This is a genomic window from Gardnerella vaginalis (assembly GCF_001563665.1).
Classification (GTDB): Bacteria; Actinomycetota; Actinomycetes; order Actinomycetales; family Bifidobacteriaceae; genus Bifidobacterium; species Bifidobacterium vaginale_A.
In genome coordinates this window covers 139,804-195,981 of the sequence record NZ_KQ961872.1, presented here as the reverse complement: position 1 = coordinate 195,981, position 56,178 = coordinate 139,804, and the positions used below count along the sequence as shown (strand labels likewise).

Annotated in this window: 45 protein-coding genes, 2 tRNA genes and 1 pseudogene; 37 read left to right on the top strand and 11 right to left on the bottom strand. The window is 39.5% G+C overall.

The annotated features are described in order from the left end of the window. Positions 1–161: 161 nt before the first annotated feature. From HMPREF3230_RS05565 to HMPREF3230_RS05545, 5 genes are all read left to right on the top strand, one after another. Entirely contained in the window at positions 162–1,586 is a 1,425-nt protein-coding gene (locus HMPREF3230_RS05565; protein WP_075523922.1) for an alpha-L-fucosidase, read from the top strand. 552 nt (positions 1,587–2,138) lie between these two features. After that, complete coding sequence (locus HMPREF3230_RS05560; protein WP_075523921.1) at positions 2,139–3,476, top strand: carbohydrate ABC transporter substrate-binding protein; 1,338 nt, start codon at positions 2,139–2,141, stop codon at positions 3,474–3,476. Between the two features lie 291 nt (positions 3,477–3,767). Then, entirely contained in the window at positions 3,768–4,652 is an 885-nt protein-coding gene (locus HMPREF3230_RS05555; protein ID WP_075523951.1) for a carbohydrate ABC transporter permease, read from the top strand. A gap of 14 nt (positions 4,653–4,666) precedes the next feature. Next, complete coding sequence (locus HMPREF3230_RS05550) at positions 4,667–5,563, top strand: carbohydrate ABC transporter permease (protein WP_082266310.1); 897 nt, start codon at positions 4,667–4,669, stop codon at positions 5,561–5,563. Then, positions 5,560–5,739, top strand: a complete 180-nt coding sequence (locus tag HMPREF3230_RS05545; RefSeq protein WP_075523920.1) for a DUF6903 family protein — start codon at positions 5,560–5,562, stop codon at positions 5,737–5,739. The genes HMPREF3230_RS05550 and HMPREF3230_RS05545 overlap by 4 nt, the downstream gene beginning before the upstream one ends. Before the next feature lie 364 nt (positions 5,740–6,103). Here HMPREF3230_RS05545 and HMPREF3230_RS05540 read toward each other — a convergent pair. Both HMPREF3230_RS05540 and HMPREF3230_RS05535 read right to left on the bottom strand, forming a co-directional pair. Further along, a tRNA-Lys gene (locus HMPREF3230_RS05540) sits at positions 6,104–6,176 on the bottom strand. A 127-nt stretch (positions 6,177–6,303) separates the two neighbouring features. Next, positions 6,304–6,537 carry a glutaredoxin domain-containing protein gene (locus tag HMPREF3230_RS05535; RefSeq protein ID WP_075523949.1) on the bottom strand — a complete coding sequence of 78 codons (234 nt, stop codon included), beginning with the start codon at positions 6,535–6,537 and terminating at the stop codon, positions 6,304–6,306. 484 nt (positions 6,538–7,021) lie between these two features. On the opposite strand from HMPREF3230_RS05535, the gene ftsY reads away from it, so the two are divergent. The 3 genes and pseudogenes from ftsY to dnaB all read left to right on the top strand — a co-directional run bounded on the left by ftsY (position 7,022) and on the right by dnaB (position 12,339). Further along, entirely contained in the window at positions 7,022–8,215 is a 1,194-nt protein-coding gene (gene ftsY, locus HMPREF3230_RS05530; RefSeq protein ID WP_082266319.1) for a signal recognition particle-docking protein FtsY, read from the top strand. Between the two features lie 284 nt (positions 8,216–8,499). Further along, positions 8,500–10,084, top strand: a pseudogene (locus HMPREF3230_RS05525) (ammonium transporter); the annotation flags it as partial. 884 nt (positions 10,085–10,968) lie between these two features. Next, on the top strand, positions 10,969–12,339 hold the full coding sequence (gene dnaB, locus HMPREF3230_RS05520) for a replicative DNA helicase (protein ID WP_075523919.1): 1,371 nt from the start codon (positions 10,969–10,971) through the stop codon (positions 12,337–12,339). Positions 12,340–12,601: 262 nt separating this feature from the next. Here the strand turns inward: dnaB and upp are convergent, their stop codons facing one another. The 3 genes from upp to HMPREF3230_RS05505 form a co-directional block, all read right to left on the bottom strand. Then, complete coding sequence (gene upp / locus HMPREF3230_RS05515; RefSeq protein ID WP_075523918.1) at positions 12,602–13,240, bottom strand: uracil phosphoribosyltransferase; 639 nt, start codon at positions 13,238–13,240, stop codon at positions 12,602–12,604. Positions 13,241–13,458: 218 nt separating this feature from the next. After that, positions 13,459–14,127, bottom strand: a complete 669-nt coding sequence (locus HMPREF3230_RS05510; protein ID WP_075523947.1) for a thymidine phosphorylase — start codon at positions 14,125–14,127, stop codon at positions 13,459–13,461. 46 nt (positions 14,128–14,173) lie between these two features. Next, entirely contained in the window at positions 14,174–15,346 is a 1,173-nt protein-coding gene (locus HMPREF3230_RS05505) for an NUDIX hydrolase (protein WP_075523917.1), read from the bottom strand. Between the two features lie 289 nt (positions 15,347–15,635). Here HMPREF3230_RS05505 and HMPREF3230_RS05500 point away from each other — a divergent pair, with 289 nt between their 5' ends. Further along, the gene (locus HMPREF3230_RS05500) at positions 15,636–17,003 is read left to right on the top strand and encodes an ATP-binding protein (RefSeq protein ID WP_075523916.1); all 1,368 of its coding nucleotides are present in this window, start codon (positions 15,636–15,638) and stop codon (positions 17,001–17,003) included. Between the two features lie 62 nt (positions 17,004–17,065). On the opposite strand, the gene HMPREF3230_RS05495 is transcribed toward HMPREF3230_RS05500, so the two are convergent. Continuing rightward, entirely contained in the window at positions 17,066–18,682 is a 1,617-nt protein-coding gene (locus HMPREF3230_RS05495) for an ATP-binding protein (protein ID WP_075523915.1), read from the bottom strand. Between the two features lie 633 nt (positions 18,683–19,315). Then, a complete protein-coding gene (locus HMPREF3230_RS05490) occupies positions 19,316–21,553 on the bottom strand; it encodes an RNA degradosome polyphosphate kinase (RefSeq protein WP_075523914.1) in 2,238 nt (745 codons plus the stop codon). A gap of 689 nt (positions 21,554–22,242) precedes the next feature. On the opposite strand from HMPREF3230_RS05490, the gene HMPREF3230_RS05485 reads away from it, so the two are divergent. From HMPREF3230_RS05485 to HMPREF3230_RS05460, 6 genes are all read left to right on the top strand, one after another. After that, positions 22,243–22,974 carry an MIP/aquaporin family protein gene (locus tag HMPREF3230_RS05485; protein ID WP_075523913.1) on the top strand — a complete coding sequence of 244 codons (732 nt, stop codon included), beginning with the start codon at positions 22,243–22,245 and terminating at the stop codon, positions 22,972–22,974. 138 nt (positions 22,975–23,112) lie between these two features. After that, a complete protein-coding gene (locus HMPREF3230_RS05480) occupies positions 23,113–24,162 on the top strand; it encodes a glutamyl-Q tRNA(Asp) synthetase (protein WP_075523912.1) in 1,050 nt (349 codons plus the stop codon). 79 nt (positions 24,163–24,241) lie between these two features. Then, positions 24,242–24,514, top strand: a complete 273-nt coding sequence (locus HMPREF3230_RS05475; RefSeq protein WP_075523911.1) for a hypothetical protein — start codon at positions 24,242–24,244, stop codon at positions 24,512–24,514. Continuing rightward, on the top strand, positions 24,511–24,819 hold the full coding sequence (locus HMPREF3230_RS05470) for a hypothetical protein (protein ID WP_075523910.1): 309 nt from the start codon (positions 24,511–24,513) through the stop codon (positions 24,817–24,819). Before HMPREF3230_RS05475 ends, HMPREF3230_RS05470 begins: the two co-directional genes overlap by 4 nt. Positions 24,820–24,851: 32 nt before the next feature. Then, entirely contained in the window at positions 24,852–25,664 is an 813-nt protein-coding gene (locus HMPREF3230_RS05465) for a YggS family pyridoxal phosphate-dependent enzyme (protein ID WP_075523909.1), read from the top strand. A gap of 116 nt (positions 25,665–25,780) precedes the next feature. Next, complete coding sequence (locus HMPREF3230_RS05460; RefSeq protein WP_075523908.1) at positions 25,781–26,593, top strand: fumarylacetoacetate hydrolase family protein; 813 nt, start codon at positions 25,781–25,783, stop codon at positions 26,591–26,593. A gap of 109 nt (positions 26,594–26,702) precedes the next feature. On the opposite strand, the gene HMPREF3230_RS05455 is transcribed toward HMPREF3230_RS05460, so the two are convergent. After that, positions 26,703–27,986 carry a hypothetical protein gene (locus HMPREF3230_RS05455; protein ID WP_075523907.1) on the bottom strand — a complete coding sequence of 428 codons (1,284 nt, stop codon included), beginning with the start codon at positions 27,984–27,986 and terminating at the stop codon, positions 26,703–26,705. A gap of 293 nt (positions 27,987–28,279) precedes the next feature. On the opposite strand from HMPREF3230_RS05455, the gene clpB reads away from it, so the two are divergent. The 10 genes from clpB (at position 28,280) to HMPREF3230_RS05405 (ending at position 39,691) form a co-directional block, all read left to right on the top strand. Next, complete coding sequence (clpB, locus tag HMPREF3230_RS05450) at positions 28,280–30,874, top strand: ATP-dependent chaperone ClpB (protein WP_075523906.1); 2,595 nt, start codon at positions 28,280–28,282, stop codon at positions 30,872–30,874. A gap of 342 nt (positions 30,875–31,216) precedes the next feature. Beyond that, positions 31,217–31,378 carry a hypothetical protein gene (locus tag HMPREF3230_RS05445; RefSeq protein ID WP_016636777.1) on the top strand — a complete coding sequence of 54 codons (162 nt, stop codon included), beginning with the start codon at positions 31,217–31,219 and terminating at the stop codon, positions 31,376–31,378. A 26-nt stretch (positions 31,379–31,404) separates the two neighbouring features. Continuing rightward, entirely contained in the window at positions 31,405–32,172 is a 768-nt protein-coding gene (locus HMPREF3230_RS05440) for an ABC transporter ATP-binding protein (RefSeq protein ID WP_075523904.1), read from the top strand. 533 nt (positions 32,173–32,705) lie between these two features. Then, positions 32,706–33,800: a hypothetical protein gene (locus HMPREF3230_RS05435; protein ID WP_029600511.1), complete on the top strand. Its 1,095-nt coding sequence runs from the start codon at positions 32,706–32,708 to the stop codon at positions 33,798–33,800. Continuing rightward, positions 33,790–34,521 carry a hypothetical protein gene (locus tag HMPREF3230_RS05430; RefSeq protein ID WP_075523903.1) on the top strand — a complete coding sequence of 244 codons (732 nt, stop codon included), beginning with the start codon at positions 33,790–33,792 and terminating at the stop codon, positions 34,519–34,521. The genes HMPREF3230_RS05435 and HMPREF3230_RS05430 overlap by 11 nt, the downstream gene beginning before the upstream one ends. 54 nt (positions 34,522–34,575) lie before the next feature. Further along, complete coding sequence (gene rmuC, locus HMPREF3230_RS05425) at positions 34,576–35,916, top strand: DNA recombination protein RmuC (protein WP_075523902.1); 1,341 nt, start codon at positions 34,576–34,578, stop codon at positions 35,914–35,916. 34 nt (positions 35,917–35,950) lie between these two features. Then, positions 35,951–36,718, top strand: coding sequence for a hypothetical protein (locus HMPREF3230_RS05420; RefSeq protein ID WP_075523901.1), 768 nt, complete (start codon positions 35,951–35,953; stop codon positions 36,716–36,718). A 79-nt stretch (positions 36,719–36,797) separates the two neighbouring features. After that, complete coding sequence (locus HMPREF3230_RS05415) at positions 36,798–37,604, top strand: TrmH family RNA methyltransferase (RefSeq protein ID WP_075523900.1); 807 nt, start codon at positions 36,798–36,800, stop codon at positions 37,602–37,604. Positions 37,605–37,727: 123 nt separating this feature from the next. Next, positions 37,728–38,720: an ATP-binding cassette domain-containing protein gene (locus HMPREF3230_RS05410; RefSeq protein ID WP_075523899.1), complete on the top strand. Its 993-nt coding sequence runs from the start codon at positions 37,728–37,730 to the stop codon at positions 38,718–38,720. Further along, on the top strand, positions 38,717–39,691 hold the full coding sequence (locus HMPREF3230_RS05405) for an ABC-2 transporter permease (RefSeq protein ID WP_075523898.1): 975 nt from the start codon (positions 38,717–38,719) through the stop codon (positions 39,689–39,691). The genes HMPREF3230_RS05410 and HMPREF3230_RS05405 overlap by 4 nt, the downstream gene beginning before the upstream one ends. 154 nt (positions 39,692–39,845) lie before the next feature. Here HMPREF3230_RS05405 and HMPREF3230_RS05400 read toward each other — a convergent pair whose 3' ends face one another. Continuing rightward, complete coding sequence (locus HMPREF3230_RS05400; protein WP_075523897.1) at positions 39,846–40,826, bottom strand: FKBP-type peptidyl-prolyl cis-trans isomerase; 981 nt, start codon at positions 40,824–40,826, stop codon at positions 39,846–39,848. A 170-nt stretch (positions 40,827–40,996) separates the two neighbouring features. On the opposite strand from HMPREF3230_RS05400, the gene HMPREF3230_RS05395 reads away from it, so the two are divergent. From HMPREF3230_RS05395 to HMPREF3230_RS05380, 4 genes are all read left to right on the top strand, one after another. After that, on the top strand, positions 40,997–42,757 hold the full coding sequence (locus HMPREF3230_RS05395) for a hypothetical protein (RefSeq protein WP_082266307.1): 1,761 nt from the start codon (positions 40,997–40,999) through the stop codon (positions 42,755–42,757). Positions 42,758–42,808: 51 nt separating this feature from the next. Further along, entirely contained in the window at positions 42,809–43,822 is a 1,014-nt protein-coding gene (locus tag HMPREF3230_RS05390; RefSeq protein WP_075523946.1) for a DUF8094 domain-containing protein, read from the top strand. A 149-nt stretch (positions 43,823–43,971) separates the two neighbouring features. Next, the gene (locus HMPREF3230_RS05385; protein WP_075523896.1) at positions 43,972–45,003 is read left to right on the top strand and encodes a co-chaperone YbbN; all 1,032 of its coding nucleotides are present in this window, start codon (positions 43,972–43,974) and stop codon (positions 45,001–45,003) included. Positions 45,004–45,271: 268 nt separating this feature from the next. After that, positions 45,272–45,859, top strand: a complete 588-nt coding sequence (locus HMPREF3230_RS05380) for a hypothetical protein (RefSeq protein ID WP_155642921.1) — start codon at positions 45,272–45,274, stop codon at positions 45,857–45,859. A 230-nt stretch (positions 45,860–46,089) separates the two neighbouring features. Here HMPREF3230_RS05380 and HMPREF3230_RS05375 read toward each other — a convergent pair whose 3' ends face one another. After that, entirely contained in the window at positions 46,090–48,195 is a 2,106-nt protein-coding gene (locus HMPREF3230_RS05375) for an N-6 DNA methylase (RefSeq protein ID WP_075523894.1), read from the bottom strand. 143 nt (positions 48,196–48,338) lie between these two features. Further along, positions 48,339–48,412: transfer RNA gene (locus HMPREF3230_RS05370), tRNA-Met, on the bottom strand. A gap of 550 nt (positions 48,413–48,962) precedes the next feature. On the opposite strand from HMPREF3230_RS05370, the gene atpB reads away from it, so the two are divergent. The 8 genes from atpB (at position 48,963) to HMPREF3230_RS05330 (ending at position 55,901) form a co-directional block, all read left to right on the top strand. Then, positions 48,963–49,772 (top strand): F0F1 ATP synthase subunit A, encoded by an 810-nt coding sequence (atpB, locus tag HMPREF3230_RS05365; RefSeq protein ID WP_075523945.1) that lies wholly within the window; start codon positions 48,963–48,965, stop codon positions 49,770–49,772. Positions 49,773–49,877: 105 nt separating this feature from the next. Then, positions 49,878–50,117, top strand: a complete 240-nt coding sequence (locus tag HMPREF3230_RS05360) for an ATP synthase F0 subunit C (RefSeq protein ID WP_075523893.1) — start codon at positions 49,878–49,880, stop codon at positions 50,115–50,117. Positions 50,118–50,177: 60 nt separating this feature from the next. Beyond that, entirely contained in the window at positions 50,178–50,717 is a 540-nt protein-coding gene (locus HMPREF3230_RS05355; protein WP_075523892.1) for a F0F1 ATP synthase subunit B, read from the top strand. 13 nt (positions 50,718–50,730) lie between these two features. Then, positions 50,731–51,312, top strand: coding sequence for a F0F1 ATP synthase subunit delta (locus HMPREF3230_RS05350; protein ID WP_075523891.1), 582 nt, complete (start codon positions 50,731–50,733; stop codon positions 51,310–51,312). 97 nt (positions 51,313–51,409) lie between these two features. Beyond that, positions 51,410–53,083 (top strand): F0F1 ATP synthase subunit alpha, encoded by a 1,674-nt coding sequence (gene atpA, locus HMPREF3230_RS05345; protein WP_075523890.1) that lies wholly within the window; start codon positions 51,410–51,412, stop codon positions 53,081–53,083. 3 nt (positions 53,084–53,086) lie between these two features. Continuing rightward, positions 53,087–54,091, top strand: a complete 1,005-nt coding sequence (locus tag HMPREF3230_RS05340; protein WP_075523889.1) for a F0F1 ATP synthase subunit gamma — start codon at positions 53,087–53,089, stop codon at positions 54,089–54,091. Between the two features lie 5 nt (positions 54,092–54,096). Continuing rightward, a complete protein-coding gene (gene atpD, locus HMPREF3230_RS05335; RefSeq protein WP_075523888.1) occupies positions 54,097–55,584 on the top strand; it encodes a F0F1 ATP synthase subunit beta in 1,488 nt (495 codons plus the stop codon). A 2-nt stretch (positions 55,585–55,586) separates the two neighbouring features. Then, positions 55,587–55,901, top strand: a complete 315-nt coding sequence (locus HMPREF3230_RS05330) for a F0F1 ATP synthase subunit epsilon (protein WP_075523887.1) — start codon at positions 55,587–55,589, stop codon at positions 55,899–55,901. Positions 55,902–56,178 lie beyond the last annotated feature (277 nt).

Sequence of the window (56,178 nt, the reverse complement as noted above, 5' to 3'; positions counted from 1 at the left end):
TAGGGGTGGAAGATTTGCTCTTATAGCAGTCTTCTGCCCCTTATTATCATTTATCAAAGTTGAAAATTAAAAATGTGTACTTTTATTTACTCTTTGCTAACATATGTACAATTTGTTATTCAATGTAATGTTGCGTTGATGTGAATAAGAATGGTGTAATTATGAATAAAAATTATCTTGCAAACGTGAAACCTACTGCGCGACAGATTGCTTGGCAGAGCATGGAAATGTATGGTTTTATACATTTTGGCATGAATACTATGACTAATCGAGAATGGGGATTAGGTCATGAGGATCCATCTTTATTTAATCCAGATAAGATCAATGTAGATCAGTGGCTTGATGCTTTGAAATCTGCTGGAATGACAGGAGTGATCCTTACATGCAAACATCATGACGGATTCTGCTTGTGGCCATCTGCATATACAAAACATACGTTACAGTATTCTCCATTTAAGAATGGTAAAGGTGATATAGTTCGTGAAGTTAGTGAGTCTGCTCGCAAGCATCATATGAAATTTGGAATATATCTTTCACCATGGGATAGAACTGAAAAATCATATGGAACTGGTAAAGCGTATAACGATTTTTACATAAATCAGCTTGTAGAGTTATTAACTAGTTATGGACCTATTTTCTCTGTTTGGCTTGATGGTGCTTGTGGTGAAGGTGAAAATGGCAAAACGCAGGCTTATGATTGGCAGCGTATTTATGACACTATTCGCGCGCTTCAACCTGAAGCTGTTATTAGCGTTTGCGGGCCAGATGTTAGATGGTGTGGTAATGAGGCTGGTCATGCTAGAGCTAATGAGTGGAGTGTGTTGCCTACTGAATTGCGCAGTGCTGAAACAGTTGCGTCAAAATCTCAAAAAGCTGATGATGGTGAGTTTTCTCGACAGTTTTCTTCTACTGATGAGGATTTAGGTTCTATAAAAGTGTTGGATTCTTATGAAGGATCATTATGCTGGTATCCTGCAGAAGTTGATACGTCTATTCGTAAAGGATGGTTTTATCACGAAAGTGATGATGATACTGTTCGCAGCGCTGACGAGCTATTCGATATATGGTGTAAGTCGGTAGGAGGTAATTCTACACTTTTGTTGAATGTTCCGCCAAATTCTCATGGATTGATTGCTGACGTTGATGTTAAAGTTTTACAAGAGTTTGGTCAGAAGATTTCTGATTTTAATAAACGAGCGTTGCGTGATAGTAAGGAAGTGAAGATTAGTGTAGAAAATCCTACAGATTACGAAGGTGATCTTCAAGCTTTACTTAATCGCAATCAAGAAGAAGTTTTTTGTTGTAATAAGCCAATAGGGTTGTTTATTGAATTTTCTAATCCTTTAATAATAGATGCTCTTGTTCTTGAAGAAGATATAAGAAGAGGTCAGCATATTGAAAAAGTAAAGATTAGTATTACTGATGTAGATGGTGTAGAACATTGCGTTAGTGAAGTTGAGTCTGTAGGGTATCGCAGAATTATTCGCTTCAGTGCGATTTATGCTGCATCATTGCGAGTTCGTATAACTGATATTCGTCAATATTTTGCTCTTAAATCTTGCTATCCTGTTTTAGCTAAATATTAGGTTCGTTTTATGTGAGCTTTAGCTAAATCTTAGGTAGCTTTAGGTGTGTCTTAGCTAAGTTTCACGTGAATCTTATATAAAACTTAGCTGACTATCATCTAAAATTTATATAAAACTTAGTTAAACTTTATCTAAGCGTGTTGCAAAAAATACTAGTAGTTTTTATTACTTGTTTTTGCAAAAATATTTATAACATAATGGGCTGCTTACATAATCAACGAGCAGTCCATTGTACTATTTTTCGTATATGTAGTTTTAGAAATTCTATAATGTCCATATTTAGTATAGGTCAACACTATATACGTTTTTATAATTGGATACATAAGCTGTGAATAACATCTTGTATTTTTCGTATTTAGTACGCGAATGTCATCCTTTATGAATGCTTATTTTTGCCCTTATATTAAAGATTATTAAAACTTTTGAAAATTTTATTTGTTTTTTTGGAAACATAGTGTACAATTAAAGATGTGTGAGGAAGCACATAACAAAACGTCGATCAGTTGAAGCAAGGTTGCTAGACCGTTTCGGCATAAATAGGAGGTTACAAGAATGTCTTGTTTTAACAAACTAACGCGTCTTGTTGCAGCATTGGGCGCTGGCGCGATGTTACTTGGTGTTGGTGCTTGCGGTGGCGGTAGTTCAACTGGTGCCAACGGTAAAGTAACACTTAAGTTCGCTGCTTTTGAAGGCGGATACGGTTCTCAGATTTACAAAGATGTTGTAAAGGAATATGAGAAGCTTAATCCAAATGTAAAGATTGATTTAGTCACTTCTAAGAAGATTGAAGACGAAATCACTCCAGGTATGAAGGCTGGAAATTATCCTGATATCGTTGAGCTTGGTCAAGGTTCTACTTCTGGATTAACAGAAACTTTGTTAAAGGATAAGGCTCTTGAGAAGTTGAATGACGTTCTGGATATCAAAGTTCCTGGAGAAAGCAAAACTGTTAAAGAGAAGCTTGTTGATGGTGTGATTGGTTTGTATACAAACCCTTATGGAAATTCTGATACATACCTTATGCCTATGTATTACTCGCCATCTGGCTTAGTGTACAACAAGGCTTTGCTTGAAAAGAATGGTTGGAAAGTTCCAACAACTTGGGATGAAATGTTTAAGCTTGGTGACGAAGCTAAAGCAAAGGGCATCTCGCTGTTCACATATCCTACAGCTGGATACTTTGATGCATTCTTCAACGCTCTCATCGCTGATGTTGGCGGTCCAGACTTCTTCAAGGATGTTATGACTTATAAGAAGGATGTTTGGAAGACAGATAAGGCACAGAAAGTACTTTCTATTGCCAACAAGCTTGTTACTGAGTACTTGAATCCAAATACCGTAGGTTATGCAAATGCACAAGATTTCACTAAGAATCAGCAGTCTATTTTGGATGGAAAGTCACTGTTCATGCCAAATGGAACTTGGATTGTTAATGAGATGAAGGATGCTCCTCGTATGGATGGATTCAAGTGGGGCTTCGCTCCAGTTCCAACCTTAAGCAAGGATGCAACTCGTTATATCAATACCACTATTGAAGCTGTTTGGATTCCTTCTAAGGCAAAGCATAAGGAAGAAGCTAAGAAGTTCATGGCGTTCTTGTATTCCGACAAGGCTGCTGATATCTTCGTTAAGACCGGTGCTGTACAGCCAATTAAGGGTATGCCAGAAAAGGTCAGTGAAGATATGAAGCTCTTCTATGATGCATACAATGAGCCTAATGTTAAGGCTGTTTCCGGTTCATTCTCTACTACAGCTTCTGTAGAAGGTAAGAACATTAAGGAAGATTTGTATAACACGGTTGATTCTATTGCATCCAAGCAAAAGACTTTGAAGCAGTGGATTGATCAAATTAATGATACAAGTAATGCTTTGAATGCTGCTGCAAAGTAGTAAGTTCGTCCGTTTAAGCATGTGAATTTAATTCACCTAGTATAAGGCGGGCACTCGGCAGTTACCGCTGTGGGTGCTCGCCTTTACTTGAAAATTGATTAGATTCATGCGTTTATAATGTTGATTATTCAGACTTTATAAATAGTGACTTACAAAGGATAACAAAGTTGTTGTGATTGCTTGTCAGTATGTGTAGTAAAGTTTTATCTATTTTTTACAAAAAAGGAACGTATGATGTTAAGTCTTAAGCAATCGTTGGGGAGCTTGACTAAAAAAGGTGTGACCACTGATTTGGACAAAAAACGCGCGCGGTTTGGTCTTTTGTGCTCGTTGCCTACAGCAATTCTATTGTTAATATTCATTTTTATACCTGCAATAAATATTTTCCGAATGTCTGTATATAAGTGGAGTGGGTACTCTGACGATAAAAAATTTGTTGGTTTTGCCAATTTCCAAAAACTTTTTACAGATATGAATTTTGTACACGTATTCCAAAATACGGTTTTGCTATTGGTGGTAGTCACTTCGATTACGTTGCCGTTAGCTGTTATTTTTGCGGCAATACTTATGCAAAATCGTATTATAGGTAGTAGTCTTATACGCTTTATCTTATATGTGCCTGCAGTTCTTTCAATCGTAGTTGTAGCAGCTATCTTCTCATCAATTTATGATCAGAAATATGGCTTATTAAATGGTTTGCTTGGCTTGTTCCATTTGGATTCTTTGCAACAAGTATGGTTAGGTAATCAGAGGATTGTAATTTATTCTATTGGATTCGCTATGTTGTGGCAGTCATTAGGCTATTACATGGTTATGTATATGTCTTCAATGGCTGGAATTGATCCGCAAGTATACGAGGCTGCGCGTATTGATGGCGCTAGTAAAACAAGGCAATTATTCTCAATTACAATTCCTCTTATTTGGCAGAATTTGCGTACAACGCTGACGTTCTTTATCTTAAGCTCTGTTAATTTGAGCTTCGTTCTTGTGATGGCTTTGACCAATGGCGGTCCTGATAACGCATCGCAAGTTTTGCTTGGGTACATGTATTCGCAAGCATATAGCAATTCTGCATACGGTTACGGTATGGCAATTGGAGTAGTTATCTTCGTGTTTAGCTTTGTTGTATCGATGATTGTGAACATGGTTACGAAGAGTGAAGTGCTCCAGCATTAAAGAAGGTGTGGATTATGAAGTCTTTTATTAGTCGTGCAAGTCGCGGTAATGGTAGTAAGTGGGGATTTAGTCGAATTGTTGGGCAAATAGTTTTAACTATAGCTGCGTTAAGTATTGCTATACCAACTATTTGGGTGTTTATTGCTTCGTTCAAAGATAAAAGTGAATTTTATGGAAGCCCTTGGGATTTGCCAAAAAGTATACATTGGCAAAATTATGTGGATGCTTTCGTAGATGCTCATTTAGGACAGTACTTTGGTACTTCGGTAATCGTAACAGTATTAGCGATGATATTAGTTTTGATTATTGCATTACCATGTTCGTATGCTTTAGCTAGATTTAACTTTCCTGGTAAGCGTTTGCTAAAAATAGCTGTCCAATGCGGATTGTTTATTAACGCGAATTACATCATTGTTCCTATATTCTTAATGCTTGTTGGAGCAGATAAGCTTGTTATGGAATTTTTGCCAGAGGGTATTTTCTTAGACAACATATTTGTGTTGGCTCTTGTATACGCTGTAATGTCTTTGCCGTTTACAATATTCCTTTTGCAAGATTACTTTGCGTCAATCCCTAAAGCTTATGAAGAAGCTGCAATGATTGATGGTGCTTCACAATTTAAGATTATGGTTCGTGTATTCTTCCCTATGGCAAAGCCTGCAATCGCAATGTCTATGTTGTTCAACTTCTTAAGCTATTGGAATGATTATATTATTGCTATGACTTTGATGACTGGTAAGAATCGTACTGTTCAGGTTGGTTTGTTAAATCTTATGCAAACTCAGAAGGCATCTACGAATTATGGTCGTTTATATGCTGGCATGGTTATTGTGATGGTTCCTGTTCTTATATTCTATGCAATCGTGCAAAAGCGTTTGCTTGAAACCTCAAATATGGGAGGTATCAAATGAGTGAGAAATTGAAAAATGCTCTAATTATTGCAGGTAAAATAATCCTATATTTGGTATTTGTTGTACTAACAATTATTGGTGTAGGAAAAATAGGATGGTTTAATCTTTGCTTAGAGCTGATTGGCTTGTTGGGAATTATTGGCATGTTGTGGTGGTATAACTTGCGCAATAAGTAATAAGTGGATCGGTTAGTAGGTTAGTAAGTAAATAATTAACCATTGTGATAATTAACCATTGTAATAATTAAAGTTTTATAGACAATATTGGCTTGCAATTGATTTGACTAAGTATTTAGATAAATATTTAGTCAGGTATTGCAAGCCAATATTTTTATTATGCGTGTTTTGCGTATTGATTAGTGTTTTGCATATTGCTTACTGTTTTGTGTTCACAGTGTAGTGTTGTTCAAGTGTTTATAATTGCTTGATCGTGTGAAGCAGAATTTTATTAGTGCTGATGTGAAATAGCATGAAACTTGTGATTATAAGCAAAAAATCTTAAGCGAAACACGATGAAATGTTTGCTTAAGATTTCACAAAGTGCCCCCTGTGGGACTCGAACCCACAACCCACGACTTAAAAGGACGCTGCTCTGCCAATTGAGCTAAAGGGGCAACAAATGAAAAGTATACTATATTTGAAAGACTAAGTAAATGTAGAAAATTTCCGCGTGTTGATTTGAAAATACATATAACTTATAAACTTAATCTTTGATTATTACTGTTTTTGTGTTTATTTCATTTATTTTAGAGAATCCAATTTTTCTTTAATTTGTATTGCAGATGGTTCAACCATAAACGAGTTATCTGGAAAAGTTACTACAGGAATATGTTTTTGACCACTAATTTCTATTGCTTTTTCTTCTGCACCTTCTTCAGATTCAATATCGTGCCATACAAATTCAGCACCATATCTGTTAAGAGCAGATTTAGCTCTGATGCAATCTCCACACCAATCTGCTCCATATACGTGAATTTGTAATTTGTTTGCTTGGCTTGACGCGTCTGTGTCATATGTTTTTGCGGTGTTGTTCTTCTCGAAGTCGCTCGTGCAAAAATCCATTTTTTCTCCTTACTGTTTTAATGCTGTGAATTATTTTAAGCAATAAGTGTATATAAGCGTATAAGTGTATATAAGTAGTTAATTTTAGAAAACTCATTTAACTAGGTGAAGTTTTGAGTCTTGTTTTAATCCTGTTTAAGTCTTGTTTAATCTCAAAATGATTCGTTTTAAGCAAATGTTTAATATAGTAAATTATTGTTTATAATGTGAAAAAGTAATAAAAAAATTATTATTTTATGTTGTCTATGCACTTTTAGTTTCATATGCTTAATATATGTTTAATTTGGTTAGTTTGTTCGCACTTTTTTCTAGTGAATTTGTAATTCCTGCAATTTTAGTAGCACTTTTTATTGTAATTTTTGTTATTTATATACTTTATTCGAAGAATAAAAAGAATGTGAGTAACAAGAGTGTTCGTGATAGCATCGAATCGCAATCTATTCCTGAATCCGATTTATGTAGCTCTAGTAGTGAATCTAGTGAATCTGAAGAATCTAGTGAATCTGAAGAATCTAGTGAATCTGAAGAACCTGATTCTAGCAGTGAAACTGATGCAGCTGAGGAATCCAATGTAACTAGTGAATCTCAAGAAAGCGACGAATCAGGTATAGCTTACGCGAGTGATGAAAGTGATGAAATAGAGGAAAAGCCTAAGGATCTTCCTCAATCTCTTTCTTCTCGTATTCAGCGTTTGCGCGCTAGGCTTTCAAATAGTAAAAATCCTTTTGGACGCGCGTTATTTACGATTTTAAGTAAAGATCATATTGCAGAATCTGATTGGGAAGAAGTTGAAGATACTTTACTTTTAGCAGATGTTGGAGCTCAAGCAAGTGAAGAACTTGTGGAATCTTTGCGAAAAGATGCGCGGATTACCGGAGTTTCGAATCCTGATGACGTGCGGTCATCTTTGCGTTCAAGGCTTTTAGAACTTGTAGGTGAGAAAACTGATCGGCGTTTGAATGTTGATAAATCAGATTCTAATCATCCGAGTGTAATCATGATGGTTGGAGTTAATGGCACGGGTAAAACTACGACAGCTGGGAAGTTGGCTCGTTTATTTGTGTCTGAGAATCATTCCGTAATTCTCGCTGCTGCAGATACGTTCCGTGCTGCTGCTGCAGATCAGCTTTCAACTTGGGCAAGTGCTGTTAATGTACCTGTTGTTCGTTCTTATAAAGATGGTGCTGACCCTGCTTCCGTAGCTTTTGATGCAGCTGAGCAAGCTAGTAAATCTAATGTTGACGTGTTGATAGTGGATACTGCTGGCCGTTTGCAAAATAAGTCAAACTTGATGGATGAGCTTGGAAAGATTCGCAGAGTTATAGAGAAGACTGTTCCTGTTGATGAAGTATTGCTTGTTCTTGATGCAACTACTGGTCAAAATGGAATGGCTCAAGCCAAAGTATTTGCTGAAGCTATCGGTATAACAGGTGTAGTTTTAACTAAACTTGATGGTTCTGCTAAAGGTGGAATTGTGATTTCCGTTCAAAAAGAACTTGGTGTGCCTGTAAAACTCGTTGGTTTAGGTGAAGGACCGGATGATTTAGCTCCGTTTGAACCAGAAAGTTTTGTAGACGGAATACTTTCGTAATATTTATGTTGTTATGTAGATTTAAGTATAAAATTTTTTCATGAGCATACTTTTGTGAATTAACGATTTTTGTACGCATATGGCGATTTAGCGCATTCGCTGACTATAACGAGTATTGCGAATGTAATGAATTTGGCGAATTTGACAAATTTGACAAAGTTACTATTGCATGAATGTGTGAATATGTTCAGATTTTAGTTGTCTGTTTGTTTTACGGGTACAATAAATATAGATGTTAAATACAAAATTGTAAGTTGCATAAAATCAAATAATTGAGGTGATATATGACCGCAATAGATCCGCAGTTAGCGTTATTGGCTGCAGCATTGGTATTTATTATTACTCCTGGTATTGCGCTTTTCTACGGAGGGCGCGAGAAAGCAACTTCTATGATTAACATGATGATGCTTTCTGCTGGAGCAGTCGCTGTAACAACTATTGTATGGACGTTATGGGGTTGGTCACTTGCGTTTGCGGGAAAAGATATGTTGGGTGGGATTTTTGGAGATCCTATGAGCGGTCTGCTATTCCGTGATTCCATGGTGTCAGACAGTGGGATATTTACATCTATGGATGTTGGCTCTGGTATTGCAAATGAACTCCCTGCAGCTTTTAGATTGGCGTGTGCTATTGTAGCTGTTTCTTTGATTACTGGAGCGCTCGCAGGTCGTGTTCGTTATGCGATTTGGCTTATATTTGTGGCAGTCTGGATTACACTAGTATTCTCTCCTCTTATGCATATGGTGTATGGTGGTGGTTTGCTTTCTGCTAAGGGCGCTATTTCGCAAGCTTTAGGAGTTTCTATCCATGATTTTGCTGGTGGTTCAACTCTTAATTTAGCTGCTGCTGTTTCAGCTTTAGCAATCGTGTTTATTATTGGCGGTCATGCGAAGTTCCCTTTGAAGCGTTTTATTCTTCACGCAAAAGGTGTATTTTCTGTTTCTTCTCATGCAAGTTCTGCTGCAAAGAGCGAAGCAAATAGTAAAAATCATAGTAAAGGGAAATTAGAGCAAGCATTGTGGAATGATGTTGCTCGTTCTAATGGTAATCATGCTGCAAATGATAGTTTTACAAAAGATATTTCTGAAGGTTCGTTATCTGATGCTAATTCTATGAGTGAAGAGTCTTTAGTTGGAGCGCGACAGCCTCACAATGTTCCTTTTATTATGCTTGGAATTTTTATCATTTGGTTTGGCTGGCTTGGCTTAATGATTGGTTCTTCTATGGGAGTTCCTGGAGCTGCAGTTTATTCTTGGATTAGTTCAACTATTACAGCTTCTGCTTCAATGCTTGCATGGGGAGTTACTGAGCGTTTACGTTTTGGGCGCTTTACAGCTTTAGGTTCGGCTTCTGGCGTTATGGCTGGTCTTGCTGCAAGTTCTGCATCTGCTAATGTTATTGCTCCTTTATGGGCGCTTTTACTTGGTGTGTTCGTTGGTGTTGTAACGTCATTAGTTTCCTACTCGCATGTTTTTGCTCGTTATGATGGTGCTTTGCATGTAGTTAGTGTTAATGGCGTTGCTGCAATTATTGGTTTGCTTGCAGTCGGATTGTTTGCTGATGGCAAAGGTCTTCTTGTTGTTGGAGATTGGCATCAGCTTGTTGCGCAAATTTGCTTAATTTGCATTGTAATTTTATATGCTGGAGTTATTACGGCAGTACTGGCTTTTGCTTTGGAAAAACTATTTGGTTGGCGTATATCTGAAGCTAAAGAACGTAAAGGTGTTGATTTGGCAGATCAAGGCGAGCGCGCTTATGATTTTTCTTCTATAGTTCAAGCTCGTTCTGGTGCTGTTGTTGAAGTTTCAGATGCTACTCAAGGCAAAACTCAAATGGCGGTTTTAACGCCTGTTTCTTTGGACGTGGATGATGTTTCATCTGAAAGTTCTTCTACGGAACTTGAGCAATCTAAAGTGGATTCTGTGCTTGATTCTGATATCAGTGAGTTAAATATTGATGCTAATAAAGCAAATGAAGATGCAATGGAATCTGGTGAATTGGAATCTGGTGAATTAGAATCTGACTTTGCTAACAAATTAGATGAAGATCCGTCTGTTGATTCGTCTGTTGATTCTTCAGCTAATAGTGTTGATTCAGTAAATCTTGATTCGTTAGATGATAGCTCAGATAAGCATGACGAAGTTAGTGAAGGTGTTGATTCTTCTGTGAGTGATTCTGATGCGAATAGCTCTGATAGCTCTAATAATTCGGATAACTCTGGTTCTGGGGCTGGTTCTGAGAGCTCGTCGCGCAGTCGTCGTCGAAAGCGCAAATAGTCTGGAATATAAGCCAAAGCGAATAAAAGATCTAATTAGATTAAGTTATAGCCATCGATTTCTTGTTGAAGTCGGTGGCTTTTATTTTTCAATGTTTTTAATTGGAAATCTTATATGTTTTAATTTTTCGACACGCACGGAGTGTGTAATGTGGATAAAAAATGAAGTTATCCACATATTGGGCGTTTCTATGTGGATATCTAATGAAGTTATCCACATATTGGGGATAAAAGTGTGTATAACTTGCGAATAACTTTTTTCAAATTTTCTTCTATTTGTATTTTTCAGGAATTTGTGTTATGCATTTCAGGCATCTTTATTTGTCAATAAATGTATAGCTTGCTTCTCGCGCGTAATACTTGCACACGTTTATACTCGTTTTTATAAAAAGTAATGCATAGTATCTTTATATGCAATGTAAATTGCGAATAAGTGTCTATCGCTTTCAATAACAGCATTGTGAGGTATGTTAGTAGTATGAGTCAGGATTCTTCATCCTCAGATAATCGTAATGTATTTGATCGTATTCCTCCGCACGATGCAGATGCTGAAATGGCTGTTCTCGGCGGCATGCTTATGAGTAAAGATGCTATAGGTGAAGTTTCGCAAGATCTAGAAACTTCGGATTTTTATCTTCCTCAACATCAGACTATTTATGATGCGATTATCACTCTTTTTTCTGCATCTCAGCCTGTGGATTCCGTTCTTGTTGCCAACGAACTACTGAAAAATGGTGATTTGGAAAAGGTTGGCGGTGCAGATTATTTGCACAGTTTAGTCGCTTCAGTTCCTACTGCTGCAAACGCCACATATTATGCGAATATAGTGCATCAAAACGCTATTTTGCGTAACGTAATTACAGCAGGTACAAAAATAGCTCAAATGGGTTATTCTGCGAATGGTTCTGTTGCTGAAGATATTGTTAATCTTGCTCAGGCAGAAGTATATGAGATGAGCACTGGGCGAGTTCATCAAGATTATGTGTCTATCGGTTCTGTGTTAGAAACTACGTTAAATCAGATTGATGATCTTCAAACTAATGGCATATCTAGCGGTATTCCTACAGGGTTTAGAGATATCGATAACGTAACTCAAGGTTTGCAACCTGGGCAGATGATTGTTGTAGCTGGTAGGCCTGCTATGGGTAAGTCTACGCTCGGAGTCGATTTTGCTCGTTCTGCTGCGTTGCATCATAATATGACATCTATTATTTTCTCTTTGGAAATGAGCAAAATTGAGTTAGCTCAACGTATTATTGCTGCTGAAACAAATATACCGTTAACTGCTTTACGTCATCCTGAAGAAATTACTTCTGATCGATGGGCAAAGCTTAATAGTTTTTGGGATATGATGAAGGATTCACCATTATTTATTGACGATAGTCCTAATATGAGTTTAATGGAAATTCGTGCAAAATGTCGTCGTCTAAAGCAGACTAATGATTTGAAATTAGTTGTAATTGACTACTTGCAGCTGATGAGTTCTGGCAAGCGCGTGGAAAGCCGCCAGCAAGAGGTTTCTGATTTTTCTCGAGCGTTAAAGTTATTAGCAAAAGAGCTTGAAGTGCCGGTTGTTGCGTTAAGTCAGCTGAATCGTGGACCTGAAATGAGAAATGATAAAAAACCTCAACTTTCAGATTTGCGCGAATCTGGGTCTATTGAGCAGGATGCAGACGTTGTGTTTTTAGTACACCGTCCTGATTTTTATAATAAGGAAGAACGCCCAGGTGAGGCCGATATTATTATGGCAAAGCATCGTAACGGCCCTACAGACACATTTAAACTTGCTTTTCGTGGAATTAACTCTAAGTTTGAAGATATGGCTCAAGAGCAATCTCAGCCTATGTGAGTTTGCTTGTGTGAGTTTGCATATGTGAGTTTGTTTGTGTGAGTTTTGAGAAACATTGCGGAGTGTTCGCTTAACATTGATGCTTAATATAAAAGCCTGCTGAATTTTGCAAAATTATTGCGATAATCAGCAGGCTATTTCTAGTTTTGACTAGTTTTTTTAGTTTTTAGTTTTTGATAAATTTGCTTAGCGTCTGACTAGTTTTGATTTGTTTTGACTAGTTTTGATTTGATTTGATTTCGTTTTATACACGTATCAAATATTAATCAATTAAGCCATATAAGCGATCGCCTGCATCTCCAAGGCCTGGAACTATGTAAGCTTTATCATTTAAACTCTCGTCAACAGCGCAAACAACAACCTTAAAGTCAATAGAAGGATCAATCTCCTTCTCTAAACGCTTTAAGCCTTCTGGAGCTGCCAAAATGTTAATAGCAGTAACATCCTTAGCGCCGCGCTCTGCTAAGTAATGTGTAGCGGCAATAAGAGTACCGCCGGTTGCAAGCATTGGGTCAAGAAGGAAGCATTGACGACCTGTTAAGTCTTCTGGCAAACGATTTGCATAAGTAATTATGTCGAGTGTTTGCTCATCGCGCTTCATTCCGAGGAATCCAACTTCAGCGGTTGGAAGAAGGCGAGTCATGCCATCGAGCATGCCAAGTCCGGCTCTCAAAACCGGCACAACCATTGGGCGTGGTCGATTTAAATGCTTGCCAGTCATCTTGCAAATAGGAGTTTCAATCTCGTAATCGCTAACTTCCAAATTACGAGTCGCTTCGTAAGCTTCAAGAGTCACTAACTCTGAAACTAACTCGCGGAAAATATTAGATGGTGTATTTTTATCACGCAAAACGGTGAGCTTGTGGTCCACCAGCGGATGATGTAAAACATGAAGATCCATACCTTCTAGATTAAAACAAGCTAGGCATGTTAGCTATCGGCGTGCCGTGAAATTTTCAAGAAAATATAAACAAAGTAATAGTTAAAACGCTGACTTACGAAAGCGCCTGTCGGCGCAAACGCCGCTCGTAGCGGCAAAAAATGGAGCCCGGGGCTTAAACGCAAGCCAGCGTCAATTTCGAGTATACCTGTTTTTATTATTCAGCGCGCCGAGTGAGTTTAATCAAGTTTTCCAGCTTTCCATAACGCAGCGCCATTTTTGAAATTGCATGAAAGTGTATGAAGATTTGCTGAGATATGTAGAATTTTTGCTATTTTTTGCGTATTTTTATTAGAAGATTGATAGTTTTTTGTATTATTTGATAGTTTTTCTGCATATTTATGCATTCCACGCGAAATAATCGAAGTAAATGCAGAAGCTCGATGCAGCGCTATTGCGAAATCACCTGTAAATGCACCTGAAAGAATGGAATCAGCAAGGCGAGCAATATCTTCTCCTGTAGGTGTTTCATCTATACCTGTAATAGCAGAAGCACTCGTGGTTTCAGGTTCTCCTATATGCCAATATTCAGCATACGATTCACGCTGTTTTCTAAGTGACATACGCAATAAATATAGTCTATACAACATTCCAGGTAGTGACTCTGCTTCAGAGCTACTCCACAAATCTGCGATAACGTCAATACCTTCATTTTCAACCAAATTCAGCACGCGTTCAACGATTTCTTGAGATTGAGTTTTGTGCACGCGATTAAGTAAAACAGCAGCAGAGGTATGGCTAATCTCATTGATTATTTGTGGATCTGCGCCACCTTCAATTTGTGAAAGCATTGCAGGATCTATTTGTGCAGGTCTGCTTGGGCGATTTTCTCCTATTGGATTTGGCATAAAAGCAGAACGGCTAGAATGAATGGAACTTGATTGTGAATGAAGGCTAGTAGACAATTGGTATCACGCTTTCGATGTCAATAATTCGAGCACCTTTAGGAGTGTTTATAATATGCAAAACTATTGCACTTCCAGTATGCATGTATGGAGATCGCATACTTAGAATGCGCTTATGTGCTTTAGGATTTGTAATTTTTCGCAAATATTCAAAGAATGAGCCGATAATAGGTCGGTGCAGGCACATTGCAGTTGTACTTGTTGTGTTAGCTGTGTTTGTTGTACTTGTTGTGTTTGTTGTTGCGTAATTATCATTTTTATCACAATGAACAAGTTGAGCTATTGTGTCTATAAGCACGTTAAGCGTATCTTGAGGATTTTTTTCGTGATAATCTTCAGTAAGCTCCGGTATTTCTTCAATTTTCATTGAGCAATCGCTGGCAAAAAATCCAATTGTTTCTACGCAACGTTTCCAAGGTGATGAAAGTATCTTATTTGGCGCGTAGCAAGCAAGCTCTCGCGCAAGTGCGTAAGATGCTGCTGATCCAAGAGGTGTAATTGGGCGAGTTGCTTCGCTGCCTTGCCAAGTCTTTCGAGATTCTGCTTTTCCGTGTCTTACTAGTATTAAAGTGCTATATCTTGCTCGGCATGTGTGAAGTCGTTCTAAGAAAGCATCTAATACTTCTCTGTCGCTGTCATGAGTAAGTTTTTTACGAGCTTTTGAAGGAGTTAGCCATAAAATATTGCTTATTTCCGTGCGTTTTGCTGGCTTTATTGGTCCAAATGATGGCAATCTCTTTGATGCTGTAGATTCGTTTATTTCGCGCATCATCCAGTAGTGAATGCGTTTAATTACTGTTGATTGATTATTTTGCGGTGAGCTACTGTTTTTGCTGTTTTTAGAGGTAGATTGCTTCTTGCCTTCGTGGTCAAGAGGATACTCGATTTGAGCAATATGAGGGCCAAGTGTTACTGCATAGCCGGTTTCTTCGCCAACTTCGCGCACTGCTGTATGACGATATGATTCGTTTTCTTCGTTTTTTCCTTTTGGCCAACTCCAATCATCGTATTTAGGACGATAAACTAGGCAAAGCTCAAAGTCATCGTCACTTATTTGATTGCCTGTTTTTTTGAAGTCACACGTGTTTGCGCTATCTATATTGCGCTTGCGGTAAATGATTCCGCCTGCTGCTTCAACGTATCGCGTTGTTACTGCACTCATGTTCACTATTTTAGCGGTTTTCTTTCGCAACTTTTAGTTTTGCCGTAATCTTTTACGTTTATCATTGGCATGACTGTGATGCAGGTACTCTGGGCTAATCAGATATTTCTGTTATATAACCCAAACTTCCTAAAATTTTCACTAAAATCACAGTGTAAAAACATCCTAAAACTGGCAAATGGTGACGTAAAAAACATGCCAAAACTGGCAAATAATTGCTTAAAAAACATCCTAAAACTGGCAAATAATGGTATAATCGTTGTAATATCAACAATAAAAAGAGTAAGCCATGGAACGACTAGCATTACAAAAATTAATCGCCTGGAACATAAAGCCGAATCGTAAGCCGCTAATTATATGGGGTGCGCGCCAGGTTGGTAAAACATATCTAGTAAAAGAACTTTTTGCGGAAAAATATTATAAAAATAGTTATATTTACATCGATCTTAAAAAAGAAGATGAGGTTCGTAACTTTTGCGAAAGCACAGCAAACGCAGAAAAAATTATCGAATACTTGTCTTTGCGATTTTCAAAGCCTATAGATGAAAGCATGTTGCTGATTTTTGACGAGATTCAAGAATGTCCAAACATTATTTCGTCGCTTAAATATTTTTGCCAAGATTTTAGAAAAATTCGCGTAATTGCAACAGGCTCAATGGTACGTATTAAATTGCATCGCGAATCTCGCAAGCAGAATGCTGAAAAAACAGCAAAAGACCAATTCCTTTTTCCTGTAGGAAAAATCGACCAGATAACAATCTATCCAATGACCTTTGGAGAATTTCTACTAAATAACAACAGCCTTCTATATTCAAAGGTGCGTGAATCTTATGATGCTAAACAAGCGCTGCCTACAGAAATTCACAATCTTGCGTTAAATGAAGTGTATAAATATCTGCTAATTGGGGGCATGCCAGAAGCGGTAGAAGCATATATTGAGCGCAAAGATTTACTAGAAACGCGTGAGATTTTGCGCTCGCTGTATGACAATTATCTTGCGGACATGGAATTGTATCAGGCAAGCAGTGAGTCAATTTTAAGATCTCGGCTTCTATTTGAAAATATTTTTAGGGAGCTTAATAAGGAGTCAAAAAACTTTTCAGCTGGTCTTATTAAAAAAGACGGTAGAACTAGAGATTTTGCAACGTCTATTCAGTGGCTGCTTATGACTCATATTGTTAATCAGTCGTTCCAACTCAAAGAGCATATAACTATGCCACTTATGCAAGAGAATGAAAGCAATTTCCGACTATTTTTGTGCGATATTGGCATGTTCTCGTATCAAAGCGGAGTGAATGCAGCATCTTTTATTTCAAACGAAAGAGATAATACACTATCTGGTATTTTCTTTGAAAATTACGTTGCAAACGAACTTAGCGCAAATGGTTTAAAACTGTTTTATTGGCGTGGAAAATCAGATTCAGAATTGGAATTTATAGTTGAATCAAATAACAAACTTTTCCCGATTGATGTTAAAAAAGGCAGAGGAACACTTAATTCTTTAAATAAGTTTGCAACGCATAACAAGTTTGAGTTCGCAATAAAAGTTTCTAAAAATAATTATGGTTATGACGCAAATCAGAAAATTGCGACTATGCCATTTTATTTCATGCCGTTTGTGGCTGGCGATTTGGCAGCTGGAACGCTTGAGATTTAGTGTAAGTGAGTGGCGCGTGTGGACGTGCGGGCGCGCGGAGTTTAGTATTGACTTAGAGCAAATTAGTTGCTGATTTTCGCATATTTTCGCTGCTTACTTGTTACTTTTCCTAGTGCTTTTACTTTATTTTCTGCAATTAGCTTACGCAAATGTCGTCTGATTGTTTCTGGAGACTTTTTAGTTAGTTCAGCTAATTCTGGAGTTGTTATTGTAGAGTCAACAGGTATAAGCGTTAGCAAAATATCGTCATTTAATGGATTCCTTTTGCTTTCCGATTGCGTGTGTTCAACTTGTGTGTAATTTTCTACTGTTTGTTCAGTGCCATTGTGTTCGTCAACATAGTTTTTGTTAGAATCCGTTATTTGAGAGCGATTTACTTGATTTATGTAATTTATGTTGCTATGAAGTTTTGCTTTTGCGCGTTGCAAAATCACACTAAAAGATCCAAGTCTAGGTATGAATTGTGGTTTTGGCAGCGACCATGCTTGCATTTCGTTAATCATAAACGCAATTCCGCTACCTTGACCTTCGACTACACCTGCTCCAATTCTATTTGCTTCGATTGGTGCGTATTGTGCCAATTGCATAAGTGCGGCATTTCGGCACTTCGATTCGCCATCGTCAATGTTATCAAGCGTTTTTCCTCCCCATAATCCTCCAGGATTTGTCACAACAACCCTGTCTGGGAAAATATCAACGCTTACAGGCTGACCTTGAAAATATTCGTGATATTCTCTGTGAATTACTGCATTAGCTATAGCTTCGCGTAGAACTTCTCGCGGAATCTCCGATTCTTCTATGCGTTCAACGCCGTTAATAAATGTGCTAACTCGAAGATTTTTAATAACTGCGTTTACTGCATCCTCAATCATTTCTGATATTGCTCCGCTGCATTCTTCGCGGTCTATAAAACGTTGCACTCCAGTCGAAGATTTTTCTGTTCCAGCGTGAGCTGTTACGTCAATAAATAATCGCGGGAAAAATTGCTGTGGATAATTTCCAAGAGTTAAAAGTCCTGCCATTCGTACGCGCCCTTGCTTATCTGTAATATTAAGACGCGTAAGTTTTTCATCTTCTGTTGTAGTTCCGCGCAAAGCTTTGGAGTTCGCTCGTCTTGCTATAAGATTTTCGACTAAATCTTTGTTTAAATCAGATTTTGTGGCTTCTTTAACAATCGACAAATCTATATCGCTTGGACGTAACGCGTTTTCTATTTCGTAAACTTCATCATTCGACATTCGAATGTCTTTATCATCAACGCGCTTGTAACTTCCGCCTTTATCTCCTTTAGCTGTAATGTAGCAAGGCTTTTTATCGGCAGGGTTTTCGTAGATTTTTATGGCTAGAATTTGAGAATTATCGTCTACGATTACTCTTTCTAAGTTGTATCTTGGAGGATATGTTAGCCGTGCTCCGTTTGCGCCACCATCGCCTATTCCTTCAATAAATTGATCGCGAACTTTGTTAATATCAAAGTTTTTTGTTGGAGAAAAATTATTGCTTTCATCTAATCCGAGTAGCAGTGTGCCACCATTTGTGTTCGCAAAAGCACTTACTGTTTCCCACACACTTACGCTGAGCTTTACGTCACAGCTTTTTGCTTCATAATTGGAGTCATCTGTTTTTTGGATGCGCAGTCGTTCGATGGCGTCTTTAATTTGTTCGTTTACGATTGTCATTGCTCGCTCCTTGATTCACTGTGGTTATGTGCGGCTAGTAATGATTTGCTAATGCTTAAATTTGTTTTTGTATTTAGTTGAGGAAGTTACTTAATAATTGTTTTTCTAATATTTTGTTAGATGGTTTGTTTACTCTATCATAACATCACTGTCATTTTATCACAGTCATGACTGTGATAAAAGTGTTGTGACTGTCATTTTTCTCGTTTGTAACAGTGATTTTCGTATATATGACTGTAATTTTTTCGATTTTGAACGTGATTGGCTATATTTTGACAGTGATATTGCGCATTTTGACCGAGATGTGTCTACTTATGACAGTCATTTTGACTTCTGTGACTGTGATGATTTCATTTATGACTGTGATGCTGGTGCTCTGAGTCAATCGGATATTTCTGTTATATAACCCAAACTTCCTAAAATTTTCACTAAGATCACAGTGTAAAACTTCCCAAAACTGGCAAATAATGACGTAAAAAACATCCTAAAACTGGCAAATGGTGACGTAAAAGATTTCGGCTATTGCTGTAACGCTTGATATTTAGCCAGATTAGAAGGTGCAGTAAAAACAACAAGAGCCAGAAACATGTTACTGAATCTGACTCTTGCTTATTGTTTATTAGTTTATTGTGCTCAGTTTGAACCGCGAGGCTTACGAGTGTGAGTGCGAATCAAGTAAGCTTGACTGTCTACTAGCGGACGGCCTTCTTTGTCGCGTGAATGTAATGTATATGTGCCATCGCCATCCATCCACCATGAAACAGTAGAATCAGCCATTTGTAAATCAATGTATTGAATCAATGCTTCAACTTGATCTGGTGCGCTAATTCGAACCAAAGTTTCAACGCGGCGGTCAAGATTGCGGTGCATCAAATCAGCCGAGCCAATCCACACTTCTGGGCCACTTGCAGGACCATCACCAATCTGAGGGCCGCAAGAATTAGCGAACGCGTAAATGCGGCTGTGCTCAAGGAATCTTCCAAGAATGGAGCGAACGCGAATATTCTCACTCAAACCTTCAATTCCAGGCTTAAGAGAGCAAATTCCTCGTTCAACAATATCGATTTTTACTCCAGCTTGTGAAGCGCGATACAACGCGTCAATAGTCTGCTCATCGACTACAGAATTGACTTTAATCTTAATCCATGCTTCTTTGCCTGCAAGAGCTGCAGCTTCCTCGCGCTGAATTCGCGCAATAATACCTGTGCGAACTGTACGAGGAGCAACAAGCAAGCGATGGAAGCTTGACTTTGGAGCATATCCTGAAAGCTGATTAAACAAGCGAGTTAAATCTTGACCAACTACAGGATCGCAAGTAAGCAATCCCAAATCTGTGTAAAGGCGAGCAGTCTTAGGATTGTAATTACCTGTACCAACGTGGCAGTAGCGGCGTAATCCTTCTGCTTCTTGACGGACAACAAGCGAAAGCTTGCAGTGAGTCTTCAAACCAACAATGCCGTATACAACGTGAACGCCTGCGCGTTCGAGCTTGCGAGCCCAAGCAATATTTGCGTCCTCATCAAATCGTGCCTTAATCTCAACTAATGCAAGTACTTGCTTTCCAGCATGAGCTGCGTCAACTAGTGCATCAATAATTGGAGAATTGCTAGATGTGCGATACAAAGTCTGCTTAATTGCCAAAACCTTCGGATCTGCTGCAGCTTGAGCTAAGAACGCTTGCACAGACGTAGAGAAGGAATCATATGGGTGATGTAGCAAAATATCATGTTCGCGAATTGAAGCAAAAATATCTTGAGCGTGGCTAGTTTCAACTTCTGCAATCTGTCGATTTGTAGTTGGAATAAACGGACGATACTTCAAATCTGGTCGGTCAAGTGCCTGTAATTCAAAAAGAACTGTCATGTCAAGAGGTGAAGGCAAGCGATACACTTCTTCAGGACTTACGCGCAATTGGTTTGCAAGAAGTTGAGAGAGGAATGGGCTAGCTTCATCTGAAATTTCCAAGCGAATAGGCGGTCCGAATCGTCTACGTAGGAGCTCCTTCTCCATTGCGTTTAATAGATTTTCTGCATCGTCTTCCTCAACGTCAATATCTTCATTGCGAGTAACGCGGAATGAACGAGCTTCTTTAATAATCATGCCTGGGAAAAGTGATTCCAAGTGTGCTGCAATCAGCTTCTCCATAGTAATAAATCCGTAGCGCTCTTCGCGGCCTTCTTCGTCAGTTAAATCGTCAACTGGTACAAGACGGTTTAAATTATCTGGAATTTTTACACGCGCAAAATGTGATTTTCCAGAATTTGGATTTTCAACAATAACGGCCAAGTTAATGGATTTACCTGAAATGTATGGGAATGGGTGTGCAGGGTCAACGGCAAGTGGCGTAAGGACTGGGAATACTTGCTTTTTGTAGTAATCTGAAAGTCTTTCTTGCTCTGACTTAGTCAACTTATCCCAACTGAGCATAACTATGCGCTGCTTAGCAAGCTCAGGTAAAATGTGGTCGATTACATAGTGAGCATGTTCATCTTGACGGCGGTGGGTGACTTCGCTAATCGCGCGCAACTGCTGACGAGGGCTTAAACCACTTGCAGCTGTTACAGCAATTCCGGAATCAATGCGCCTTTTTAAGCCGGCAACTCTAACCATAAAGAATTCATCAAGATTGGATGCGAAGATAGCGGCAAAGTTTGCGCGTTCAAGGAGTGGTAAATCAGTGTTTTGAGCTAACTCAAGCACGCGGCGATTGAACTTTAACCAGCTTAATTCGCGGTCAAAGAAACGATCTTTTGGCAACGGTAACTCGCCCTCACGAGCTTCACGTTTTTCTGCCTTTTCGTCTTCGGCGATATGTTCTGCAATTTGGCCGCGCAGAATCGCCTTCGAGGGAGCGTCAAAAATCTGTACCATAATCCGTAATTGTATGCGTTAGAAGGGATGTATGCGAATGAGTGTCGCTTTAAATGTGATGGATTGAAGGTAATTTATCTTCGCGCGACACGCCGGTAATTATTCAATGTGAACGCAACTTAACAATAGTGCTCTTTTATATGAACAAAATGATTCAATAAAGTCATTTTTGTGAATGAAAATTAACAGTTATGACAATAATCTAACAAATAAAATTTTATTGCTATTTGTTCTTGTCAAAGTGCCCTACGCAAAGCATAATAATAAATACAAGAACAAATAAATAGAGCGGTAAACCCACAAAGGTGTATGGATAAAATATCCGTGAACGTTGAACGGAACATTAGACTTTAACCGTTGCAACGATGTTGTTGTGAAGATGAAACCGCTGATATTGTTTTTGTGAATGAGAGGCTCGCCGAAATGGCGGGCCTCTTTTGATGTGAGGGCGATTTTACTGCTTGTGCAGACTGTCGCGCGCATAAGGGAAACTATCAAAGAATAATTGTTGGAATTCATTTTCTTAGCTTCTTTGAAAATGAGGATGTATTGTGTTCCATGCTGTGCTAATCGCAATTGCGAGTTGCTAAGCGACAAGCTATTAAGCAATACTTAAGCGATGAGTCGTTAAGTTTTGGCGAGCGATTACGTGTGCGGAGTTTGAAACAGGTAAGAAGGATCGAAGGACCATGCAATATTCGTTTATGACGAAGTTGGCTGCAGAGTTTATTGGCACTGCTATTCTTATGATTTTTGGAAACGGTGCTGTTGCAAACGTTGAATTAAAAAATACTAAAGGACACCATGCTGGTTGGTTAAATATTGCCATGGGATATGGTTTTGGCGTGATGTTCCCAGTGCTAATGTTCGGAGGAATTTCCGAAGCGCATATCAATCCTGCTATGACAATTGCTCAGGCTGCAAATGGCATGTTCCCTTGGCAAAATGTTGCGCCTTATATTGTAGCTCAGCTTCTGGGTGCGTTGGTTGGCCAGCTTATTGTGTACGTAACTTATTTGCCGCACTACAACGAAACTGAGGAGCCGGGAGCTATTCTTGGTACGTTCTGCACTACGGACGCTTATAACAACAAGCTTAATTACTTCCTTAACGAATTCTTTGGCACGCTTGTGCTTGTTTTGGCAGCTCTTTGTTGCCTTAAGTCTCCATGGGGTGAGAAGAATTTAGCTGGCGCTTCAATCGTTGTTGGCTTCGTTGTTTGGGGTTTGGTGACTTCTATGGGTGGCCCAACTGGTCCTGCTTTGAATCCTGCGCGTGATCTTATGCCGCGTTTGCTTCATGCGATTTTGCCAATCCCGCACAAGGGCTCTTCTCGCTGGGGTGAAGCGTGGATTCCAGTTGTTGCTCCTACTGCTGGCGCAATCCTGGGTGTGCTTATGTACAAGGTCTTGTTTGTATAAAACATTTGTTTTTGATTGCTTTTGATTGTGATTGTAAGAAGCGCGTAATGCTAGTATGAATGCGTTGCGCGCTTTTTATTTTGCAAGTTTATGCTTATTAAGAAGGTTATTAGGAAAGATATCAGGAAAGACGAAATCATGTTTTCTAAGTCAACTATTGCAATTGGTCGTTTCGCACCGACTCCTTCCGGGCGTATGCATATTGGGAATATGGTAGCAATGTTGGCTGCGTGGCTTTGTGCAAAATCGCAAGGTGGACACATGATTTTGCGTTTGGAAGATCTTGATATTGAGCGAATGCCGGAAGGCGCGAGTGAGCAAATTATTGAAGATCTAAAATGGGCTGGTTTTGATTGGGTTGGCGAGCCTGAGTATCAGCATGAGCGTATTGCAATCTACCAAGAAGCTCTTGAAGCGCTAGAATCTTTGCGAGATAGTGATGGTGACTTGTTAATCTACCCTTGTTTTTGTTCTCGTTCTGATATTCGTGCAATTGCTGCTCCTCAAGAAGGAGATGGATTTATACGATATCCGGGTACGTGCAGAAATCTTCGCAAAACTGCGAAAGGTTTGGCGCAAATCGAGAAGCGTTTGCAAAATAATCAGCAACATTCTTTAAGGCTTGCAGCGCCTCAGGCTGATTCAAGCCAAGCAAATATTGATTTTGAAGATGCGATTTTTGGATCGCAATCCTTTAATATTGCGCGTGATTTAGGTGATATGGTGATTCGCCGCGCGGATGGCGTTTTTTCTTATCAGCTTGCTGTTGTTGTTGACGATGTTTTGAGCGGAGTAAATAATATTGTGCGCGGTCGCGATTTGTTGCGTTCTGCAGCGTTGCAGATTTGGATTGGCGAGTTGCTTGAAAAGTCGGGATTCTTTGCTGCTCAAGGCATGCATTACGTGCGTCCGCAATTTGCGCATTTGCCACTTATTGACAACGCGCAAGGTGAGCGACTCGCAAAAAGTAAGCATTCATTAGATGTGGGTGCTCTTAGAGAATCTGGTTGGAGTGCCGAGCGCATGATTGGTTATTGTATGTATCTTTTGGGATACAAAATTTCGCGCCAAAATCAGCCAGTAGATATGAGTGCATCGGATGCGCTCGCGTTGTTTAAAAGCGAAAAAACGCCATGGGATTCTGTTCGCGCAAACTTAGATGACAAATACGTGCCCTTCCTCGACTAATATATTCCACTACATATGATTGCAGATAGTATTTGCCAATATTTGACGGCAACATATATTGGCATGTAATGTTGTGTATATGGATCAATATGAAGAGCCAATTATTTTGCCATCAGCTTTGAAGCATGGAGTTTCAGAAAACGATATACTTCATGCATATCGAGAATCCAGAGGACCAGTATATGTTAATTATGATAGAGATCCACCAACAATAATGTATGTTGGTCCGGGAGTTTCTGGAGCAGTTTGGTACGAGATTGGCACAGCAAGAAGACGTGGATTTCCGCAAGAACTTATAGTTCATGCGATGAAAGCAAGAAAAGGTTATTTAGAAAAGGAAGGGTTGAAATGAAATTTAGTGAACTGAGTAAAGAAGAGCAAAAAGATCTTGCTGAGTATGGCGAACTCATATCAAAGGAAATGGAAGCAAAATCGGAACCAAATCCAGGAGATCCAACTTCGGATTCTCGCTGGGATCCATCTCGCGAATTGAGCAGATTGAATTATCGCCGTCATGCAATTGAAAAAGAAATAAATGACGCTGTATATAAAAGTCGCAAAAATGGTCAATCGTGGAATACGATAGGTCGCGCACTTGGAGTTACTGCAGAAGCTGCACGTCGTAAATATAGTGATAAAATTCCTCAATTAGTGTGACTGTTTTTACGATATATAGATTGGGGCAATAAATGGCATATATGACGCAAAAAGATTTAGCGAATATTAAGGTTGATTGTGTTCGTGCGCGTCAAATTGCCGATTGTGTGCACAATGTGCAAGACGCTATCGCTCAGGCAGAATCGCACTATGGGCGCAAATCTGAGTCGGTTACGCTACTTGCTGCAACTAAAACGCGAGATGTTGGGGAGATTATGGCAGCGCTCAGAGCAGGAGTGCGAGTAATTGGGGAAAATCGTCCGCAAGAAATAGTTGCGAAAGCTGAAATCTTACGCTCGGTGGCTGCTTTAGAAGGCTTAAATGTTGGTGTGAATGGCGAGATTCCACTCTACTTAATCGGTCAGTTGCAAAGCAATAAGATAAACAAAGTCTTGCCACTTGCAAATGGGATTCAGTCTGTTGATAGTGTAGAACTTGCGCAAAAAATATCTACTCGCGCGCAAAATTTGGGACTTTGCACAGATGTTATGCTGGAAGTGAACGTTTCTGGAGAAGCTACAAAATCGGGGTGTGTGCCAGAACGTGCGATTGACGAAGCTCTCGCTATATCTAGCCTGCAAGCACTTAAGTTGCGCGGATTTATGACGCTTGGAGCGCGTGTGGACGATGAAAAAATAGTGAGAAGCGGTTTTGCAAAATTGCGAGAAATTCGAGATTGTGTATGCGAACAACTTACGCAGGATTCTACTGAAAATATTGTGCAAAACAACACAAAATTAGAGCTTTCAATGGGAATGTCCGGCGATTTTGAGTGGGCGATTGCCGAAGGTTCAACTATGGTTAGAATTGGTTCTGCAATTTTTGGCCCGCGCGCTTTTGTATAGTGAGTTGTTGTAGCGTGCGTTTTTGTGACGCGTTTTTGTGACGTGGAATGTGTGACGTTGAATGCAAGTGAGTTATTGCGATGCGAAATGTGTAGTGTGTTGCGTAATCTTGAACTATGAGAATTGCACGTTTTTCGTATAATGAAGTTCCGCAATACGCTTTCGTTCAAAAAGACGAAACTGATGGTAAAGATTATTTAGTAGCTCTCGAGGGTCATCCGTTAAGTCCTCAAGGAGTAAAGCCTACAGGTAAACGTTACGCGCTGGATGCGGATGGAATACGCTTACTTTCACCAGTAATTCCTTCAAAAGTGCTCGGATTGGCAAAAAATTATGACAATCGTTCTGATGAAGAATTGTCTGCATCTTCTGAAGTGTTGCATAGCGCTCAAGATATGGTGATTTTCTCGAAGCCGAGTACAAGCGTGATTGGTCCAGACGATCCAATTGTTATCCCTGCTGGCGATCACAATATGAATTTTGAGCCAGAAGTGGCAGTCGTGATTGGCAAAATTGCGCGCCGAGTAAGCGTTGACCATGCAATGGAATACGTGCTTGGCTTTACTTGTGTAAATGACGTTACTCTTACTGATTGCGCAGGAGAGGATCCCATGTGGACGCGTGCAAAAGGATTTGACACTTCTTGCCCGTTGGGGCCTTGGATTACAACGGAACTTTCATGGAATGATGCGCGCATTTCGTTTAAGTTAAATGGTGAGAATGTTCCTGAAGCTCAAGGTACAACTGCTAGATTGATTCACAATATTCCTGAGCAAATCGCGGCTATTTCAAGCTTTACAACTTTGCTTCCTGGAGATGTGATTTTGACTGGAACGCCGTATGCTGCAGGGTCTTTACATCCAGGAGATGAGGCAATAGTTACGGTTGATGGCATTGGCTCTTTGCGAAACGTTGTTGTGAGCGAATAAGCGAATAAGTGAATAAGAGTTAAAGGAAAGGGTGCCTTATTCGTAAGACACCCCTAAGTTTTTCCATAAACTGTAGTTTATTGTAGTTTGCTGTAGTTCGTTAAATCTTCTACATTTGTGGGTTAATTGCAAAATCGCCGAAATTGCAGCCACTTACTTTTCCAGCAAGAAGATTGCTTGTTGTGTTATCAAAATGCACAGTTTGTTGTAGTTTGAAATTCTTTTTGTTAAGAAAATACAACGTAGCGTGTGGCGTCTTTTCGCTATTTGCGTTATCTAAAATTGCTATAGTATCTTTAGTAGCTTGCATCCAATATCTTTGTGGATTGAAATTGTTTGAAGTACTTACTGGAGTTGTGAATATAATTTGCGTTTCCCCAGTCATTATATTAATTTTATACAATACGCCTGTGCCTTGGTCGAGTGCTAAGAGCTCGTTATCATTGAGCATTGTCCTATTCCCATACGAAATATTTTCAAAATCGTGTTTCTCGCCATAGTTATAGGCAATACGCTTATTTTGCAAGGTGAGTGGTATAAAATCGAATTTTCCTGATTGTGTATTCCACTGATTGATGCCGTATGTGGTGAAAGCGAAATCGGGATCGTCTTTTTTATATTTAGTTGTGTCCCCAAGTGAAATGATGGTGTTGCTAATGCAAGGAGATGTGTCGTTTCTTATCGTAGAAAAATTATGTACCTTAGTTTTAGAATTTTTGAGTATATGCTTGACAGGCATTGAATCTTGTAGTTTTTTGATTACAAATCCATTTGTTCCATTAAAACTATTGGTGCCATTGTCACTGGGGCTAATGGTGTACGTGCCACTCTCGCAAGCGCTAGATACATCATATATACGTGATTGCATAATATCTGTATTTTGCGGTTTGCCAAGTGTAATACTATTGAATTCGAGTTTATTTTTACGACTGCGAGTAAAACCGCGATCAAGAACGCTAATAACTTCATGCTGATTATTTTCAAAAATGCCAGCTTGTGCAGGCGTTTTTTTGCGATGCTTAATTGCGATTCGCGCGTTGCTTTTTTGTGCAAGAAAATAGTCAAATTTAGCGTCTACGAAATATAAACCATCGGTATTCCACAATATTGCAGGAGAGTCAATGGCAGAAGTGGCAATAGTTTGAGAAGTGCCATCGTTGTTGAGTAATACTATGAATCCATCTCGTTTTTTCGTCTTTTTGCCGTCAGTCATGTCGCTTATTGCAACAGCTCCAACGGTATGTGAAAAATTTGCTTCTTTATAACTAATTTCCTTAGGCATCTGTTGCCAAAACAGTAGAAACAATGTAACTGATGCAGCGATGACAGCAGAAAAGCATAGTAAGACAATAATTATCTTCTTCGTAATTGTTTTGAAAAGTTTCTTATTCATAATAGCCTCATTGTTATTGTGGATAATCTTGACTGTAACATGTCTAAAACATGCTTATATTATATATTATTTGCAGTCGTTATTCTATTAAAAATTCGTACAAGTCGTAATCTCATCTTAAGTGTGCAACGCGTGTTTGAGGTGTGTGGTGTTAATTTATCCCTTGATTTCAAAACTTGAGTGTAGTAGACTCAAGTTTTAGAAATTGACAGAATGTGATTTGAGTGCAATTGAAAAAATTGCATAAGAATCACCTAAAATCCGCAGAATAGCGGTGTAAATGGGGGGTAAATATGGAACAAAAGTTTACAACCTTAGCGCAAGATGCATTAAGCGATGCTGTACAAAGCGCGGCTGCAGCTGGCAATGTGCAAGTTGACACTTTGCATTTGGCAGATGCATTACTTCGCCAGGAGCAAGGCGTTGTGCGCGCGCTTATTGCTCAAACAGGTGCGGATGCGCAACAAATTGGTGCTGAAATTCGTAACGCATTAGTTGCATTGCCTTCATCTACTGGTTCAACTACAACTAAGCCAGATGCAAGTCGCCAGCTTTTGGCTGCGCTAAGCCAGGCTGAAAAAGAAATGCACGCAATGGCAGATGAATACGTTTCCACTGAGCATATGCTTATTGGAATTGTTGCGAGTGCGCCAAACGCTGTTGCTGATATTTTCAAAAAGTATAACGTTTCTGCAGATGCGTTGCGAAAGGCTGTGCCAACTGTGCGTGGTGGTGCGAAAGTTACTAGTACGGATGCTGAAGGAAACTACAAAGCGCTTGAAAAGTATTCGGTTGATATGACTGCGCGCGCTCGCGAAGGAAAGCTCGACCCAGTAATTGGACGAGACCAGGAGATTCGCCGTGTGATTCAGATTCTTTCTCGCCGTACGAAGAATAATCCTGTGCTAATTGGCGAGCCGGGCGTTGGCAAAACTGCAGTTGTGGAAGGATTGGCTCAGCGAATTGTTGCAGGAGATGTGCCTACGACTTTGCAAAACAAGCGTCTTATAAGCCTTGACTTAGCTTCGATGGTTGCAGGTTCGAAGTATCGTGGCGAGTTTGAGGAACGTTTAAAGGCAGTATTGAAGGAAATCCAGCAATCAGACGGTCAAATTATTACGTTTATTGACGAAATTCACACTGTTGTTGGAGCAGGATCTGCAGAAGGTTCAATGGATGCTGGAAATATGCTTAAGCCAATGCTTGCGCGTGGTGAGCTGCGCTTGGTTGGAGCAACTACTCTTAACGAGTATCGCGAGCATATTGAAAAGGATTCGGCGCTTGAACGCAGATTCCAGCAAGTGTTTGTTGGCGAGCCGTCTGTTGAAGACACGGTGACGATTTTGCGTGGACTTAAGCAACGTTACGAAGCGCACCACAAGGTGACGATTAGTGACGATGCAATCGTAGCTGCAGCAACGCTTTCAAACCGCTATATTACTGGCAGACAGCTTCCAGATAAGGCGATTGATTTGGTGGATGAAGCGGCAGCTCACTTGCGTATGGAGCTTGATTCACAGCCAGAAGAAATCGATGAATTGCAGCGCAAGGTCACGCGTCTTGAAATGGAAGAAATGCAATTAAAGAAGGCGGAAGATGCTGCTGCGCGCGAACGCTTAGAAAAGTTGCAGGAAGAATTAGCTAACTCTCGTGAAAAGCTTTCTGGTTTGAAAGCGCGTTGGGATGCAGAAAAGGCTGGCCATAACAAGGTTGGTGATTTGCGTGCGCAACTCGATGCTAAGCGCGTAGAAGCAGACAAGTTTACGCGTGAAGGCAATTTGGAGCAAGCGAGCCGTATTTTGTATGGTGAGATTCCAAGCATTCAAAAAGCTTTGGAAGAAGCGGAGTCTGAGGCTGCTAACGCTAAGAGTGAAGCAAAAGAGCCAATGGTTCCAGACCAGGTTGATGCTGATTCTATTGCAGGAGTTGTTAGCGAATGGACAGGCATTCCTGTTGGTCGCTTGATGCAAGGCGAAAATGAGAAGCTGCTCAACATGGAAAAGGAGCTTTCTAAGCGTGTGGTTGGCCAAAGCGAAGCAATCCAGGCTATAGCGGATGCTGTGCGCAGAAGCCGCGCTGGAATTGCAGACCCGAATCGCCCGACCGGTTCGTTCCTATTCTTGGGTCCTACTGGCGTTGGTAAGACGGAGCTTGCAAAGGCTCTTGCCGACTTTTTGTTTGATGACGAGCGCGCAATGGTTCGCATTGATATGAGCGAGTACATGGAAAAGGCTTCCGTTTCACGTCTAATCGGTGCTGCTCCTGGTTACATTGGCTACGAGGAAGGCGGCCAGCTTACTGAAGCTGTGCGTAGACGTCCGTATTCTGTAGTGCTTTTTGACGAAGTTGAGAAGGCGCATCCAGAAGTATTCGACGTTTTGTTGCAGGTTTTGGATGATGGTCGTTTGACTGACGGACAGGGTAGAACGGTTGATTTTAAGAATACGATTCTTATTATGACTTCTAATTTGGGTTCGCAATTCCTTGTGCAAGAAGGCTTGGATGAAGCAGCTAAGCGTAAGGCTGTTATGGATGCTGTACATGCTGAGTTTAAGCCAGAGTTCATCAACCGTTTGGATGAGCTTGTTATGTTCCATCCGTTGAGCCGCGAAGAGCTTGGTGGAATTGTGGATATTCAAGTTCGTCAAGTGGCTGCGCGCTTGAGCGATCGCCGTATTAGCTTGGATGTGAGCGATTCTGCTCGCGCTTGGCTTGCAGAGCATGGCTATGATCCAGTTTATGGTGCTCGTCCGTTGCGTAGATTGGTTCAAACGGAAATTGGTGATCAGCTTGCACGATTGCTGCTTTCTGGAAAAGTGCATGATGGCTCTAGTATAGTTGCGGATTGTGTAGATAGTGACGACCATGTGGCTCTCAAAATTGCGTAGTGCCTGCATTATTTAATGTAGTCAAATAATGTAGTCAAATCGAACAAAGCGTGCTGTTTATTGGATTATTTTCCAGTATGCAGCACGCTATTTTTATATCTAAAATAATTGAAACGAAACACAAAGATATTGAGTTATTTTTAAAAATATTTTTAGAATGAACTAAAAAATAACTTGAAATAAAAAGGTGGATTTCCCCCTTAATTTTTCGAGTTTTGCTGATAATTGGCATTATAGGATATGCGTATCTTTTGAAATTTTAATTGGTTTTTGTAAAAATCTCTTTTTTTTTTATATTGAATTCTTATAGAATAAGTGTACGTGTTCAGGGCTGAATACGTTATGAAGCAGATTGAAAATGGAGATACGAATATGTTCGAAAAGAAAGGATTTGCAATAGTTGCGCTTGCTACTATTGCTTATGCTGTGCCAATTTCAGCTTATGCTCAGATGAGTGGTTCTGTAGTTGGGATAGACAGAGAAAATATACGAAGTTGTAGGTAAGTAGTCTAGTTATTAAGTGGTGAGATATGCAAGAATCATATACGGGCTCAGATGTGCAACTTGTTAATGTGAATTTTTCGTATGGGAAGAAACAAATTTTGCATAATCTTTCTATAGATTTATCTTTTGGCATATGTGGTCTTTTGGGGCCAAATGGTGCTGGGAAAACTACTCTGCTTAACGTTATAGCGACGATTTATGCTCCCTCTAGTGGGAAACTTTTTGTTCATGGCTTTGATGTAACTGATCGTGCGGAAAGGGCTAAAGCTCGGTCAAATATTGGTTATTTGCCACAATCATTTGAACTTATGAATGCATCGAGTGTGTTAAAAAATGTTCAATATGCCGCATGGGCGCGAGGTTTATCGTGGAGTGCTGCGTATAAAGCTGCTTGGAATGCTCTCAAACAGGTTGGCTTGGAAAAACAAGCACATCGCATCGTTGCTAAAATATCAGGAGGTCAGCGTCAGCGTGCTGGTATTGCTTGTGTGATTGCTAGTCAGCCTGCAGTACTAATACTTGATGAGCCTACTGTTGGTTTAGATCCTGAGCAGCGTATTGATATTCGTAATTTTCTTAAGTCTTATTCGCAAAAGCATACTGTTATCGTCAGTACACATTTAGTAGAAGATTTAGCAGTAATTGCGGATCGGGTTATAGTTCTTAATGAAGGAATTATATTGCTTGATGGGAAAATGGATAATCTTCTTCAATATGCTAATCGTGAAGATCTTATGGTAACTCCATGGGAATCAGGGTATAGACATTTGCTATCTAAATTTCATAAAAATTAGTAGTAGCAGTAACTGGATATGTATAGTTTCTTATTTCGTTAATGTGGTAGCAAGTAGGGATGTGATTAAATATGCGTCAATATTCTAACTTTTTGACTGAATTCGGATTTTTTACGAAAAATCATAAGAAGTGCACAATTGTTTCACGTATTATGTCCCCATTATCTCTAATAAGCAGTTGTGTTTTTAGCTTATTTTTGATTGCATATCCTGTTTTTTTGGGTGTGGCAAATTTTTTAGCGCATAATAATAATTATGCGCTTTGGTTAAGAATTGATGTCACGTGGATGCATTGTTTGTCTGATATTGTTGCTTGCATTTTTGGCGCATGGTGTTCATGTAAAGCTTGCTCGCCCAGATGTTTGGTTAATCCTGCGTGGTGTGCAGGAAAATCAGCCAGTCGTTACGCTATTCCTATACTAAAAGGCGCTATACTGTGCAGTTTGTTATATTGCGTAAGTATATTGCCAACAGTAATTCAGAGTGATGTAAATATTACAAATTTCCCGTATTTTCCACTATTATGTGGAGGCGTGACGCCAAGTGCATTTTTTGCAATTGGTTTTACTTTAGGAGTAATTATTGGCAATCGTTGGGCAATTGTATTCTCAGCTTTATTATCTTTTGCAATAATTTGGTGCTGTATTTATGGCGTCATTATAATGCGTAATGGCACCATACCTCAAGGAGATATTTTTCCTAGATATTGGGGTAGTAGTTTATACGCAATACTTCCAGTGTCGGATGCTGGTATTGGTGCTGAGCCTGGTTTGCGTATGAACCCATGGTTGGTGACTTTGCGCATATTCTTTGTGTGTGTTGTTATCGTTTCATGCATTCTTTGTTGCGCGCATATTAGATATTTTTGGCAAAAGGGATCTTATTGGCGCATAAAAGCAATAAGTCTTTCTTTAATTATGCCAATAGTATGTGCTTGTTGTATAGCTATGTGGGGTCCAAAACCTTGGATTCGCTCTGGACCTTTTGTGCCTCAGTGTACGACGTTTAAAGATACTGCTTTTTCTGTTTGTGTACATCCTGAAGAAGCTTATATTCGTAAACTTCGTGCTGTTAAACATCTGAAAACTGTTGCTTCTTGGTTTCCTAAGAATCAGAGAGATTCGCAAGGCAAAGGAATTGTGCTTGTGCTTGGAAATGCGTTTACTCCAACAAATACTGAAAAATCTTGGAATCTTACTAATAGTGGTTTAATAAAGTTACGTAATCTTAAAGCTACTGTTATTCAACAACAAACAGATACATTTGTTAGGCGTTCTGAGAAATATGGTGATATGACTGGTATCGCTCAAGAAGTGTTACAAAGATTTGTGCCTGCAAAATGTGCATCAAGTGCTATGAAAGAAGTATATGTAAAAAAGAATCTTGATTCAAACGCTTCTGTTACAGCATTTTTGCTTGCTCAGCTTCCTTCTCGTATAAGTAATGATGTGTATGGGTCATATGGATTTATTCCAGGTGAAGCAAACGATAAAGTGGCTATGAGTATTAATAATGCTGATGATGCTAAGCTGAAACAATTTGTAAAAAATCATGTTAAAGAACTTAATCAATGCCTCATAACTCCACAACAAGTCTTATCGGAACTTGGTGATAAGCATGAAAAATAATTTTCGCGCTTGGCTTGAAGGTAGGCATTATATTGTTGCAATCGTTGCAATTTTATTGTCCGTAGTCCTTCCCTCTTTAATGCTTGTTATATTCAGATCATTGGTAACGCAGTTGCCAGTTTATGTTGGTTATATTTGTTTGCCGGATTCTGCTAATGTGCATAATGCGGTAGAAGGTATAACGTTCCAATGTCAATCCGGTAGTAGTGTTGTTAATTTTGTTGTTCCTCTGTATGAAGTTATTGTAGTTGGGTTTATTACCACGGCATTCGTTTGCCTTGCTCCGATTATGGTATCGTGGGAACGTTTCGTGATGAAAAGGCTGCGAATATATGCATTGAGTGCTGCTTTATTGTGTTTGTTTGTTTCATTCGGCGCTTCAGTGTTAATTGTTCGTATAATTGACTTGCAGTTATTGAGTACATTGCAGATGATTTTAGGTAATGCGTGGATTGATATCGTGCTCATAATGATTGGATTAGCCTGTTTTGGAAGGTTTTACGGCCTTGCATTTGGTGTCTTTTTAGCGGTGATGAACATTGCCACACAAGGTTTGCAAAGTAAAATTGGATTGATTTTGCGATGGTATCCTTCTGGAACTTTGCCTGTAATTCCTGGACAATCCATATTGTTATACGTCATTGTTGTGCTTACCGTAATTGCAGTTTGCCTGTGGAGCGGCACGTGTGGACGTGGATTGCTTTATTTTGAACGCGCTTAAAAGACGTGTCTAATTATATTTCAAAAGTCAACCTCAAGGTGCATAATAGAACGTATGTTCGATATAATTGTGATGTTTATTTTAATGGTAGTTGTTGTTGCAATAACTGCTGTTATTGTGCTTGCTATTGTTAAGCACGGCTCTGGAACGCAAAACTCAGGCGGTATAAACCAGAATGAATTTAATCAGTTGCGTGCGCAACTGGATCAAGCGCGTGCTCAAGCTCAAGAAAATGGCAATCAGGCTATACAATATCGCACTCAAGCAGAGCAGCTTGCAGAGAGATTGAAATTTGTTGAGTCTGAACTTGTTAAAGCTCAGCAAGCAGAACAAGTGCGCGTTAATCGTGAAGATCAATTGCGAGCAGAGCGAGAAGAACGCGAAAGATTAAATCGAGAAAAGACTTTGAAAGAACAAGGCAAAGTTTTAGAGGCGTTGGCTCCTGTAAAAGAAAATCTTGAAGCGTTAAAAAATAAAGTTACTCAAATTGAGGAAGGACGCAAACAAGAAATGGGTGCGCTGAACACTCAGCTTAAGGGCTTGAGTGATCAGCAAATAAGACTGGACCGTGAAACAAGTTCTCTTTCTGCTGCTTTGAGGAATAATAAAGTGCGTGGTGCTTGGGGAGAAGCTCAGCTTAAGAATATTGTTGAGTCTGCAGGCTTGCTTGAGCATGTTGATTTCGATACGCAAGTTGCTGTTGTTGGTGCGAATGGCGAACCACAGCGACCAGATATGGTTGTGTATTTGCCTGGTGGAAAAACAATTCCAGTTGATGCAAAAGTTCCTTATGCGGAGTATCAGCGCGCGTGCGAAATTCCAGATAACGCAAGTGATGAAGAACTAGCTCGTAGAAATGAGCTATTGAAAGCGCATGCAAAGGCTTTGAGAGAGCACGTTAGAGTATTAGGAGCTAAAGCATATTGGCAGGCTTTTGCAACAGCACCTGATTTTGTAGTTGCATTTATTCCTAATGAGGCTTTACTTCAGGCTGCTCTTGAAGCAGATCCAACTCTTATGGATGATGCTTTTGCTCAAAAAGTAGCGTTGACTTCCCCTGTTACTTTGTGGGCTGTGCTTAAGTCTGTTGCTTACGCTTGGCAGCAGCAGAGTCTTACAGACGATGCGAAAGAGTTATTTGACTTATCTAGAGAGTTATATGATCGTTTTGCTGTTCTTGGAGAAAATGCTTCAAAGCTTGGAACGTCTTTATCAAGAACAGTTGCAGCGTATAACAAATTTGCTTCTTCTCTGGAATCGCGAGTGTTGGTAACTGCTCGTAAACTTCAGAGGTTAGATCAGAGTAAAGTGATTTCTTCAATAGATCTTATAGATTCAGATAAAGCTGATGTTAAAGAGCTGAGTGCACCGGAAGTATCGGTAGAAGATCGTTAAGATATTATTAAGTAAAAAGCTAAGGAGTGTGACGATGTTGGAATTGCAGGAAGAACGTTCTGAACTTAAACGCATGCTTTGCGCAGATATGAGCGCAAAGCCTTTTAGTGAGCTGTTTTCTGTTACATTTGCTCAGCATGCCTCTAAGCTTGTTGGAGATGTTCTTTTTGATGCGATTGAGCGTGCTGGATATTCGCTAGACAAAGATGTTGACTCTGTTGGCGCATTGACAGCTGCTGCTGTCCCAATGGTTTTCGCTCTTATTCATGCGGCTGAACGTAAGGGAATTGAACTAGACGGATTTGTTATGGATTTCGTTTTCCCTTCAACAAAAGGTCCATCGATTAAAGGCAAACGAGTACTTTTACTTGACTCTTGGCTTTCTGAAAAATCGTATGTTCAAACTTCTTCTCTTGTGACTTTAAGGCACGGAAATGAATTAAGTCTTGATTTTAGCATTGTTAAGCAGCAAGGTGCTCAAATTCTTGCTATAGTTGCATTGATTGGTGGTGTAGATGCGGATAATCAAGGCAATAGACATCTTCAATTACTAAATCCAATAAGTGAGGAGAATACTAAAATGGCATTTGTTCAAGCTTTCGATGAAGAAGAACTACGTGAAAATGCAGCTCATGAAGATTGCTGCAACGATAATTGCTGTGGTGGCCATTGTGAGGTTAAGTGCACTGGTGATTGTGAGCATGATGGTTGCACTGAGCATTGTTGTAAAGATAATTGCTGTGGCGGCCATTGCAAAGCAGGCTGTACAGGAGATTGTGCAACAGACGGTTGCCAAGAGTAGTTGTTAAGCATTGTTAAACATTGAATTACAATCGCTAATCCACTAGTTTTTAGTTGTAAGTACGGAGCAGAAATTTTACATGCACGAACCAAACCCAATTACTTTGGCTGCAAAAGCTTCAGATGAGCCAGTTTTCCGTCCTATAGGTGTTGGCCCATGGGTTCAAGAGCATCCAGATGAGCCTCGTCCAGATAATCCAGAATCGCCAAATTATGATGTGCGATTTAGCACTGAATTATTAAACGAAGGTGACCAGCGTAACGTTTTAGATTGCTATCGATACTGGAAAGTGGAAGCAATTAAATCAGACTTAGACGCTAAAGGTCGAAACGAGTTTGAAGTAGCAGTAGAAAATTGGACTCACGATTTCAATATTGGTTCTATGGTTCGCACTGCAAACGCTTTTAGCGCGCGAAAAGTGTATATAGTAGGTCCTCATAAATGGAATCGTAAAGGCTCGTTAATGACAGAGTTATATCAGTATGTTGAGTGTTGCCCAACGATTGAAACTCTAGTAAATAATTGGCGAGAAAATATTCTTAAAGAAGCAGAAGAAGCGCATCAACTTTTGCTTCTTGCACAAGCAGATGGCAATAAAGAAGCTGAAGAAATCGCAAGGTTGCAGGAACAAGACGCTAAAGATGCGCGTGTTATAGCGCTCGATATTATTCCAGGTGCTGTTGCTATGGAAACTTACAAGTTCCCTAAACGTTGCCTTATGCTTTTTGGCGCTGAAGGTCCAGGTCTTTCTAAAAAAGCGCTAGAAATGGCAGATGACGTTGTTTATATTTCGCAATTCGGTTCTGTGCGCTCGCTAAATGCGGGCGCTGCTGCAGCAGTTTCCATGCACGCGTGGATTGCACAGCATGCAGCAATAAATTGCTGATACAACAAGCGAATATAAATAAACAATCGCAAATAAACAATCGCATTACAAAATGCAATAGACTGTACTTGTAAACGCTTGCATAAAATGTGTATTTTTTTTTATTTGTGGTATTGTTAATTTATGTTAGAATTTCAACATATTACAAAGCGTTTCGGTGCAAAAACAGCGCTTAACGACATTTCTTTCGTAGCTGAAGATGGCAAAGTTACAGGCTTTTTAGGTCCTAATGGTGCTGGTAAATCTACAACGATGCGTTGTGCTTTAAATCTTATTCATGCCAATAGTGGAACTTCTCTTATTGATGGCATACCTTATACAAAACTTACGTCCCCGATGACAGAAGTCGGAGCAGTTCTTGACGCAAAGTCTGCTCATAGGGGTCGCACTGCTTACAATCACCTGTATTCACTGGCTTTAACTCACGGGATATCAAAAAAGCGCGTTGATGAAGTGATTGATATTACTGGTTTAACTAGCGTAAAAACCCGCAAAGCAGGATCTTTCTCGCTGGGCATGAGCCAGCGTCTTTCGATTGCTGCAGCGCTTTTAGCGGATCCGCACAATCTAATTTTGGATGAGCCAATTAACGGATTAGATCCGGAAGGCGTTAAGTGGGTTCGTGAATTATGCAAGTATTACGCAAGTCAAGGTCGCGCAATACTTCTTAGCTCGCACTTAATGAGCGAAGTCGCGCTTACTGCAGATAACCTTGTGATTATTGCGCATGGCGAAATTTTGGAGCGTACAACAGTTCAAGATTTTGTTGATGCACATTCGCAGCACGCTGTGCGACTTGTGACTCCAGAAGGTGAAAAACTAGTGCAAGTACTCACACAAAATCATCCAGAATGTAGGATTTTGCAAGATAATCGCACGCCTCAAGACGTTCAAGAAGGCGAACTTTTTAGAATAACAGGATGCGAGCTAAGTCAGATTGCGCGCGAAATTGCAGATAATCAAATTTTGGTATATCAGCTAAATCAAGAGCATGCATCGCTTGAGGAAGCATATTTAGCTCTTACGCACGGTCAAGAACAGTATGTGACTAGAGCATTACCAAATGCAACATATTCATCTGGAATGCAATATGTAAATGGAAGGAGCGTAAAATGAGTGAGCAAATTGGACAAGCTGTTGAATATCAAACGAACAATTCTTACAGAACCGGCCGTAGCATGAACGCTCAGCACTTGCATCTTACATTTATGCACACGCTTAAATCTGAGATTGTTAAGTTGCGTGGTCTTGCATCTACGTGGTGGTGCATGGCATTAACAGTTGCTTTGCCAGTAATTTTTAGCTTTATTATCGCGCTTGTGCAAAAATCACTGTCTAATGTTGACGCTGGTAGAAATGGAACAAGTCAAAGCAGATCAAGCGCTGTAGTTACTGTTGGACCAAGCGATAAAAGTGACCTTATTACATCGCAAGAAAGCATTTTCCACTTAGTTATTAGCTTTGCTTCTGTATCTTTGATTGTTTTGGCAATTTTTGCAGTGCTTGCTGTAACCGCGGAGCATTCTACAACTTCGATTCAGGCTTCTCTTACTGCTGTACCTCGAAGGGGTATGTTCTTTACGGCTAAATTTGTTGCGGTTGCAATCTACGTTTTTGTAGCCCAACTTATTGCAATGACAGTTTCGCTAGCTGCTGCAGAATTAGCTTTTATGGGAGATAACATTTCCGGATTATCGGGAAGCAACGTGTGGAAATTGCCGCTTACTCTGTTCCTTGGCTCTCCTGCAATTATGGTTGTTGTGTCAGCAATGGCCTACGGTTTTGGCATGATTTGCAAGTCAACTGCTGGCGGAATTATGTGCGTTATTGGAGCCGTGGTGATTCTGCAGACCATTGTTAGCATTATTATGCTTGCAAGCAATTTTGCGAAGTGGACTTCAATACTTATTCAGATTTTGCCAGGCAGTGCTGTAAGCCAATTCTTAGGAGCCTCCGCTAATTCTGGGCTGCAACTTCCACCAAACGCATATGTTTTCACATGGTGGCAGTCCGGTTTAGTGGTTCTCGCTTGGGGCGTAGTTATGTACGTAATTGGCTACGTAATTGAAAAGCATCGCGATATTTAAATCGTTAATTGTTTGTTAATTGTTAAAAATTGAGGTATCTTAAAAACTTTGATCTATAGACCAAAAACTTTTAAGGTACCTCAATTTATTTTTTATTTAATTATTTACTTTTTTAATTATTTACTTATTTACTTTAATATCTAAAGTCACAAAATCAGGAAGCGTAAAGAATATCCACAACGAAGTAAAGAGTGGAGTTTGCAGGAATTGTTACTTTTCCGTTCGCATCCTTTTTATCTTCTTTTCCATAGCCTTCATCTGGAGGAACGATAAGAAGCACTTGCGACCCGACTTTCTTTCCTGCTAAGCCTTTTGTCCATCCAGAAATCACTTGACCATTTAAAGAGAAATCTGCAGGTGCCCCTCGTTTCCAAGATGAATCAAACTGAACTAGCTTGCCGTCTTTGTCTGTAGTCCAACCGCTGTAATGAGCAGTGACAGTGCTTTTATCAGTCACTGTTTTTCCAGTTCCTTCAATCAAAGTTTGAGAAACAAGCTTGCCATCTGGAACGTAGTTATTTTTATCTAATGATGGAGCTCCAGATTTATCAAGAGTTACTTTTGGTAAATTGCTAGGTATATCAGTGACTTTTTTCCCTGAAGCCTTAGTTAATAGTTTACTCTTAGATACGAGTGTAAGAACTATAAGATAAGAAGGATTTTTACCCTCGCTTTTAACGCCGAATGCGATTGTGCTATTTAATTTTCTTCCCTTTAGAAGAGCATAATATTGAGGATTTGTTTGGTTTTTATTTACTACCAATGAGCAATCTTGAGAATCTTTTTTCTTCCAAGTGCTCATCAATTCTTTGCCGTCTTTTGCTGAATAAATTGTTCCTTGAGTGCAAACTCGGTCGCCTTCTTCAATCTTTGCGCCGTTTCCTTGTTGCAAAATTGCATATGAATTTTTCTCAACATTAAAAGGAGTATTAAATGTTACTTTAGGCATCTTGCCTAATTCGCCTTCTGCGCTCACTCCGGACATTACGTGCATTCCAGCTGCGTCTGCTTTAGGGTCAGACTGACTTCCTTCTTCATCGCCACATGATGCTAATCCAGCGCACATAATAATAGCGCTTAAAATTGCCGTTGCGCGTACTAGAAAAGATTTTTTTATAAAACTAGTTTTTTTCATAAGGTTCAGACTACCGCGTGATGTTGATTTTATTCTGGTTTTATGTTGATTTATGTTGATTTATGTTGATTTGATATATAAAAAACTAGAAATGCACTTAATAAGAAAAGCTAGTAGAATAGAAGTGATATGCAATTTAATAGAAGCGATATGCAATTATGGGATTATTTATGAAAGAAAAGAGATCTATGCAAAGAACAACAATGCGCGCTAAAATTATGCGTGGGATTGTGACTCCTCTTTTCGTAATACTTGCCATAATAAGTATTGCTTTAGGAGTGCTTAATTCAACTATTTGGAAGCCAGATTCAATCATAAATGCTTACGATCATATAATTGATAAGCGTTATATTATAACTGATCCTGGCGTTATGAATATGGTAGATAATCATGTTCGTATTGACGTTGCTGTAGAAGGTTCTAGGAAACCAGTTTGTATTGCGCTTGCGTTAGCTAAAGATGCGCACGGATGGGTTTCTGGATATCCTGTTGCGAGAATTACCGGTTTGAAAGATTGGAATAGACTTTCGTCTGTATCTCAAGAAGCAGAAGGTAAAAAGGATCCTGTTTTGGATAAAGAAGATTCTGCTGAGAATAAAAATTCTTTGAACGGTTCTTCTAATTCTGACGGTTCTTCTAATTCTGGTGTAAATTCTGACACTAATTCAAATCAAAGTGTGCCTTTTAATAAATCAGATTTATGGGCTTCAAGCACTTGTCAATTGGGGTTGGCTCGATTATCTGTTAATCTTTCTGATTTTGTGCAAACTCACCCTGATGCTTATATGCATACGGAATCTGGTAAGCGTGATGAGAATGGATTGAATATTTCAGAAGGAACTAAAAATGATGCCGGCAGCAGTTCCTCTCAGTCTACAGCGTTGCGCTCGCAATTAGCTAGGCGAGTTTTTCTTATTGATTTAGGTGATAATGCGAAGAATGCATATGTTGAAATGCGTTGGCGTAGGCATACCATTCCAGATTTTGCCACTCCTCTTTATTTCGTAGGAGCGTTGTTGCTGATTATGGCAGCTCTTTCTGCAACAGTGTTTGCTATGTCGCCTCATCGTCGTCGTAATAAGCGGTTGATTGCAAGTCGTTCTATGCTTTTGGAAGCAGAATCTAATAATAAACGTGTAGAAGTGAGTATTATTGAAGCGTTTGCTGGAACGTTCGCGGAATTATTTGGCTCGCATCATAAGCGTAAGTCTTCTTCATCTCATGCTCGTCATGGTGTTCATGCTCGTAAGAAGAATAAAGAGAATATTTCAAATCAGAATAATGAGCAGAAGTATTCAGTAGTTATTCGAGATGATAATTCGTCTTCAACAAGCAAGTCAAAAGAAAGCTATGCAAATATTAAATCTTCTGATTTTACAGATGAAACAGCAGTAATAAGTAGAGATGAATTGCAATCTTATTTTGCTCGCTTAGCACAGGAATCATATGGCAATTCGAGTAAGAATGCTGTTCGCAAATTAGTTGATAATGCTGATTTAAGTGTTATGTCAAGTAGTAGTAGCGTTATCAATGATTCTGATCGCGAAAATCGCGAAGATGCTAATGCGCGAGAGGCTAGTGATTTAGGTGAGTATGAGTCAGATGTGTATGATAGCGATGTTTCTAGTGACATTTCGGATTCTTCAGATACTCACAATTCTCAAATCAATGGTGACTTTGATTCTGAAATTAGTGATGCTACTAGTGAAGATATAAGCGATTATGATTCTGGTAAATCTCGCAGTTCGCGTTCGCGCGGAAGAAAACGTCAGCTGAGCGGATTGCGCGGCAATGGCGGAAATATTGGCAATAAGAATGAGCACGGTCGTAAGCGTTCACGTCAAGAGAAGGCTCAAGTCAACGATAGATATCGTAAGATTCGTAAAAATAACTTCAAAAACCGCAATTCATCAGAAAATGATGGGGAGTAGTTGAATATGCATAATAATAAACACAAGAATAAGCAGATAGATAAAAATATTATGCGTAAATCAATTATTAGAACTTTTATTTCTATTATTACTTCTTCTTTAGTTTTTGGTGTTACTTTAAGTCTTTCTGCTTGTGACGGTCAAGTTCCTAAGCCTGTTGAAAGTCAAGTCTTAAAAGAGCAGCCTGACGTTATGATGATTAAAGAGAAAGACATACGTCTTAGAATTTTGCGTGCTTTAGAACGTGCTAATGATGAGAAAAAAGTAGAAGGTTTAGATTCATATTTGAGTGGTCCTGAGTTGGCTGTGCGAACCAGTGAGCTTACTGTTGCTAGTAAAACAGGAAAATTAGATCCTAAAACAACTATTCCTCGTGAAGTTGCTCAAACAATCATTCCTGTAAATCCTGCTTGGCCGCGAGATATTATGACTATTACAACAACGACTAAAGATCAGCAGTCTAAGCGTCTTCTAGTTTTTCGTCAGGATCGCGCTCGCGCAAATTACAAATTATGGGCTGTTTCGCGATTGTTCCCAGGAGTGCATCTACCTAAGTTTGCAGTGCCTTCTATAGGATCTTCAATGGGCAAAGATAATGATTCTGGATTAGTTATGACACCTCGAGATGCTGTTGTAGCTTATGCAGATGTTTTGCAACATGGAGATAAAAGTAAGTTTGCTAACCGTTTTTCAAATGATTATTTACGTCAAAAGTTAAACGAGCTTTCGAAAACAGTTCAGGAAGGTATGGAGCGTAATAAAGGTACTCAGGAGCAAACTTTTTCGCCTGCTTTAGGTGATATTAGCGTTATGCGTTCTACTGACGGCAATGATCTAGTGGTTGCAAGAATTGATTCTGTGTGGATTCGCAAAGCTGGAGAGGGAAGAGAATCGCGACCTGCTTCAGATGAAGAAAAAGCGCTTTTTGGAGATTCTCCTGCAAAATCAACGATGCGCGTTACGTACGTTAATGTTATTGCTTTGGTTATTCCTCACGCTGGATCAAATATGAAAATTACTCCTGTTGGTGCTGAACGTCAGCCGATTAAAGTAGAAGCACTTTAGATTGTTGAGGTTTGTTGAGGTCTATTGAGATTATTGAGATTTTATAGCGCTTATCCAGATTTTATCTCACTTTATCTCGCTTTTATGCGTGAGTGTGTGATATAAGTACTGTGATATAAGTACTGTGAATTGAAAATGAGGCAAATAATATGGCGAATGAACAATCGCAGAACATGAATCCTGGAGTATTTTCCCTTGCTGGAGCAGTAGACTTAGAGTCAGTTAAGCGCCGTGTTGAAGCTCAAGCTAAGCAAGCTGCTAGGGCAGCGGAATCTTCTTCTGTAAATAATGCTGGATCTGCTCCAAAAGCTGGCGGATACGTTATTGATGTAAATGAGCAATCGTTCCAATCGATGGTTCAAACTTCTGTTAGCTTCCCTATTGTTCTTCTTCTTTGGCAGCATAGCGATGAAAGCTGTTATGAAGTAGCTCAAAAATTAGCTGATGCAGTAAATTCTCTTGATGGTCGTATGCAATTAGCTCGTATTGACGCGGATGAAAGTCCTAATATTGTTCAGGCATTGCGCGCTCGTGAGCTTCCTTCAATATATGGTTTGGTTGGCGGAAGACCAATGCCAATTGTGAATGGTTTACCAAGCGATGAGGAAATGCAACAAATTTGCACAGTAATTTTGCCCAAACTTGTTCAGGTTGCAGAACAATCTGGAGTTGCTGGAACTGCTCCCTTTATAGAGAGTTCAGATGATTCTACTTTAGATGATAGTAATGAAAGTGAGAGTAAGTCTGAGTCTAGTTCTATTGAAAAAGTTCCTCCTGCTCATGAAAAAGCGCATGAGCTTGCAGCACAAGGTGATTATGAGAGTTCTGCTCGCGAATATGCTAAGGTTATGGAAGCTGATCCTCATGATATTCTTGCTGCTCGTGAGCATGCTAAAGCCTTGTTGCTTGCGCGCAACGTGAATACGAATGTTGCTGAAGTTCGTAAATCTGCTGGTGATAATCCTGATGATGTTAATACTCAGCTTGCTGTAGCGGATGTAGATATGATTGATGGCCATATTGAAGATGCTTTTGACAGATTGCTTGATTTTCTAGTTGCTACGCATCGCAATGATTTTGATACTGTTCGCTCTAGAATGCTTGAGTATTTTGCAATGCTTCCAGCGGATGATGAGCGTCTGAAACGTGCTCGCCGTCGTTTGTCTATTTTGCTTTATTGATATATGTGCTTTTAAGTGTTTAATTTGTTTTTAGAAATAATTTTGACTATTAGCGCGATATGTAGAACAAAATATTGGTAAATAAAAAATAAATATGAATTCGATTGTAGTTTTCAATATATTGGAAAAGATTTTGAATCTAAAATCGTAAAGTAAAAATCGTAATCTAAAATCTAAAATCTAAAATCGTAAAGTAAAAATCGAACTCTAACAGCGACAAATCGTAAAGTAGAAATCCGAGAAAGTGTAAAGTAAGGTGGAAGATAAAGTGGAAGATAAATTGGAAAGTCAAGTGGATAAGTCGGAAGAATTGAAGGAATTTAGAGATGGTATTTTTGCTCTTAGAACTCGCAGGTTCGGTACAGTAGCAGAAATAATGATTAAGTATCTTTATAACATGTCTGAATCCCATGATTCTGCATTTGATAAATATTCTCAAACAGAAGGACGAGTTGAAGTAAAGTTCTCAACCGTTATGAAAGAAAATGACGATAAAATTCTAGATACAAATGTAATTAGCCAATGTAAAAAAGCAAACCTTGCTAATCGCTCAATGAAAAGTAGTGATGTAGAAAAGGGATTTGCTTTTGATTGCAATATTCAACAAGTAAAAACTAAAGAATTTCAGGTTCTTTATTATGGTCTATTCTTTGCAGATTGCATTCGGATATTTTCAATGACAAAAGATGAGGTTTTAAAGTGCCCTGGATATTCCAATAAGCAACATCGTGGTAATGAAGGAGAAGGGCAGTTCCATTTGAATCAAGGGACTCTACATTACCATATGGAGAATCATCTAAAACGAGTTCTTACGTATGAAGAATTATATGATCTGTTTTCAAAAATAGAAGAATAGCATTTTGGCAGTTTAGTTGATCTGCTATGTAATTTAAATCCGGCAGTTTAGTAGAATTAGGCACTTTATTAAAATCCTGAGCTTTACTCAAGTCCGTCAATTTAGTTTAGTTCTGAGCTTTACTCAAGTACGGAACCTTACTCGAAACTGTGTAACTTTAGTCACAGTGATAATTCTGTTAGTTGTTGCAATTTGAGTCAAAATATCTACTACTTTAGAAAAGAAATTTACTACTTTAGAAAAGAATCGAATTGACTAGAAAAGCTGTTTATTATCTCCTTTTCTGAGTTATTAAGATTATATAATCTCATAACATGCTCTTCGATCTCATTGTAAAGAGTTGTTTTATCTAATGTGCAATGATTTTCTAAGCTTAGTAAATTATCTACAAGCTTCACAATTGTATTTTGTTCCTCGCTTGAAGGTGTTGGGAATGGTATTTCTTCAATATGTGATCTGAGTAATTTTACTGAATTATATTTTTTACGACACCAATAAGTTATTGTTCTAGAATTTAGTATTGCTAAAATATACTTCATGCTAATCCCTGTAACGTGAGGAATTAGTATGTTGGCACTATTTAGAGATAATGTTTGATTTGCATCGTAAGAAAAAACTGGAGCTTCGCATATAAAGCGATAAATTAGCTTTTCTTTTGCGCGATACATTTCAATGGGAGCTACTTGTTGAAATGTGTTCGGAACGAAATGGATGTAGCTATTACTATTGTCAAAATAATATTTATGTAGATTGCTTCCTTTAAGTATCATCTCATTTTGTGGGTTTTTTGTATTAGAAATATATTTTTTATTTGCTCCAGTAACAATGCCTAATGCAAAGTCAGCTTGATTTTTCAGTGTAAATCCGTTTTTTACGTTAGTAAGTTTTTCTAAGCAATCAACATCTTCGTCAGAAAGGTCAAAATTCCAATATTCTTCTGATAGATCACGGTTCTTATTTATTGTGAATCTTAAATTGTTCGTTTCAATATTGCAGCCTATAGTACTTCCTTCGCCATCCTTTTTTAAGACAATAAGTATGCAAGGGCAGGCTACTCCTGTAAAAGGATTGCCAATATAGCTAACAAATTTTATAGAAGATGTATTTTTTATGAAACATCTTATTTTTTGATGTGCTTTTACATTTAAGATGGCTTCTGGCAAAACATATGCTATTAGCCCATTTTGATTGATAATATTTAAAGATAACTCCATGAATAAGTCATAAGATTCAGAGCCTTTCTTTGATGCTGTTTTGTAACTATTTAGAAGTTTATTAATTTCAGTTTCGGAATAAACATATCCCCAAGGCGGATTGCCAATTACGAGATCATATTTTCTCGTATCTCTATTTAATAGAGAATCAACTTTTCTAATATGTTCATTTAGTGTATTTATATTGTTTATTCCGTTTATACAAAGGTTTAATTTCGCAATAGAAACTGAGATTTCGTCTATATCGTTACCGTATAAACGCTCTATTGACGCACCTCTTTTGAGCGATGCAAGAAGAAAGTTTCCGGTTCCGCAGCATAAATCAATAATATTTCCATTATTGAACTGTGTAGATGCTTTTACTGAATCAAGTAATTTATTTACGATATTTATTGGTGTGAAATAAGAGCCAGTAGATTTTCTATATGAAATGCTGCTAACTGAAATGTATATAAAGCCCAGGAAATCTTGATATGGTATGAAAGTTGGTGTTGGTACGTTCTGATACGTTCCTAATTGCGAGATGTCGATGTTGTGCAATAATTCTCGCAATAGCTTAGATATGCAGTCATTTTTATTTTGTGCTATGAAGACTTGCAATGAAATATATGGAAGTTTTGCTGACTGTAAATAAAGTTTCAAAGCTAAGGTTGCTATAAGAATTCTTATATTTTTTTCGGGATATGGATCGGGATATTGATCTTGATTTGGATCTTGATCTGGATATGTATCGGTATGCAGATCGGTATGTATGGCGGTATATAAAGCAGAATCTTTCTTTACTAGTTCTGAGCCGATTAAGATATTTTTTCCGTCATCTTCAATGTAATCAGCGTAAAGGTTCAGTCCTTTAATAGCCTTCTTATTTCTGCGTTTGGTTAATTTATCAGATTTCCCTGTGATTATATCTGATAAAAGTTTTTCTACTTCGTGTTCTTCGAATAATAATTTTTTGCCTGATGTATTTATTTTCTTAATTCTTCCTAGTTTTACCCAATTTCTTATAGTTGCAGTAGAAACAGATAATTTTTTTGCAGTTTCATTAACGTCCAACGTTTTTTCTGCTTCCAATAAATCTAACGTTAAATTTTGCTCAGAATTAAACGTATTTAATCCCCTCATTAACTTAATTCCTTTCCTTCTCGATTTGATTTTAGCGTAATGGAAGATTTGCAGTAAAGAGATAATGAGGAATATTTAAGTAAAGTAAAAAAGCCAAGAATATTAGCAAATCGTGAGAAAATTGCTTAATTCTTGGCTTTTAGTAGCGGGGCATGGATTTGAACCATGGACCTCTGGGTTATGAGCCCAGCGAGCTACCGAGCTGCTCCACCCCGCGTCGGCTATTTTTAACAGCTCTATCTACAATAGGTGCAAATTGAGATTTGTCAAGTTTTTGGCGTGTTTCTTTGCGAAAACATACCAAATTATACATAGTCTTCTATTTTAATAAACATATGCTTAATAAAATTAAGTGTTTTTCCAATTTTCAAGTCTGCAGTTAGCGCGTGCAGCTTACTTAAGAGTTAAATATTTACCGTGGAGGGGTACGGTTTGTGGCATAGAAGTGAACATATGTGCATGAATAATTTTCAAAAATATAGTGGTAATTTTTACGTGAATTAACCGTATCCTTATAAAAATTTATATATTTTCTTGTATTTTATCGGAAAATAAATAAAAACCATAAGTCTAAAATGTGATAAACTACAGGGAGTATAAGTTATGTACAAAGCACGAGTAGAATCGGAATTCAGAAGCCGTATTTTCGGTTTATGCATGCCGCCTGGCAAAGACGGATTTGCAAAAAGTGCAGCTTGTTTTTATAAGGTGCGTCAAACTAGCAGGAGGCGTCAGTGAGCGGAGTCGTTGGAGGCTTTACCAATGCTATGGTAATAGCGTCAGGTCAGCCAGAGTTGCCTAATATTAAGGATTTTTTGCCTCCAGAAATTTTGTTCCAAGGAACTCCATTTGCAATGAATCGCATTATTTTAGTGCGATTATTGATGATGATCATAATCATGCTTGTATTTGGTATCAGTGCCGCGCGAGCAAGGTTAGTTCCATCTCGTTGGCAGAGTCTAGTTGAAACTCTTATGGATTTTGTGCGATACAACATTGTTTATGAGATGATTGGCGAAGAGCGTGGCAAGCGTTACGTTCCTATGATGTCTACGCTATTTTTAACAATATTCTGCTTTAATTTGTGCGCTGTTATTCCAGGTTTTAATATTGCTGCAACTGCGTCAATTGCTGCTCCATTGGTTTTTGCATTGTGGGTTGTATGTCAATATCTTTATGTTGGTATACGAGAAAAAGGATTTTTGCGCTTCTTCCGTGAAGCGTTATTCCCAGCTGGAGTGCCTTGGCCTATTTACTTCATTCTTTCGCCATTGCAACTTATAGAACTTATAATCGTCAGACCACTTTCTCTTACAATACGTCTGTTTGCAAATATGGTTGCAGGGCATTTGCTAGTTGCTACTTGCTTAGTTTTTACTAATTTTTATGTTGTAGATTCGAGCAATAAACTTCTCGCATTAGGAGGAGTATTGTGGCTTCTTGGCGGAATATTATTTACAGTGTTTGAGATTTTGGTTGCAGGATTGCAGGCGTTTATTTTCACTGTTCTTGCATCGGTTTATGTTTCGGAAAGTTATCCGGAAGAGGAAGAAAAGAGTGCAGCTGCTGCTGCCTAAGTCATGCAAAATATGAATCGCATAACTTGTATCAAGTTAATTGCATAAGTTTTGAACTGATAACAGTTTAACTACTGTAAGCAGTTTATAAAGAAAGGAATAAAAATGAATACTATCGTTGCTCTCGCAGGTTTGACTGGTAACCTCAGCATTCTTGGATTTGCTATTGCAACTATCGCTCCAGCATTAGGTATGTCTTTTGTGGTATCTAAGGCTATGGAATCCACAGCTCGTCAACCAGCGGTTGGCAATCGTGTGCAGTTGTTCATGTTCGTAGGCTTGGCATTCATTGAGGTTTTGGGCTTGCTCGGATTCGTTTCATACATCATGGGTATGAACGCCTGAGTAAAGACTTTATGTGTAGACGTGAAAACGTCATAAGTAATAAAAAAGAAAGGACAAGCCATGGCTTTTGCAGCCGGAGATAGTAAATTGGCATTGTTCTTGCCTGAAGCTTACGATCTCGTGTGGTCGCTCATCATTTTGGTGATTCTTGCCGTATTCTTCTACAAGTTTGTTATGCCAAAGTTCCAAGCAATTTTCGATGAACGTGCAGAAAAAATTGAAGGCGGAATGGCTAAAGCTGCTGAAACACAGCGTGAAGCAGATGAGCTTAAAGAAAATATTGAATCTCAAGTAGCTCAGGCTCAAGCCGATGCTGCTAAAACACGAGAGCAAGCTCGTTCAGAAGCTTCAAAGATTATTGATGAAGCTCGCCAGCGTGCTGAACATGATGCTGCGAAGATTATTAGTGAAGCGCAGCGTTCTATTGAAGCTCAGCATAAGCATGCTATGTCTAGTCTTCAAGGAGAGGTTTCAGTATTGGCCGCTGCCTTGGCAGGCAAGATTCTTGCATCGAAGTTGGATGATGAAAAAGTGAGCGCACAAGTTCTCGACCACGTCATTGATGAAGTTGAGAATACAGAAAATTCAGATCATGAATAGTGGGAGGTAAAGGATGCAGGCAAAAGCATCGCGAGTGAGTGAGAGCTTATCTCGTACTTCGCTTGTGCAAGCCATTACGGACGCGCACGACGAGGCACAGCGTATTGCCGACGAGTTGTCTTTGTTAGTAGACACTCTTAATCAGTATCCTGAGCTTTCTGATGCAATTACTGATCCGAATAGATCTTCTGAAGATAAATCTCGTCTTATTGACGATCTTATAGGAGATAAAGCGCATCCAGTTGTGTTACGCATCATGCATTACTTAGTTGGTACATGGCATGGCGGAGAAGATACCGGTAAGAAAGGTAGCTTTGGTGGTGCATGGTCTGGTTTCGAGCGTGAAGCTGGAGAAACATTAGTGACAGTAACCACAGCACAGCCTCTTAGCGAGAAACAAATCAAGCGATTGATTGAGATTTACAGTAAGAAATTGGGTCACCGTGCTTACATTAACCCAATTGTAGATCCTAATGTGCTTGGTGGTATGCGCATTTGCATCGGAGATAAAGTAACTGATCGTACCATGTTGATGCAGCTGAAACAATTACAGCGTTCAGCGCGCAATGGTGCATGGACTCAGGCAATTAAATAATGCTTATGGCAAATTTGTGTGATATTCACAATTTGCTGAAAGCCAAAGCTTGGAGCGAATAGCTTCACGCAAGTACATAATGTACATAAGGAGAATTATGGCGGAACTATCTATTGATCCCGCCCTGATCCGCAAGGCTCTAGATGGGTTCGTTGACTCGTATAAGCCAACAGATATGCCAACTCAAGAAGTTGGATATGTTGTTACGGCTGGCGATGGCATTGCTCACGTAGCTGGATTGTCCGGCTGCATGGCAAATGAGTTGCTTACTTTCGAGAACGATACTCTCGGTCTTGCGTTCAATCTTGATGCTCATGAAATTGGCGTAGTTATACTAGGCGATTTTACGGGTATTGAAGAAGGGCAGGAAGTATATCGCACAGGTGAGGTGTTATCCGTACCAGTGGGTGATGCTTACCTTGGTCGTACTGTGGATCCTTTGGGTGCTCCTATTGATGGATTGGGTGCGATTGAGTGCAAAGAGCGTCGTATTCTTGAAGCTCAAGCACCAGATGTGATTCACCGTCACCCTGTTGATGAACCATTGTCAACAGGTTTGAAGGCAATTGATGCTATGACGCCAATAGGACGCGGTCAGCGTCAGCTTATTATTGGTGATCGCCAGACAGGTAAGACTGCAATTGCTATTGATACTATTATCAATCAGCGTGCAAATTGGGAAACTGGAGATCCGAAGAAACAAGTTCGTTGCATCTATGTGGCAATTGGACAAAAGGGTTCAACTATTGCTGCTGTACGTCAGAGCCTTGAAGAAGCAGGAGCTATGAAGTATACAACGATCGTTGCTAGCCCAGCTTCTGATTCTGCAGGTTTTAAGTATATTGCGCCTTACACTGGTTCGGCTATTGGTCAGCATTGGATGTATAACGGCAAACATGTTTTGATTGTATTCGATGATTTGTCGAAGCAAGCAGAAGCATACCGTTCAATTTCCTTGCTTTTGCGCCGTCCACCTGGGCGTGAAGCTTATCCAGGTGATGTTTTCTATCTTCACTCTCGTTTACTTGAACGTTGCGCTAAGCTATCCGATGATTTGGGTGGCGGTTCTATGACAGGCTTGCCAATTATTGAAACAAAGGCAAACGATGTTTCCGCATACATTCCAACCAACGTGATTTCTATTACTGATGGTCAAATCTTCTTGCAGTCTGATTTGTTTAATGCTGGTCAGCGTCCTGCAGTTGATGTCGGTATTTCCGTTTCCCGTGTTGGTGGTGCTGCTCAAGCAAAGGCTTTGAAGAAAGTTTCTGGCATGCTGAAGATCTCCTTGGCTCGTTATAAGTCTTTGGAATCCTTTGCAATGTTTGCTTCAGATTTGGATGCAGCTTCCAAGGCTCAGCTTACTCGTGGTGCTCGTTTGACTGAGTTACTTAAGCAGAAGCAGTTCTCTCCTCGCTCTATGGAGCAAGAGGTTGTTTCTGTATGGGCAGGTACGCATGGCAAGCTTGATGATATTCCTGTAAAAGATGTTTTGCGTTTTGAAAGCGAATTATTAGATTACCTTGATAAAGGAACTGATATTTTGCAAGTAATTCACGATACTGAAGATTTTACTAAGGAAACTGAGTCTAAGCTTGATGCTGCTATTGACGATTTCCGCAGAACATTTAAGACTTCTGCTGGTAAGCCTTTGATCGTGAAGGATTCTTTGCCGCCAGCTGAAAATCCTGCTCCTGTTGAAAAAGAGCAGCTTATAGCTAAGAAGTCTGAAAAGCGTAAATCTGATTCTAACGAGTCTGGGGAGAAGTAGTATATGTCTTCCCAACTTGCATTGAAATCGAGGATTATTTCCACACAGTCTTTGGGTAAAATATTCAAAGCTCAGGAAATGATTGCGTCATCACATATTGCTAAATCTCGCGATATTGCTTTGAACGCAAAGCCATATAGTGATGCGATTTTCGATGCCGTGCAGGCGCTGGTGGCTCATCATGAGGAAAATGTTAAGCATCCTATTTTTGGTAAAACAGGTGGCGGTAATCGTGTTGCTGTGCTTGCGCTAACTTCAGATCGTGGTATGGCTGGTGCTTTTACGTCTTCAATTATTCGAGAGACGGAAGCATTGCTTGCAAAATTAGATTCTGAAGGTAAGCATGCTGAGCTATACGTTTACGGACGCCGTGGAGCAACATATTACAAGTATCGTAATAGAGATGTTGCAGGCACTTGGGAAGGTTCTACGGATCATCCTGATGTGACTATTGCAGAAAAAATTTCTGATACTTTAATGGATGCTTATATGAAGCCAGAAAATGATGGTGGAGTTTCTGAACTATATATTGTTTTCACTGAGTTCATCAATATGGTCAGACAAAAGGTGCGTACTTTGCGCATGCTGCCTGTGGAATTAGTTCCATTAAAGGATGGCGAAGAATTTTCTATGCACCGTCCTGATTATGAGGCAGCTTCAGGTCCATCAGCATCACTTTCTTCTACTGGTGCAGTGAACGCTCGTGTAGAAGCAGTAAGTCGTAGTAATCATGATGCAGTTGAATATTGCTTTGAGCCTAGCCCAGACGAAGTTTTGGACGCTGTTTTGCCAAAATATATTCAATCTCGTATTCATGAGTGTCTTTTGACTTCTGCTGCTTCAGAAACTGCAAGTCGCCAGAATGCTATGCATACGGCTACAGATAACGCACGTAATTTGGTTGAAGATTTGACGAGGAAACTTAATGCTTCTCGTCAGGCTTCTATTACGCAGGAACTTACCGAGATTATCGGCAGCGCGGATGCGCTGAATAATGAGGAGGATTAGGAGCAATGGCTGAAAATCAGACCACAGCACCTCCAGAGGCTAAAAAGGAAGTCGACCCAACAGCCGGTCACGTAACGCGTGTACAAGGTTCTGTTATTGATGTTGAGTTTCCTGTCGGCTATCTGCCGGATATTTATAATGCTCTCAAAGTTGATATTGCGACTGTTGGTAACACTGAGGGAGATACTGTTCACGAGATTACTTTGGAAGTTGAACAGCATCTTGGTGATTCTACTGTGCGCGCAGTGGCTTTGAAACCTACGGATGGTTTGGTTCGTGGTGCTTTAGTAAGAGATACAGGCGGTCCTATTTCAGTGCCTGTTGGCGATGTAACTAAAGGCCATGTGTTCGATGTAACTGGCAACATCTTGAATGCTAAGCCAGGTGAGCACATTGAAGTGACTGAGCGTTGGCCAATTCATCGTAACCCACCTGCTTTCGATCAACTTGAGTCTAAGACTCAAATGTTTGAAACAGGTATTAAGGTTATCGATTTGCTTACGCCGTATGTGCAAGGCGGAAAAATTGGTTTGTTCGGCGGCGCTGGCGTTGGTAAAACTGTGTTGATTCAGGAAATGATTCAGCGAGTTGCACAGAATCACGGTGGTGTTTCCGTATTTGCTGGCGTTGGTGAACGTACTCGTGAAGGTAACGATTTAATCGGCGAAATGGCTGAAGCTGGAGTTTTGGAGAAAACTGCACTTGTCTTCGGTCAGATGGATGAGCCTCCTGGGACTCGTCTTCGTGTGCCTTTAACAGCTTTGACTATGGCTGAGTATTTCCGCGATGTTCAGAATCAGGATGTGTTGCTGTTTATTGATAACATCTTCCGCTTTACTCAGGCTGGTTCAGAGGTTTCTACGTTGCTTGGACGTATGCCTTCCGCAGTGGGTTATCAGCCAAACTTGGCTGATGAAATGGGTGCGTTGCAGGAGCGTATTACTTCTACTCGCGGTCATTCTATTACTTCACTTCAGGCTATTTACGTGCCTGCAGACGATTACACTGATCCTGCACCTGCAACAACCTTCACTCACTTGGATGCAACTACAGAGCTTTCGCGTGATATTGCAGCTAAAGGTATTTACCCTGCTGTAGATCCTTTGGCTTCTACTTCTAGAATTCTTGATCCGCGTTATGTTGGTCAAGCTCATTATGATTGCGCGAATCGTGTGAAAGCTATTTTGCAACGTAATAAGGAGCTGCAAGATATCATCGCTTTGATTGGTATTGATGAGCTTGGTGAGGAAGATAAGACTACTGTGAGCCGTGCTCGTAAAATTGAGCAGTTCCTTGGTCAGAACTTCTATGTTGCTGAAAAGTTCACGGGTCGCCCAGGTTCTTACGTGCCAGCTGATGAAACCATTGAAGCGTTCACTCGCATTTGCGATGGCGTTTACGATGAGATTCCTGAGCAGGCATTCTCCGGTATTGGTGGCATTGATGATCTTGAGCGTCGTTGGCACGATATGCAGCAAGAGTTTGGTGCGTGATTATGGTAGATAAGCAAGTAAAAACGCTGCGCGTTAGTGTAGTGGCAGCCAGGCATCCTGTGTGGGAAGGTGAAGCTAAGTTTGTAGTTATTCCTTCTGTGAATGGCTCGATGGGTATACTTCCTGGACATGAGGCTGTGCTTGCGTTAATTGATCACGGTTTAGTGAAAGTTGACGATTTAAAAGGCGAACGTCATGTTTTTAATGTGACTGACGGTTTCTTCTCCGTTGACTCTGATCACATTACGATTGCAGTTGAGCATAGTTGCAATGTTGATAAAGATGGTAATGTGCTTCCGAATGCTAATGTGATTTAGGCTTTTTCAAAGCGAAAGCCGGTACGAGAACAGGAGTTTGGACTATTCCAAGCTCCTGTTTTTTATTTTGTTGTTGTCTTTGTTGTTGTCTTTGTTGGTTTATTTTGGGTTATTTGTTGGGTTATTTTGTTGGTTTCTCTATAGTCGGACTATAGTTGGAATGTTATTTTTTGGTGTGGGTGTAATGGACCTTTTGGTGTAGGCGTAATGGCTAGATTTTGGGGAAGTAACCCTATTTTTTACGTTGAATATTGTTAATTTTGGCTACGGGGGGGGG

Bases quoted from the DNA above. Each gene is read 5' to 3' on its own strand.
- HMPREF3230_RS05565 (WP_075523922.1), top strand. From the start codon at position 162: ATGAATAAAAATTATCTTGCAAACGTGAAACCTACTGCGCGACAGATT.
- HMPREF3230_RS05560 (WP_075523921.1), top strand. From the start codon at position 2,139: ATGTCTTGTTTTAACAAACTAACGCGTCTTGTTGCAGCATTGGGCGCT.
- HMPREF3230_RS05550 (WP_082266310.1), top strand. From the start codon at position 4,667: ATGAAGTCTTTTATTAGTCGTGCAAGTCGCGGTAATGGTAGTAAGTGG.
- HMPREF3230_RS05545 (WP_075523920.1), top strand. From the start codon at position 5,560: ATGAGTGAGAAATTGAAAAATGCTCTAATTATTGCAGGTAAAATAATC.
- dnaB (WP_075523919.1), top strand. From the start codon at position 10,969: ATGAGTCAGGATTCTTCATCCTCAGATAATCGTAATGTATTTGATCGT.
- upp (WP_075523918.1), bottom strand. From the start codon at position 13,240: ATGGATCTTCATGTTTTACATCATCCGCTGGTGGACCACAAGCTCACC.
- HMPREF3230_RS05510 (WP_075523947.1), bottom strand. From the start codon at position 14,127: ATGCCAAATCCAATAGGAGAAAATCGCCCAAGCAGACCTGCACAAATA.
- HMPREF3230_RS05505 (WP_075523917.1), bottom strand. From the start codon at position 15,346: ATGAGTGCAGTAACAACGCGATACGTTGAAGCAGCAGGCGGAATCATT.
- HMPREF3230_RS05500 (WP_075523916.1), top strand. From the start codon at position 15,636: ATGGAACGACTAGCATTACAAAAATTAATCGCCTGGAACATAAAGCCG.
- HMPREF3230_RS05495 (WP_075523915.1), bottom strand. From the start codon at position 18,682: ATGACAATCGTAAACGAACAAATTAAAGACGCCATCGAACGACTGCGC.
- HMPREF3230_RS05490 (WP_075523914.1), bottom strand. From the start codon at position 21,553: ATGGTACAGATTTTTGACGCTCCCTCGAAGGCGATTCTGCGCGGCCAA.
- HMPREF3230_RS05485 (WP_075523913.1), top strand. From the start codon at position 22,243: ATGCAATATTCGTTTATGACGAAGTTGGCTGCAGAGTTTATTGGCACT.
- HMPREF3230_RS05480 (WP_075523912.1), top strand. From the start codon at position 23,113: ATGTTTTCTAAGTCAACTATTGCAATTGGTCGTTTCGCACCGACTCCT.
- HMPREF3230_RS05475 (WP_075523911.1), top strand. From the start codon at position 24,242: ATGGATCAATATGAAGAGCCAATTATTTTGCCATCAGCTTTGAAGCAT.
- HMPREF3230_RS05470 (WP_075523910.1), top strand. From the start codon at position 24,511: ATGAAATTTAGTGAACTGAGTAAAGAAGAGCAAAAAGATCTTGCTGAG.
- HMPREF3230_RS05465 (WP_075523909.1), top strand. From the start codon at position 24,852: ATGGCATATATGACGCAAAAAGATTTAGCGAATATTAAGGTTGATTGT.
- HMPREF3230_RS05460 (WP_075523908.1), top strand. From the start codon at position 25,781: ATGAGAATTGCACGTTTTTCGTATAATGAAGTTCCGCAATACGCTTTC.
- HMPREF3230_RS05455 (WP_075523907.1), bottom strand. From the start codon at position 27,986: ATGAATAAGAAACTTTTCAAAACAATTACGAAGAAGATAATTATTGTC.
- clpB (WP_075523906.1), top strand. From the start codon at position 28,280: ATGGAACAAAAGTTTACAACCTTAGCGCAAGATGCATTAAGCGATGCT.
- HMPREF3230_RS05445 (WP_016636777.1), top strand. From the start codon at position 31,217: ATGAAGCAGATTGAAAATGGAGATACGAATATGTTCGAAAAGAAAGGA.
- HMPREF3230_RS05440 (WP_075523904.1), top strand. From the start codon at position 31,405: ATGCAAGAATCATATACGGGCTCAGATGTGCAACTTGTTAATGTGAAT.
- HMPREF3230_RS05430 (WP_075523903.1), top strand. From the start codon at position 33,790: ATGAAAAATAATTTTCGCGCTTGGCTTGAAGGTAGGCATTATATTGTT.
- rmuC (WP_075523902.1), top strand. From the start codon at position 34,576: ATGTTCGATATAATTGTGATGTTTATTTTAATGGTAGTTGTTGTTGCA.
- HMPREF3230_RS05420 (WP_075523901.1), top strand. From the start codon at position 35,951: ATGTTGGAATTGCAGGAAGAACGTTCTGAACTTAAACGCATGCTTTGC.
- HMPREF3230_RS05415 (WP_075523900.1), top strand. From the start codon at position 36,798: ATGCACGAACCAAACCCAATTACTTTGGCTGCAAAAGCTTCAGATGAG.
- HMPREF3230_RS05410 (WP_075523899.1), top strand. From the start codon at position 37,728: ATGTTAGAATTTCAACATATTACAAAGCGTTTCGGTGCAAAAACAGCG.
- HMPREF3230_RS05405 (WP_075523898.1), top strand. From the start codon at position 38,717: ATGAGTGAGCAAATTGGACAAGCTGTTGAATATCAAACGAACAATTCT.
- HMPREF3230_RS05400 (WP_075523897.1), bottom strand. From the start codon at position 40,826: ATGAAAAAAACTAGTTTTATAAAAAAATCTTTTCTAGTACGCGCAACG.
- HMPREF3230_RS05395 (WP_082266307.1), top strand. From the start codon at position 40,997: ATGAAAGAAAAGAGATCTATGCAAAGAACAACAATGCGCGCTAAAATT.
- HMPREF3230_RS05390 (WP_075523946.1), top strand. From the start codon at position 42,809: ATGCGTAAATCAATTATTAGAACTTTTATTTCTATTATTACTTCTTCT.
- HMPREF3230_RS05385 (WP_075523896.1), top strand. From the start codon at position 43,972: ATGGCGAATGAACAATCGCAGAACATGAATCCTGGAGTATTTTCCCTT.
- HMPREF3230_RS05375 (WP_075523894.1), bottom strand. From the start codon at position 48,195: ATGAGGGGATTAAATACGTTTAATTCTGAGCAAAATTTAACGTTAGAT.
- atpB (WP_075523945.1), top strand. From the start codon at position 48,963: ATGGTAATAGCGTCAGGTCAGCCAGAGTTGCCTAATATTAAGGATTTT.
- HMPREF3230_RS05360 (WP_075523893.1), top strand. From the start codon at position 49,878: ATGAATACTATCGTTGCTCTCGCAGGTTTGACTGGTAACCTCAGCATT.
- HMPREF3230_RS05355 (WP_075523892.1), top strand. From the start codon at position 50,178: ATGGCTTTTGCAGCCGGAGATAGTAAATTGGCATTGTTCTTGCCTGAA.
- HMPREF3230_RS05350 (WP_075523891.1), top strand. From the start codon at position 50,731: ATGCAGGCAAAAGCATCGCGAGTGAGTGAGAGCTTATCTCGTACTTCG.
- atpA (WP_075523890.1), top strand. From the start codon at position 51,410: ATGGCGGAACTATCTATTGATCCCGCCCTGATCCGCAAGGCTCTAGAT.
- HMPREF3230_RS05340 (WP_075523889.1), top strand. From the start codon at position 53,087: ATGTCTTCCCAACTTGCATTGAAATCGAGGATTATTTCCACACAGTCT.
- atpD (WP_075523888.1), top strand. From the start codon at position 54,097: ATGGCTGAAAATCAGACCACAGCACCTCCAGAGGCTAAAAAGGAAGTC.
- HMPREF3230_RS05330 (WP_075523887.1), top strand. From the start codon at position 55,587: ATGGTAGATAAGCAAGTAAAAACGCTGCGCGTTAGTGTAGTGGCAGCC.